The sequence below is a fragment of the Marinobacterium sp. YM272 genome, assembly GCF_050908845.1.
GTDB lineage: Bacteria > Pseudomonadota > Gammaproteobacteria > Pseudomonadales > Balneatricaceae > Marinobacterium_D.
Genome location: NZ_CP194171.1, coordinates 670,687 through 726,009, shown reverse-complemented (window position 1 = coordinate 726,009; position 55,323 = coordinate 670,687). Strand labels below are relative to the sequence as shown.

Here is a 55,323-nt window from a genome sequence, read left to right as displayed (position 1 = left end):
GCACGCATAACGAAGGCATCCACCAGCGTTGTTGCCACCGAGTTGAACACCTTGCTCATCGCCATGCCGGTGAGTTTACCGGAAAACTCGAAATGCATGTTCAACTCGACCTTGCTCGCTTCTTCATTAAGCGGCGTGAAGGTCCAGATGCCGGTGAGGCTCTTGAACGGACCCTCCACCAGCGTGATCTCCATCTGCTTCGGCCGCTGCAGAAAGTTGCGCGTGGTAAAGCTGTATTTCAAGCCACCCTTGGACAGGTGGAGAGTCGCTTCCAGCGTATCGTCGGTTTCACTGATAACCTCGGTCGACGCGCACCAGGGGAGAAACTCCGGATAGCGGCGCACGTCATTAACCAGATCGAACATCTCCTCCGCAGTGTGCAATACCAATGCGCTGCGGTTTACCTGAGCCATAGTTGCTCCTATACCTGCTTAGCCAACGAGCTTCTGATAAAGGTTCAGCGCAAATATTACCGCAACCGCCACCGGCGACACGTAGCGGATCACGACACGCCAAAGCTGATAGATCAACGAAGAGCGCAATGCCAGCTCGTCTTCGCTCATCTCCCGGGTCAGGTACCAGCCAACAAAAACAGCCACGAAGAACCCGCCGAGGGGCAACATGATATTGGCAGTCAGGAAATCAAGGAAGTCGAAGGCGGTCATTCCGAAGATTAAAAAGTCGGACGTCACGTTGAACGAACCCAGCGCCAGCAGTCCCAGTAGCCAGACCAGCACACCCAGCAGGATCGACGCTTTGGTGCGACTCAGCCCGAGTGTCTCGACCAACCAGGCCGCTCCCGGCTCCATCAGCGAGATCGCCGACGTCCAGGCTGCAAAACCGACCATCAGGAAGAACAGGAAGCCGAACACCTGACCACCGGCCATCTGACTGAAGGCAACCGGCAGGGTAATGAACATCAGGCCAGGCCCTGCACCCGGATCCAGCTGGTTACCGAACACAATCGGGAAGATCGCCAGACCGGCGATCAGTGCCACCAGGGTATCCAGACCCGCAATGGCCAGAACCGTGCCGCCGATGGAATCACGTTTACCCATGTAGGAACCGTAGGCCATGATCGACCCCATCCCCAAAGAGAGGGTGAAAAACGCGTGACCCAGCGCGACCAGCACCGCATTCCAGGTGAGCGCTTCCGGCTCAAAGTGGAACAGGAAATCCCACCCTTCGGCGAAATAGCCACTGTTTATCGAGTAGGCCAGCAACACGAACAGCAGCACGAACAACAGCGGCATCAGCACGCGGGTCGCCCGCTCCAGCCCCTTGTTGACGCCCCCGGCGATCACCATCATCACCAGCACCACGAACAGGCTGTGCCAGATCAGCAGGGTTTCCGGATCTTCCAACAGGGCACCGAACATCTGCCCGGCCTCTTCGCTGCCGATATCGACAAACTTACCGCTGCCCATACCGGCGATGTAATAGAGCACCCAGCCGGCCACAACGGAATAAAACGAGAAGATAAAGAAGCCTGCCAGCGCCCCCATCCAGCCGACACCGGCCCAACGGCCATGATGTCCAGCCTCATAGGCCACCTCCCGCATGGAGTTGATCGGGCTCTGACGGCCACGACGCCCTACCAGCACCTCTGCCATCATGATCGGCACACCGACCAACAGGATGCAGAACAGGTAAACCAGTACGAAGGCTCCGCCTCCGTTCTCACCGGCGATATATGGGAACTTCCAGATATTCCCCAGACCGACAGCAGACCCGGTAGCCGCCAGAATAAAGATCCAGCGGTTAGCCCAGGCCCCGTGAATAGACTGCTTGTTTTGCATTACTCTCACTCTGGTTTTACGTAGGCGCGCAATTGTTCATGTTTCAGACAGCAGTATCAACCTCCAACCGCCAAAACCGGTCTATTTCCTGATCACGAAGACAACTTTTGTTCTGCTTTCCTTGAACCCGGGCCGCCCGTATAATCGCGCCCCATGGCGAAAAAGAAAAAGGCACCGGGCGGAAATACCATCTGCCTCAACAAACGTGCGAAGCACGAATACACCATCGAGCAGAAGTTCGAGGCCGGCCTGTCCCTGACCGGATGGGAGGTCAAAAGTCTGCGCGACGGACGTGCACAGCTGGTCGATTCCTACGTCGTTTTCAAGAACGGCGAAGCCTGGCTGGTAGGCGCACACTTCACACCACTGATTACGGCATCAACGCACGTCGTCGCCGATCCCCGTCGTGACCGCAAGCTGCTGCTGCACGCGAAAGAGATCTCACGACTGGTCAACGCCGTCGAGGCCAAAGGTCACACCTGTGTGGCACTGGCCCTGTACTGGAAGAACGGCCGCGTGAAGTGCGAAATCGCACTGGTGAAAGGCAAGAAGCTGCACGACAAGCGTGCCGCTGAAAAGGAAAAAGACGCTAACCGCGAAAAACAGCGCGCCATGGCGGTACATAAAGCCTAACCGGAACTTGTACCTCTTTCATGTTGTCTACTGATCGCGTAAGATTTGCGCTCTTATCCGGGGGTGACTTGGCTTCGACGCCGATTGCGAACCCTTGGGTGCATGCCGAGAACGTGATGATTCTCGTAAATCCCTCATCACACTAGTTATAGTTGCAAACGACGATAACTACGCTCTAGCAGCTTAAGTCTGCTAGCGCCGCACTCTCAGGTGTCTGTAACTAAGAGGTTCGCGGTGTCATATGAGACAGAATCGCCCGGATGCTTCGCCCTAAGCTGAACGGTTAAAACTAAAAGGGCTCGCCCACAACACCCTGGCTCTCGGGTCGTGACGGGTTAACCTAATAGAGCAGCCTAAGCATGTAGATCTCGAGGCAGAGGATTGGCGGACGCGGGTTCGAAACCCGCCACCTCCACCACCAAATTGCTAAAGTTAAGAGCCTGTTTTTACAGGCTTTTTTCTTTTCTGGTGCCTACCACTTCTTCCTGTAATGTCGAAATAGCTGTTGCGCGAAAGGCTCAACTACTGAGCTATCGGTTTCGTCACGCCTTTAAAGGCAGGTACAAAGTGACCTGCCCTCAACTCACATCCCGACTCCTTGTTCTATTGCGGCAGTTTCTATGCCCCAAGCCTGCGGTAATTACTCCACCGACTTTTTGCTGGCATCCTCACGGGAGCGGGAGCGCCAGCCGACCACGCCGCAGACAACGCTCAGTACCAAGGCTCCACCGGAGATGAATCTGAGGGTTTCCCGGTCCTGGCGCATCTGCTCCACCAGCGCGGGTTCCACCTGCTTTATCGCCTCTTCGCTCGGGGTCTTGGAGAAACTCCAGATCGCCAGCATCAGGAAACACAGCGCCGTCGCATACATGAACTCTTTCATCTGACTCTCCCTGAGCATTTATTGGCTGGCCAAGATAACATTCCCCGCACTCCGCAAGCCATAACGCGATGTCACTCTGGTACAGGTGTTGCTGCTCACCTATGGTAAAAAAGAGAATCCTAAGATGGAGCCGAGAATGTCCGATAGCCAGCACAGTACCGAAGATTTCTTCCTCGCCTCGAAACGGTCCGAAATCGCTTCGCTCAAACAGCTGATGGCCAGCTGTACGCTGGTTACACAGGTCAGCAACCTGATTCACGAGCTACAGCGTGAGCGCGGGCTCTCCAACCTGTTTCTCTCATCGGGAGGCACCCGGCTCAGTGAACAGCGCCACGCCCAGGTGACAAGTTCGCGACAGGCAGAGGCCGCGCTCCGTGCCGGGTTGGACCTGATCGATATCGATGCCGGCCCGCTGGCCGGTCGCGCCCGGCTGTTTAACAACATTGCCCATGTCCTGCAGGGGCTCGATGCCCTGCCGGGCCTGCGCCAGGGAGTGGATGAGCAGTCTCTGTCCGCCCGGGAAAGCACCCAGGCCTACAGCCGGCTGATGCAGGCGCTGCTGTCGGTGATCTTCGAAGCGGCGGATATCTCCGATGATCCCGAGATCACCCGTGAGCTGGTGGCGATGTTCAACTTCATGCAGGGCAAGGAGTACGCCGGGCAGGAGCGTGCCTGGACGGTAAGCGGCATCGCCACCGGCGAATTCAGCGCCGAGCTGCTGGACCAGCTGCGCAATCTGGTGGCAGCCCAGGATCACTGCTTCAACACCTTCAAGGAGTTCTGCAAACCGCCGCAGTTGAAGGCCTGGACGGCGTTGCAATCAAGCGCCGAAACCACCGAATTCATGCGCCTGCGGCAGGTGATCGCGCGTATCGAACCCGGCTCCGGCGTTCCCCCGGATATCAGCGAAGTCTGGTACGACCTGGCCACCCAGCGCATCGACGCCATGCAGACACTGGAGCAGGAGCTGGCCGACGTGCTGCTTGAGTTAAGCGCGCAGCGCGTGGAGCAGGCGGACCAGGAGCTGAAACAGCAGCGCGATACCCTGGCCGCCCTGGACACTCCCGCCACCTCGCCGCTGACCATGCTGCTGGGCTCCGGCGGTCCACTGCAGGAGAACCTGCCGCAGACCGGCTCCGTGGGCCCGGACTGGGTCCGCTCCCTTTATGGCCTGGTACAGCAGCAGTCCGAAAGCCTGAAGAAGATGAACGACGAGCTCAGCGCCGCCCGTCAGGCTCTCTATGAGCGCAAGAAACTGGAGCGGGCCAAGGGCCTGCTGATGCAGTACCAGGGCCTGGATGAGGAGCAGGCGTTCCGTACCCTGCAACAGAGCGCCATGACGCAGAATAAACGCCTGATCGACGTGGCCGAGCGCGTCATCACCGATGTGGAACGTCTCATGGCCGCTGCGCAGGCGACTGGCAAGTCTTCTCGCGATCCAAACAGGCGCAAAAAGTAACGCACCTGCACCATGGGAAAGCAAAACAATCGCAACCCCGCGGTCATCAGCCCCTGAATAACATCAGAATATCCCACCGATTCAACGATTTTTACCCCTTGGCACATCGATTGCTTAATACAACTTATCTGAGCCAGCGTTGGCTCTGACTAACAAGCTAAGAGTATTTGGATAATGGCGTCCATCACTTACCTGCCCCCGGGCAGGTCAGGTGTGGGCGCTTTTTTTTCGTCTGCTCTTGGAATAACCCATTTCCGTGTGTGATGACTAACTGCTGACAGAGGCACTTAACCATGGCTTATCTGATCCCTTCCGAGTTTGTGACCAAGATGGTCGATGCGGGCGAATCCAAGGTCCATATGTCCACCCGCGATACGCTGATCCGCGCCTATATGGCCGGTGCGATCCTGGCGCTGGCCGCCGTGTTCGCGGTGACCGTCGCCGTGCAAACCGGCGTTTTCCTGATCGGCGCGATCCTGTTCCCGGTGGGCTTCTGCATGCTCTACCTGATGGGCTTCGACCTGCTCACCGGCGTGTTTATGCTGACCCCGCTGGCCTGGCTCGACAAGCGCCCCGGCGTTACCCCATCACAGATTCTGCGCAACTGGGGCCTGGTGTTTGTGGGTAACTTTGCCGGCGCCTTCACTGTCGCGGTGATGATGTCCTACATCTTCACCATGGGTTACAACACCGACGGCGGCGCCATCGCTGAGAAGGTTTCCGGTATCGGTGAAGCACGTACCGTCGGTTACGCCGCCTATGGTGCCGATGGCTGGCTCACCATCTTCATCCGCGGCATGCTGTGTAACTGGATGGTCTCCATGGGCGTGGTGGGCGCGATGATCTCAACCCATGTCAGCGGCAAGGTCCTGGCGATGTGGATGCCGATCATGCTGTTCTTCTTCATGGGCTTCGAACACTCCGTAGTGAACATGTTCCTGTTCCCGTTCGCGATGATCATGGGCGGTGACTTCTCCGTGGCCGACTACCTGATCTGGAACGAAATCCCGACTGCCCTGGGCAACCTGGTGGGTGGCCTCGCCTTCACCGGTCTGACCCTCTACACCACCCATGTGCGTACCGGCGCCAAGCGCAAGGCCGCAGCCCAGGCACCGACCGGCAAGCCGAGCTCAGCTTCTGCCTGAACGGCCTCTAGCATGATCAACCTCAGCCCGGATCTCCGCGGCTGAGGTTTTTCCTAACGACTCTGCCTGGCGCCCTGCCCATGAGCAATCAACTGACACTCAGCATCGGCCAGCATTCCAACCGGGGCCGGAAGACTGAAAACCAGGATTTTCACGGTGCTCGGGTACCGGATGAGCCTCAGTTGACGCTCAAAGGTGCTGCCCTCGCCATCGCCGACGGTATCAGCACCAGCAGTGTCAGCCAGATCGCCAGCGCCACCGCTGTTAAAACCTTCCTCGATGATTACTTCTGTACCTCTGATGCCTGGACTGTCAAAACCGCCGCTGAGCGGGTGATTCAGGCGACCAACTCCTGGCTTCACTCCCAGACCCAGCGCAGCGAATACCGCTACGACAAGAACCGCGGCTATGTCTGCACGCTCAGTGCTCTGGTGCTTAAAGGCACCACGGCTCACCTGTTCCACGCCGGCGACAGCCGCATCTACCGCCTCCGCGACAGCGGGCTTGAGCAGCTGACCAAGGACCACCGCCTGTGGATCTCCCAGGAGGAGAACTATCTCAGCCGTGCACTCGGCATAGACGACTACCTGGAGCTGGATTACGAGGCGTTGCCGTTAACGCTCGGCGATACCTTTCTGCTGGCCACCGACGGTGTCTATGAATATGTGGATACCACCTTTATTCGTTACGCCATCAGTGAACACCCCGATAACCTGGACCGGGCCGCCGAAGCGATCATCCAGCAGGCCTACGAACAGGGCAGTCCCGATAACCTGAGCCTGCAGATTGTCCGCATCGACGACCTGCCCCGCCCGGAAACCACGCACCTGCCGCTGCAGCTCGACAGCCTGCCGTTGCCGCCCGTTCTGGAACCGCCCGCGGAGTTTGATGGCTACCGGATCGTCCGCGAGATACACGCCACCAGCCGCAGCCATGTGTATCTGGCTGTGGATAAAGAGACTGATCAGCAGCTGATTCTGAAGGCGCCGTCGATCGATCTCGGTGAAGACCCGGCCTATCTCGAACGCTTCATGATGGAGGAATGGATCGCCCGGCGCCTGAACAGCCCCCACGTGCTTAAGGCCGCGCCCTGCCCGCGACCGCGCAACTACCTCTATACCCTGACGGAGTATATCGAGGGACAGACCCTGGCCCAGTGGCTTATCGACAACCCCAGGCCGGAGCTGGAAAAGGTTCGCGATATCATCGAACAGGCGGCCCGCGGGCTGCGCGCCTTCCACCGCCTGGAGATGGTTCACCAGGATCTCAAGCCCGATAACCTGATGATCGACAGCAGCGGTACGGTGAAGATCATCGATTTCGGTTCCACCCGCGTGGCGGGTATCGACGAGACCCTGATCGGCCAGGAGCAGCCCCCTATTCTCGGTACCGCGCTCTACACCGCACCGGAGTATTTTCTCGGTGAGCAGGGCAGCGCCACCTCGGATCTCTATTCCCTGGCCGTTATCGCCTACCAGATGCTGTCGGGGCGTTTTCCCTATGGCCCGCAGGTTGCCCGCGCCCGCACCCGGGCGGCACAACGGCGCCTGCAGTACGACTCGGTGCTCGATGACGAGCGGGAGATTCCGGCCTGGGTGGATGAAACCCTGAAAAAAGCGCTCCAGCCCGACCCTTTCAAGCGTTATGACGAGCTCTCCGAGTTTATCCACGACCTGCGCAAACCCAGCCAGGCGTTTCTCAACCGCACCCGCCCGCCACTGATTGAACGCAACCCTGTGCAGTTCTGGCAGGGCGTCAGCGCGCTGCTGATGGCGGTGATCGTCTACCTGGTGACGCAACTCAATTGACCGTGCATTTCACAATCAAGGAGAACACCCATGATCAGCTCCCGCGAACAAGTGACCGCAATGATTCTTTCCGCGAAGGTCAGCAAGGGCCTGAAATGGACTGAGGTGGCCGACAAGGTCGGCCAGTCCAAGGAGTGGACCACCGCCGCCTGCCTCGGCCAGATGACCTTCAACAAGGCGCAGGCCGAAACGGTCGGTGCCCTGTTTGACCTGTCCGATGAGGCGGTGGCCTGGCTGCAGATCGTGCCTTCCAAGGGCAGCGGCGGCATCCCCACCGATCCGCTGCTCTACCGTCTGTACGAGATCGTCAGCGTCTACGGCGGCTCAATCAAGGAGCTGATCCACGAAGAGTTCGGCGACGGCATCATGAGCGCCATCGACTTTTCCCTGGATATCCAGCGTGAAGAGGACCCGAAAGGGGATCGCGTCAACATGGTGATGTCGGGCAAATTCCTGCCCTACAAGAGCTATTGATTCGCGGCAAACCTGGCGAAAGGAGTGTCCGGCTCAGTGGTCGGGCAGCTCCAGCACCACCTCGAGCCCGCCCTCGGGCCGGTTGGATAACCGGACCTCTCCGCCGTGGGAATGCGCGATGGTGCGCGCAATCGACAAGCCCAGACCGATACCGCCGGTCTCCCTGCTGCGCGAGCTCTCCAGCCGCACGAAGGGATCGAACACCCGTTGCTGATCCTCTTCAGGTATACCAGGCCCCTGATCACGCACGGTAATAAGCAACCGGTCGTCCGCCTCCTTCAGAACAACTTCAGCCAGCTGACCGTAATGACAGGCGTTCTCGATCAGATTGGTCAGCGCCCGCCGGAGCGAGCCCGGCCGACACGTATAGAGTACTCGTTGAGACTCGTCGTACTCGATCTTATAGCCCAGATCACGCAGATCCTCACAGATACTGCCGACCAGTGCCGACAGGTCCATGTTGCGCCGCTCCTCCTGTACCGACTCCTCGCGAGTGAAGGCCAGAGTTGCCTCCAGCATATCCTGCATCTGGTCGAGAATGCTCAGGATCTTGCCACGACTCTTCTCCGGCTGAATGAACTCGGCGTGCAGGCGCAGAGACGTCAGTGGTGTGCGCAGATCATGGGAAATCGCCGCCAGCATACGGGTACGGTCATCGACAAATCGCTGCAGGCTCTCCTGCATCCGGTTAAAAGCACGGGTGGTGCGACGCACATCATCGGAGCCCCGCTCGGGAATGGATTCACTCATTTCGCCACGCCCGATGCGGTCAGCGGCAAGGCTCAGCAGGCCCAACGGGGCCGATACATAGCGCACAATCAATACCACGACCATCACTGTCAGCGAGAACAGCGCCAACGCCACCAATAGAGGTGCGATCCAGCCTGGCAGACTACTGGGGGATCTGAGCGTGGCGTTGAGCCACTTACCATCCGGGCGAAGGATCGATAAGCCAGCGATCGGCAGCGCCGCATCGCCCGGATCGAACAGCAGATTTGGTTTAAGCAGGTTTTGCACCCAGCTGTAACACCAGTAGTAGCGCGGGCTGATCGACAACTGCACATTTTCCGGATCGCCGCTGACGAGGCTCATCAGGCGCTGATAAAGCGGGTGGTCCAGCGCCGCCCGGTTATAAGGCTCGGCTGTCGCGCTATCGCCAATGCTGAACTGAAAACGTTCACTGGTCACAGCTCCCAGAACCTCAGTCTGCACGCCCTGGGGCGTTTCATCGAGCAACCGGTCCATCGCCGCACTGCGCGAGATCAGGTCCTCCATCTGGCTCAGTCGCACCGCGCGGCTGCGCTCCTCGAAGAACACGTAGACGGTGGTAGCGTTAACCACGCCCAGCGCCAGAATAAGCAGCACAATCACGCGGCCTGGCAGACTCTGTCGCAGATAGCTCAGCATCACTCTACATCCACAGTCAGCATATAGCCGCCGCCCCAGACGGTTTTGATCAGTTCAGGCTGGGTAGGGTCACGCTCGATCTTGCGCCTCAGGCGGCTAACCTGGTTATCGATACTGCGGTCGAACACATCCGCCTGCCGCCCCCGGGTCAGATCGAGCAGCTGCTCACGGCTCAGTACCCGATGTGGATGGGAAAGGAAGGTGGAGAGCAGCTTGAACTCGGCAGTACTGAGCGGTACTGCCACGCCGTCGCTGCCGATCAACTCACGCCGGGCCATATCCAGCACCCAGCGATCGAAATTCAGTTTCTCTGCCTCAACCGCTTCGCGCTGGAGTGGCATCGCTTCCGCACGGCGCAACACTGCCTTGATCCGCGCCAGCAGCTCGCGCGGAAAGAAGGGTTTAGTCAGGTAATCATCGGCACCCATCTCCAGCCCTACCACCCGGTCGGTCTGCTCCGCCATGGCGGTGACCATGATGATCGGGATCTGACTCGACTCACGCAGTTGGCGGCACAGGCTCAGCCCATCTTCGCCCGGCATCATCAGATCGAGCACGATCAGATCGATGGCGCTGACCGCCAGGATCTTCTTCATCTCCTGGCCATCGCGTGCTGTGGTGACGCGGAAGTCGAACTGTTCGAGATAACTGGCCACCAGATCGCGGATCTCCTGGTGGTCGTCGACAACGAGAATATGGGGTGTGTTGGTCATGATCGTGCTAGCCGGTAGTACTACTGTTACAGCTTATCCGATCCTGCTGCGGCTGTGCGAACCACAATTGTATCAATCTGTGTCAACTCGGCAGCCTGATACAGATTGCGACAAAACAGTTCGATGGTGAAAAACTTTTAAGACATCCGCCGTGCTTAATGGCAGTACCTAATCGATCAGAGACAGGAGCTGCCGTGACATCCCTATTGGACAACCCCCTTATTCAAAGCGCAGTTCTGCCGCTGCTGCTGAGTCTGGGCCTGACCGGACTATTGCGGCTGGTACTGGGCGCCTCGCTGGGGATCCGCCTGGCCAGTGCCTCGCTGGTACTGAGTTTTCTCGCCTGTCAGGCGCTGATCCAGATGCCGGTTTTCCCACCTCGCTCCTCGGCGCAAAAACTCCCCTACCTGGTTGCAGGAGCGGCCTTGCTGGGGATCCTGATCGACAGCCTTGACCTCAAACCAAGAGTACAACAGATCGTTATGGCGGTACTGGCCCTGACAAGCATCGGCTGGCTGCTGGGCGGACGTTTCGATCGTATTGATGTTGCTGGCTGGATGCTGCTGCCAATGCTGTTTGCAGCCGCAATGCTGGCTCAGCAGCGCTGTATTGCACGCCGTGACACCCTTGATGGCGGCATTCTGCTGCTGTTGGCCAGTGCCGGTGTCGGCGCCATCACACTGATCGGCGCATCCGCATCCATGGGCCAGATTGCGTTCGCGCTGATGGCCGCCATCGGGGGGTTCCTGCTCTGGAACTGGCCCAAATGGCGTTTCCCCTTCGCAGCAACCGCTCAGCTGAGTGTGATTACTGCACTGCTTACGCTGAGCACCCAGATGCTGTTTTTCACCAAGGCCAATGGCTGGGCCCTGCTGTTGCTACTACCGCTGCTGCTGGTGGACCGCCTCGGCCGAAAAATGGCGAGCCCAACGTTGCGCGCTGTATGCGTAACAGGCGCAGCCGCCGGCGTATGTGTAATCGCCGTTGCCACCGCTTGGCTGATGGTCGAACCCAGCAGCGGCAGCTACGGATATTGATCCACTAATCAACCCAACTTTGTCTGATAAGACTGAAGCAGAGGACATAAGAATGAACGTAAAAAAACTGTTTGGCGCAGGTCTCCTGGCAGCAAGCCTTTCCACTACCGGTATCGCCCAGGCGGCGCCGGAAGCCTACGCAATGGATATGGCCCACTCTACCGTAGTGTTCAATATCAACCACCTGGGTTTCTCCAACATGTTCGGTCGCTTCGATCAGTTTGATGGCGATCTGAATTTCGATGCCGACAATATCGAAAACTCCAGCGTGAACATTGTCATCGATACCGAGTCGGTGAATACCTTCCACGGCAAGCGTAACGAGCATCTGGCATCACCGGACTTCTTCAATGCTGCCGAATTCCCGGAGATGACCTTCGAGAGCACCAAGATCACCAAAACCGGCGACAACACCGCCAAGCTTGAGGGCGACCTGACCCTGCTGGGCGTCACCAAGCCGGTTACGCTGGACCTGGTTGTCAATAACGTGGGTCCGCACCCGTTCACCAAGCAGCCGATGGCCGGTTTCTCCGCCACCGGCACCGTCAAGCGCAGCGAGTTCGGCATGAACTACGGTCTGCCTGCGATCGGTGATGAGGTGCACCTTCAGATCGAGGTGGAAGCAACGCCGAAGTAACAGACCAACTCTGTTACAGAAAAAAGCCCCGCGCCTGATATTGGTCGCGGGGCTTTTTTATGGCGTGAAATGCTTACTCGGATACGCTGATCTCGTATACCGAAACAGGGCTGCTGACTTCGCTGGTAACAACCAGCCAGTTTTTAGCGGCTAAAAACCTAAGCCCCTCAGGACCAGCATCGCCGACCTCTTCCAGGTCCATGAAGGTGACAGCCTTGGGCATTTCCAGGTTGCTCATAGCGTAGATGCTATCCAGCGTGAAGAGGACCCGAAAGGGGATCGCGTCAGCATGGTGATGTCGGGCAAACTCCTGCCCTATAAGAGCTATTGAGGCCAGAGAGATCGACGCCCGGATTTTGACCCCTTGGCCGCTGTTGACTAACTTTTAGTGTTACCAGACCAAGAATAAAACTGAGGTGACGCCTATGAAAATGAAGCTGGTCAAAGTACATCGCCCCAGAGCCACAACCTTTGTCACTGAGCAATGGTCGCCGACTCCGCATAGCGCGAGCAGGAAGCGCCTGCCCAAACCTCAACCCACCTGGTAATTCCATAATCCCGAATCCCCGCCCATGTGCGGGGATTTTGCTATCACACCGGGTCAGTTAAAGCTTTCCCTGCCTGCAGCCCAGCTTGCCAACGCCATCTGACGCGTTGCGTCCAGCTCCTCCCTGGGTACCTGTTCCGCGCCATCTACCCACTGACCGCCCGGTTCATCATGGAAAACATAGAGACGTGACAGCAGCTGCGGAAACGGCAGCGACGCCTCACCGAAGCGCTCCCCATGCCCCTGGGTCGAGACGATGACGCCATTGCCCCAGTTTTGTCCGCTGTCGTTGTTGGGATTGAAGAAATAGGCCCGCATCACCCCTTCCTGGTCCAGCGCAATCCTGATCAGCGTGATCGCATGCCAGCCGACAAAACGTGCGGCGCTGTCGGTGACGGCCACACCTGCCGGTTGCGGGTGAATCAGCGGTTGGTTGCCGTTGTAGATCGGGTGATAACTGGCATAGAACTGACGCAGGAACCCGTCGTAGTCCTTCAGCTTGCCGGTGGCCACGTCCACGGCGATCTTGAATTCGCGACCGACCCACCAGCCATGAAACTCCGGGTTGATCCAGCGGTGAGGATCCTCCTGCCGGTCTGCGCAGAGCGTGCCCATCTCTTTGTAGATCAGGTCCAGCGCCGGCACCAGCAGCAGTGACACCGGGTCGTTATCCAGCAACGGGATCTCCAGTCCGGTCATCAGCTCAGCAGAGTTCAGCGTCCTGCCCTCGAAATGCATCTGGATACTGTCAAACCGGGCAATCTGGGCAATCAGATGCAGCAGGTAGTCCGGATCGTTGTAGGACCACATGGAGATGGCGCGCACCGACTGGCAGGTGGGGTTATTGCCCTGCCCAACACCCAGTGGCTGGCCCAGCAGAGAAATGACGCCCGCCAACAGGTGGGTACGTGCCGGAAGCGCAGCACCGAACGCCTGGGTGATCGCGGTTTCGGTGCGCGGCGATACCCTCAGGCTCAGCTGGCGCCAGAGCCCCGGCGCGATGGGCTGGGCGTAAAGGATACCCCGCTCCAGCAGCATCGCCAGACCGTAAACACACTGGGCGGTTTGCGGGTGTATGGCATCAATGATCAACGCCTGGACCAGATCCTGGAAGGTGCGCAGCGCATCAAGACCTGTACTGCTCAGTCCCAGCGCATCCGGTATCAGTTGAGAATAGCCCTGGGTGATCAGCCAGCGCAGAAAGACGACGTGGTAGTCGGATACCAGCCCGACATCGTGCATTGCCCGGGCAAACCCATAGGCCTCCTGCTGCATGGCCTGGTGATCCATGGTGTCCAGCCGGGCCAGATAGGCGTCAACACCGGGATCATCCAGGCAACCCTGGGTAGGCCCGAACAGGGCACTGATCAGCCGCTCGGCGCCGAAGCGGCTTTCACCGCTGTCGCTGATGCCCTGGTTCAAAGCGATGGCGATCTGGGTCACCATCGCTTTTACATAGCCCACCTGTATCGGCCGCTGCGCCAGGATCCGCCAGATCTCATCAACCAGGTTACCGAGAATCTGGTCGAAGCCGATATGTTCCAGGATGAACTGGAAATGGCCGTTAATCGCCTCACCCAGCTTGCCGAGCCGAACCCTGATCGCCTCATCGCCAGCGCCAATCAGCTGATTCAGGTTCAATGCCAGCACCTGTGTCAGAAAGTGTCTGGCCAGCTCGGCCGAGATGCCTTCATGCTGATGAGCACCATTGACCACGGCAAGCAGGCGGAGCTGACTGAGACAGTCGAGCACGATGGTGTTTTTCTCACCGTGCTCAAGGGTATGACGCACTAGGTTCGGTAGCAGCAAGGAAGGATGGTCCCAATCGGTGCCGAGAAAAATCCCCGCCTCGTCCATCCGCGGGGCCAGCTGGTAGAGCCTTTCCGTCCCGCCCGGTTGCGCCATCATCCGGGCCGCAAGGTCCAGCAATGGAACCTGATGCTGCGCCTTGGCAAAGGGGCTGGATTGCGCCAGCCGGGTCAATGCATGTTGCAGTTTCTCATCGAGCAGCCGAAGCTGCTCGTCCAGCGGGGCTGATTCCATAGTCACCGATCGCGCGCCTTTTCTATCCTCAGATGTAGTAATCGAGCTCTTCCTGTGCCTTCAACAGATCCCTCATCTTATAGGGATCGTCACCGAAGAAGTAGACCAGTCCCCAGTGGGTACCGAATGCGCTGCGTTTGGGCACCTTGTTATGCAGCGGTGACTGCAGCTCGTGAAATTCGAAGTAGGGGTGGTTCTCGGTCTCTTCCGGAATCTTGAGTTCGCTGATCACACGACGGCGTGGATACACCCCAAAACAACCCGCATGTCCCTTGGCATCGACCACCTCTTTCGGGAAAAACGCCTCGATCTCCTCATCCGTGGTTTTCGGGTCAAACATCATCACCATCCCCTGGTAGGCGTTGAACCCGTAAGCGCGCTCGATCAGTTCGAACGCGTTGAAGCCCGGCGGACGGTATGCCACCTCGCCGAAGTACATCTTGCCATCGCTGGTGACAAAGTATTCCGGGTGGATAAAACCGAAATCGATATCGAAGGTGTCGATCAGCTTTTCGATCTCCTCAACCACGCGAGGTCGCCACTTCTCCAGGTCCGGCGTTGCCGGGACAAAGACCGAGTAACCCAGGGTCACGTACTCGGATATATTGAGAAAGTGAATCTTGCGATCCTTGATGAACGCCTCCACCGCAAACTCCCAGCCATCCAGATGGCTCTCCATCAGCGCCGGAAACTCCTCGTCAGGAATGTTATCCACGTCGTCCGGTGTACGGATCATGCGGTGTCCCAGGCAGCCGGCCTTGTCGAACGCTTTCAGGTGGATAGGGTCGTTGGGGTCGCCATCGAGCTTCAGCAACGCCTGGTTAACGCGGCGCAGGAAGTGGATGACATCCCCTCGGTCATGCGCTTCCTCGAAGATACCTACGCGGATACCGCCGAGCTGGGCGCGCCGTTTCATCAGCGCCTTGTCACGAAACAGCAGGGACTGGCCCATCAGACGTGGATTTTTGAGTAGCACGGAGTTGATCGCGCCGGCCCACTCCACCGTTTCCTCAAACAGCGGAATCGCCACGTCCACCCCCTCTTCCTCCAGGCGGTGTGCGATTTCCATGGAGCGCTCGTTCAGCCGTTCGAAGTTCCAGCTGACAAACGGGATACCGTGCTCTCGCGCATACTCCTCCGCCCAGTCAGGAGCAACAATTATGTAACGCCGGTCGAAGTTTTCGATCGCGTTGATGGCATTCAGACTCCAGCCCAGAATCGCAACATAGCCCTTATTGGGGTCTTTTTCTTGCATCCGATCCTCCCGACAGATTGATTAAAAACGCTTGGGCTGATCAGTGTAGCAAACGGCCAACTTCGCCCTTTTTGCCGGCAAAACAGCTTTAAAACCCAATAATTTGGCGATAAATCACGAATAACCGCGAACACCGCGAAAGGCCATATCCAGTAATCGGACAAAAGAAAACCCCGCGCCGGACAGACCGGGGCGGGGTTTCTTCTTTTTCGAGGCGGTTTATCAGTCCTCGGTCACCTTCACTTCAAACACGGATACGGTGCTGCTGACTTCGCTGCTCACAACCAGCCAGCCGCTGTTATCACCCCTGGCGACAAACAACAGGCCCTCAGGACCGACATCACCCACCTCATCCAGGTCGGCGAAGCTCACCGCCTTGGGCATGCCCGGACTGGTCATATCGTAAACGAAGAGGTCGCTGGTGCGCTCCATACCGATGAAGGCGTACGGAGTTCCACCGATGTTACCGACGGTGATCGACTCCGGCTCCGGACCCTTGTCATCGCTGCGGCCGTCTTCCCAGTAATCGGAATCCACATCATTCTTGGCGGCCAGTTTGAGCGTTTTTTCGAACGCATCACCGGAATCCCAGACCAGCTCCGCGTCACTGTTCCAGACGGAGAAGGAACGGGCACCGTAGGAGTACAGTTTTTCGAAAGCCCCATCACCGTCTTCATCACCGCGGGAGGTTGTGATCTTGAGGCGACCCAGATTCTCTTCCTGCTGCAGCTTTTCCAGGCTCATGCCGCGGAAGTTTTTGAACGCTTCCTCGTCCAGCACCAGGTCTTCGACACGCGCTTCTTCGGAGTAACCGTCGTAGTCGCGGGCGTCACCCTCGTTAGCCGAAAGGATGTAGACCTGATCATCGATCACCAGCGGCGCGATCGCATCCGGCATGTACATGCCCAGCACCGGCCACTTTTTCATGTTGATGGCATCATCCTTGTTGCTGGCATCCAGGGTGTTGTGTGACAGCAGATGATCCTTGAAGCCCAGGCTGACCACATCGGTCACTTCTGCGTTGGCGATATCGACAATCGCCAGGGCGTTGTTTTCCTGCAGGGAGACCCAGGCGGTGCTGGAGTCCGGCGATACCGCGATATATTCCGGCTCCAGATCCTTAGCAACCGTCGCACCGGGGCCGAAAACACGCACATCACCGGTCAGTTCGGCTGGATCGTTGAACTGGGTGAAGCCTGCAGTTTTAACCTGCCAGTTCTGGGTATCGATGATGCTGACCGAGCCTTCCGGATCAACGGTATAGGCATCGTTCGGCTCGCCTTCATTGGCAACCAGCAGGTAAGCGCCATCCGGCGTAAAGGTGAGCATATCCGGCAGGGCACCAGCAGTGATGCTGCGCTCATGGTTGCCGTCCAGATCGAAGATCACGACGGAACCTGCAGCCTGCTTGTTATCGGCCTCAACCGCGACGGCGACCCAGCCGCCATACACCGCCACGCTGTTCGGACCGCCACCATAAACCGACAGGTCGATTTCGGTTACGATGCCACTCTCTTTACTCATCGGCGCCAGCTCACCGCTATCGCTGACATCGAGAATACGCAGCTTGTTGTCACTACCGTTGGTCACGTAAAGGCGCTTGGCCGATTCGCTGTAGGCCGCAATCTCGGTACAGCCTTCGCCGTCTTCATCACCACAGATCTCTGTAAAATGACCCACTCGCGTGAAAGAGATATCAGCTTGTGCAGCCCCGGCAAAGGGAAGAGCGATCGCGACTGACAGCGCGGATGCAAGGAGAGAAGGCTTCATGGTCGGTCCATCCGTTATGTTTTTTAAAAAGGTCAGCCGCATAGCCTGAACATAAAAGATGACAATATGGTTATTGTTTAGCCAACGGCAGACGGTTTAACCCCCTGATCATCAACTTGTCACACAAGGCCCGATCCATAGGTCCCAGGATGATCTTCATCCCGCATCTGCCCCTCCCGCTCTTTGCGGGCATCGCTCTTTTCGAAATCCCGCCCCGCGTGTGAACCTCCGCCAACCGGAGTGTCAGGAACCCAGGCCCGCCATCGTCGTTGACGATGACTGCTACCCGGACTGTCGATTGGTCAGCTCCCCCTGAGGATGCGATCTTACCGAACCTGCGGGCCGAAACCTTTGGCACAACACCAACCGGATCCGGTTCGGCCTAACACCCTGCTAAAACTAAAAAAATAACAGGATCTTTCAGATGCCACGTACCCACGTTCTCTGTCAGCAGCTGTTCACCGGGCTGGAGGATAACGTCCGCCGCGACCAGACCCTGGTGATCGAAGACGGCGTGCTCAGCTATACAGGACCTGCCGCCGAGGCGCCCGCGCAGGCACCCGGCGATGAAGTGATCGACGCAGGCCAGCATTTCGTGATGCCGGGACTGATTGATGTGCACACTCACCTGGTCTTCGGCAACGCCAAAAGCGAAGAAGATATCGATCTGCACGTATCACCCGAATTTCGTGCACTACGCGGACTCTTCTTTACCCAGCATGTGCTCGCCGCCGGTTACACCTCGGTGGTGGTTCCGGGCGATGCCGGTCAGTGCAGTATCTCAGTACGCAACGCCATCGATGCCGGCATGTTCACCGGCCCTCACATCGCCGCCAGCAGCAATGTCATCGCCAACCGGCAAAGCCTCAACGACTGGTTCCCAAGCTGGGTTGGCACCCCGGAATACTTTACCGGCCGCCTCTGCGCCACCAGGGAGGCTCAGATCGCCGAAATCCGACGTCAGGCGAAGGACGGCGTCGATGTCATAAAAATCGCCATGGATGGCACTCATCGACGCGACAACGGCGAGCATATCGCCGCTTTCACCGAGGACGAAACCCGCGCCATGGTCGACGAGGTTCACCGCCTGGGGAAAAAGGTGGCGGTTCACGCCTACGGCCGCGAAGCGGTGCTCTACGCCGCCCGCGCCGGCGTCGATGTCATTTTCCATGCTTTCTTTCTGGATGAGGCCTGTATCGAGGCGATCCTGGAGTCGGGCAGTCACCTCGCACCGACCTTCACCATGCTGGCCAATAATGTCGAGTTTGCCGAAGACTACGAGGCATCGACCCGGTCGGGCTACGCCGAGATGCAGCGTCGGGTCATCGACATCGGCTGTCGCAATCTCAGGCGTGCGCACGAGGCCGGTGTCCCCTTCATGACCGGCAGTGACTCGGGGTTTGCCATCACGCCCTACGGCGAATGGCACGCAAGGGAGATCGAAATCCTGGTCGACTGGCTCGGTTTTACGCCAGCAGAGGCACTGCGCGCCGCCACTTCGGTATCAGCGAAAATGCTGCCGGCAAGCAGGAGGGTTGGCGCGCTGGAAGTCGGACGGCAGGCAGACTTCATCCTGGTGGAGGGCTCGCCGCTCGACGATGTGAGGATTCTGCAGGAGCGCGACCGTATCAGGGGCGTTTTCCTCGGCGGCCGACGCGTCGAGTCCAGGGTGCCGGGATACGATCCAAACCGGGTCAGCGATTTCAACACCGTCAAGTGGTCCGAACTTCACACCCGGGCACGTGCTATGTCACTTGGCAAACGCTCCGCTACAGGCAACCCGCTGCAAGATATGTAAGGAGATCGATGATGAACAGACTGACACTGGAAATGGCCTCCGCGCTGGTAGACGCAGCGCTCGCAGAAGCGCGCCGGCTTGAACTGGCGCCGATCTGTGTCGCCGTACTGGACGCTGGCGGACACCTGCTGACACTTAAAAGAGACGAGCGCGCCAGCCTGCTGCGTCCGCAGATCGCCATGGGCAAGGCCTCGAGCGTACTGGGCATGGGGTTTGGCGGGCGGGAACTTGCGCGCCGTGCGGAGAAAATGCCGGCGTTCTTTAACGCGCTGAGTGACCTCTCCGGCGGAAATATGGTTCCGGTCGCGGGCGGCCTGCTGTTACGAAACGCCCAGGGCGAGGTTCTCGGCGCCATTGGCATCAGCGGCGATACCTCGGACAACGACGAGCGCTGCGCGATTGCGGCTGTCTCATCCGTGTCAGGGCTGGAGGGCGATACCGGCGACAGCGCCTGAATGTCGGCGCAGGCCGGAAGCGGACCGGGATCGGTTCCCCCGGCCTGCCCTGCAGCGGGATTCAGATCGGTTGCGCGGTTAGCTGCTGCATCTGCGCGGTGAGCGCCGCGCGATCAAAGCTTCGGTCACCGGCCATTTCCCGCTCGCCGGCATAGATGGATTTCTGGCTGATAAATCGGCAACGGTCGAAACGGCGCGCCATAAATCGTTCCAGCCGGGTGACGAGGCTGCCACCGCCGGCGAATTCTTCACTCAGCACTATGGCATCCTCGATCGCCATACCCGCACCCTGCCCCAGGTGAGGCGTGGTGGCATGGGCGGCATCGCCGATCAGCACCACCCGTCCCCGGTACCAGTTTTCATCGACAAACACCGTTTCCAGCGGGCGGCAGACCACCTCGGAATCCCGGACGATCTGGCCGGCGAGCTCAGCGACGATACCGCCAAATCCCTCAAGATGCGCCTTCATACGACTTGCCAACCCAGTTTCACCGATACACGGCTTGTCACCTTCGTACGAGGTAAGAAACAAGTACATCAACTCGTCGGAAACCGGTACCAGCCCGGCGTTACCGTTAGCACCCGAAAAAACCGCCAGATGGTCGATTTCCGGCCGGCGCGCAAAGTTGTGGCGCCACACCGCCTGCCCGGTAAATCCCGGCTGGTAACGATCCCCGAAGAGCAGCTGACGAATCTTCGAGTAGATACCATCGGCGCCGACAACCAGCGCGTAGCGTCCCTGACCGCCATCGGTAAAACGTGCCACCACTGCATCCGCAGTTTCGTGGCAGTCGGCAACCGTCACGCCCATCCGAATGCGTGCACCGAGGCCGGTGGCGGTTGCATACAGCACGCGATGCAGCGCAAGGCGAGAAATACCCACATTCGCCGGATATTCGGGGCCCGCGAGCCGCCGGCCGGGGAGACGTGCGGTCTGCACGCCCTTAGCGTCATAAAGAGCAACATCGTCGAAGGCAAAACCGGCGCCGAGATAAGCATCAAGCACACCGAGACGCGCCATCTCGCGCACCACATTGTTTTGCTGGATGATACCCACACCAGGGACCTTCCACTGCGAACGGATCTCCACCAGCTCGACCTCAAGCCCTTGCCGGCGTAGCGCTATCGCGGCGCAAAGGCCGGCAATACCCCCTCCCACGATCAGGACAGGTTTCTCGTCATGCATGTTATTTACCGTTTTTTATTAACAAGGCGAGTATCAGGCTAAAGTGCGCGCAAGGATTTGACTAATTGCCAGTTCGGATACCTAGTATCGCGGAACGCAGGTTCCATACAGCATCCCGGCTCATGAACGCCGCGCCATTCTCATCGCCTGTTCGAGGCAGCCGGCTGCGCCGGGTAGACGAACCCAGGAATCACTACCAAAGTGCAGCCTGTTCACACCCAGAGTGGCATTTTCGCATCCAGACGGACTCGCTAGGCTGAGCGCAAAGCGTTGTACCGGAACTGCCATGAAAACCGCTCTAACCCCGTTAAAACTGGCGACTCTGCTGGCGGGTCTGCTGATCAGTACGCTGAGCCAGGCCCACGGCGTCGATGAAGCGTCAAAAACATTTCTCAGTTCCCAGAGCGGGCAGGCGATCCTGCCGTTTATCTATATCGGCGCCAAACATATGGTCACCGGCTACGACCATCTGCTTTTTTTGACCGGGGTAATCTTTTTTCTTTACCGGCGTCGCGAGATTCTGCTCTATGTGAGCCTGTTTACGCTGGGGCACAGCCTCACCCTGCTGTACGGCACCCTGAACGAGATACGGATCAACCCCTGGCTGATTGACGCCATCATCGGTCTTTCGGTGGTCTACAAGGGGTTCGATAACCTCGGTGGTTTCAAACGCATTTTCGGTTACCAGCCCGATACCCGGATCGCGGTGCTGATATTCGGTCTCTTCCACGGCTTTGGCCTGGCCACCAAACTGCAGCAACTGATCAATGACGGCGACGGAATGATCGCCAACCTGCTGGCGTTCAATGTCGGCGTTGAGCTCGGACAACTGGCCGCACTGCTGCTAATCCTGATGCTGATCAGCCAGTGGCGCCGGCTGCCCGGCTTTTCTCGCTTTGCGTTTACGACCAACACCGCCCTGATCAGCCTTGGCCTGATGCTCACCGGCTATCAGCTCACCGGCTACTATCTCTCCTGAGGACCCATCATGTCGGATCCAGCAACCTCCCCTGTCTCTCATCCCTCCCAGGAAACACTGACAACAGCCTGGTGCCTGGCCAGCGGTGCCGCCGCCCTGGTTCTGGCCACGGTTATCCTGCCGGCGGAGTTCGGCATCGATCCCACCGGCTTCGGTGAACTCACCGGGCTGACCGCACTGGCGCAGACGCCCCCGCAAGCTACCGAAAAGGTTAGCCCCGCGGGCCGCTATGCACAGCACCAGGTCACACTGGAGCTGCCAGCCGGCGAAGAGATGGAGTACAAGCTGCAGATCGCCAAAGGCGATAAGCTGGCATACCAGTGGCAGACCACCGGACAGCCAATTCACGTCGATTTTCATGGCGAGCCTGCAGGTGATACCTCCGGCTACTTTGAAAGCTATGCCCTCGGTGATCTGTCCGCTCTGGAAGGCACCCTGACCGCGCCGTTCGACGGCAGCCATGGCTGGTACTGGCGCAATGACAGCGGCGAAAACGTCCAGATCGATCTTCAGCTGCAGGGCCGCTTCGAGGTGCTGGGCATCCGCTAGCCTTTTTCGACAGACCGCCTGCCGACCTCTACCCTTGGATTATGGGAGAACCGCAAAGCCCGGCTTTCCGGGGGGAGGTGCGCTATGAACCATAATCAGTTCTTCCAACACCTGTGGCGCGATTACGTACAGATCGCGCCACAGGCAGACGCGATACAGCAGTTGTTTATCGAGCGTGGCGAAACCATCGTCAACGACCATGTGGCGTTTCGGACCTTCGCCCGCAGCCCGGTGTCACTGGATCGTCTGCAGCCCAGGCTCGAGCAGCTCGGCTACCGGGCCGCTGCCCAGTACCGCTTCGAGAGCAAAAAGCTGCGCGCGCGGGCCTACCAGCACCAGACAGATGCGCAGGCACCAAAGATCTTTCTCAGCGAGCTGGAGTTCGAGCAGCTGTCCGAACGGGACCAGGCGATTATCCACACCCTGATCGCGCAGATTCCCGAGGATTCCGCCGAGGACCCGGAGATATTCTGGCGCGGGCGACTCTGGGCCATGCCCAGCTACGACGCTTACAAGGCGCTGAGGGAAGAAAGCGAATACGCCGCCTGGCTGTCGGTACTGGGGCTGCGCGCCAACCACTTCACGGTGAGTGTGAATCACCTGGAAACCCTGCACACCCTGGAATCAGTCAACCACCTGCTGAAAAGCAACGGCTATGCCCTGAATGCTGTGGGTGGCGAGATAAAGGGCTCTGCAGCGGTACTGCTTGAACAGTCATCAACGCTGGCCGACCGTATCGCGGTGACCTTCCCCGACGGGGAGACCCATCGGGTGCCGAGCTGTTTCTACGAGTTTGCCCGGCGCTACGAAGAGTCGCCGGGACAGCTGTTTCAGGGCTTTATCGAGGGTAATGCGGACAAGATTTTCGAGTCCACGCACGCCTGACAGGACGTTGAAAAACTTTCTGCGTTGCCGAATACCGCGTTAAAAACAGGCTCACAGGCTTTGTCTGAACGCACTTTAGTGCGGCCCCGTAGGGGCGAGCGGAGCGAGTAATATGCTCATTTAGTTTACTAAACTCCGCTTTTTCGCCTGTTTTGGCCCGGGCGGCGAACCGCTTGCCTCGGCTGCCTCGAAAACGATTTTCAACGCCCTGCTAATCGCTGGTATCGAGCAGCTCGATCCAGTGCTGCACCGGCACCGGCGCCTTGGTTTCCAGATGCAGCTGGCAGCCGATATTGGCGGTGACGATCTTTGCCGGGCCATCGCCGGTCAGCGCCTTGATCTTGTTTTTTAACAGGCGCTGGCTCATGGCCGGCTGCAGCACCGAATAGGTGCCGGCAGAGCCGCAACAGAGGTGTTTGTCCTCGGTTTCGGCCAGCTCAAATCCCGCCGCCTTAAGCACCCTGTCGACGCTGCCGCCCTGCTTCATGGCATGCTGCAGGGTGCAGGGGCAGTGCACGGCGATCTTACCTGCACCGCGATCCACCTTCAGGCTGCTCAAGTCCTCACCCAGCAGCACCTCGGAAAGATCTTTGGTCAGCTCGCTGACCCTCTTGGCCTTCTCCGCATAATCGGGATCCTTACGTAGCAGGTGACCGTACTCCTGTACCATGGCGCCGCAGCCGGAGGCGGTCATGACGATCGCTTCGCAGCCCGCCTCGATGGCGGGCCACCAGGCGTCGATATTACGCCGCATAAAGTCGAGCCCTTCGTCATGCGCCGACAGGTGATAGCTCACCGCGCCGCAACAACCGGCCTTTACCTTAGAGGTTTGAGCCGCCTCCGCCAGCGTTATTCCCAGCCGGTCCAGCACCCGTGCTGCCGCCGCGTTGGTATTGGGTGCCGCTGATGACTGGGCACAGCCCGCCAGCGCCAGCATCACCCGCGGATGACGGTGCGACGGCCAGGGCGAGGCCTCCCGCCTGGGTGGTACCTTGGCCTTGAGCGGGTCCGGCAGCAGCGGGCGGAACAGCTGCCCCATTTTCATCAGCGGACCGAACCGACCCGGATAGGGCAACACCTTGCGCAGCCCCCAGCGCATCAGCTTCTCTTTGGTCGGACGCTCCAGCTTTTCCTCCACCAGGCCACGGCCGATATCCACCAGGCGGCCATACTGCACACCAGACGGACAGGTGGTCTCGCAGCTGCGGCAGGTCAGGCAGCGGTCCAGGTGGGTACGGGTCTTTTCCGTAACCTCGCCGGTTTCCAGCAGCTGCTTGATCAGATAGATCCGGCCACGGGGACCATCGCGCTCGTCGTTCAGCTCCTGATAGGTAGGACAGGTGGCGGTGCAGAAGCCGCAGTGCACACAGGTACGCAGAATCTCTTCCGCCTCCTGGCCTTCGGGTCTCGCCTGATAGATTTGCAGAATCTCGGTTTTCATATCGACCTACATCCAGCTATAGAGCCGGCCCGGATTAAACAATCCGTCCGGATCAAATGCCTGTTTCAACCGCTGTTGCAGCGCCTGTTCTGCCGGCGACGGCCTGTGCATAACTTCTCCGGTGCGATCGCCGCCCCGGTACAGGCTGACCTGCCCACCGGCGTCTTTGGCGATGCTCTCCATATCACCAAACGTCGCCTCGCCCCGATACCAGCGCTGAGCACCGCCCCAGTCCACCAGCCACTGACCGGAAAGCGCCGGCATACGTGCGCTGGGGTTGACAGAAAAACGCCACAGCGGCTGATCGGAGCAGAAGAACTCCAGCTGCTGATCACGCAGCTGCTGCCAGAAGCGGTCCGCCCCATCCAGCTCGTCACCGCCCCACTGGGCCGCTGTGGCATCAACCGCTGAATGGGCGCCGGAGAGGCGCAGATAGAGTTTGTTATCGAGCCAGCAGGCCGCCGTCAGCGGCTTCGGCTCGCCGGCCCTGCGGTTCATGATCGACACCGCCTCGTCCAGCTCGCAGTCACTGACCAGGGTGCGGCTGGAAGCCGGTTTGGGCAGCACCTTGAGACTGATCTCGGTGATCACGCCCAGGGTCCCCAGGGCGCCGGCCTGCAGCCGGGACAGGTCGTAACCGGCCACGTTTTTCATCACCTGGCCGCCAAAGCGCAGGTGTTCGCCGTAGCCGTTGATCAGCCGGATGCCGAGCACATGATCACGCACCGAGCCGGACCAGGGCCGGCCCGGACCGGACAGGTGGCAGGCCAGGGTGCCGCCCAGGGTTGAGCCCTCTCCCTCGCCACCCGAAAAACGCGGCGGTTCGAAGGCAAGCATCTGGTTGTTCTCGGCCAGGGCGGCTTCCAGTTCTGTCAGCGGCGTTCCGGCGCGGGCGGTCAGTACCAGCTCTACCGGGTGATAGCTGACAATGCCGCTATGCTCTCTCAGACTCAGTTCGGGAATTGAGTTATCAACCGCCCGGCCCATAAAGGCTTTGCTGCCACCGCCCAGGATCCGCAGCGACTGTTTCTGACTGCCGGCGTTCAACACCTGCTCGACCAACTGGCTTGTGATATCAGCCATGGTGATGCCCTCCCGACTGGTGATCATGCGCATGAAGCTGGTTCGCAGCTCCAGCATTGGGCTCTATATCTTTATCCAGCGAGCGGTACTCCTGGCATTGACGCAGGGTGGGAATCCCCTTGCCGGGGTTCAGCGTTCCCTGTGGGTCGAAGGCCGCCTTGATACGGTGAAACTGCTCCAGTTCACGGTCGTTAAACTGTGCCGGCATCTGGCGGATCTTCTCCACGCCAACACCGTGCTCACCGGTGATACAGCCGCCCACCTCGACACAGAGCTCAAGAATCCAGGCACCGAAGGCTTCGGTTTTTTCCAGCTCGCCCGGCACGTTGGCATCAAACAGAATCAGCGGGTGCAGGTTGCCATCCCCGGCATGAAAGACGTTGGCGACCCTGAGGCCCACCTGTTCCGATTTGCGGTCCATCTCGGTGAGCACATGGGCCAGCTGGCCGCGGGGAATGGTACCGTCCATGCAGTAGTAATCGGGTGAGATACGCCCCACCGCCGGGAACGCCGACTTGCGCCCCTGCCACAGTCGTGCGCGCTCCTCCTCGTTGTAGGAGGTTCGTACCGAGGTGGCGCCAAGCCGCTTGAACAGGCTCTCTACCGCATCGATATGCTCGTGAACCTCCTCTGCAGTACCGTCCACCTCGCACAGCAGCAGAGCCTGGGCTTCGGTGGGATAACCGGCCTTGGCAAAGGCTTCGGCGGCGACGATGGCATGGCTGTCCATCATCTCCAGCCCGCCGGGGATAATGCCCTCGGCGATAATCGCACCCACCGCATCACCGGCGGTCTGTACCGAGTCGAAACCGGCCATCACCACCTGCGCCACCTCCGGCTTGGGCAGCAGTTTGACGCGCACCTCGGTCACGATACCGAGCAGTCCCTCGGAGCCGGTCATCAGCGCCATCAGGTCCATGCCGCAGTTGTCGAGCCCTTCGCTTCCCAGCGTCAGGCGTTCACCCTCCACGGTCAGCAGATCGACGCTGAGCAGGTTATGCACCGTCAGGCCGTATTTCAGGCAGTGCACGCCCCCGGAGTTCTCCGCCACGTTGCCACCGATGGTGCAGGCGATCTGGGACGAGGGATCGGGTCCGTAGTAGAGGCCGTGCTTGCCCGCCGCCTCGCTGATCGCCAGGTTGCGCACGCCGGGCTGCACCCTGGCGGCCCTGGCCAGGGTATCGATCTCCAGTATGCGGTTGAACTTGGCCATCGACAGCACCACCCCCTCGGGGTGTGGCATGGCACCGGCACAGAGGCCGGTACCGGCGCCACGGGCCACAACCGGTACACCCTGCTGGTGACAGATACGCAGCACCTGCTGCGCCTGCTCCACCGTTTCCGGCAGCACCACCAGCATCGGCTTTTCGCAGTAAACGGACAGGCCGTCACACTCGTAGGGCTTGAGTGTCTCGTCGTCGCTGATCACATAGTCGGGATCGATAAACTGGCGGAACTGCTGCGCCAGCGCCTCGCGATCGATCCGTTGTCCGGCATCATTCATTGTTGTTCCCCCAGAGTCTTCAGACGCCGGCTTTCACCCGCAGAAAGTGGTCGATTCCGGCCTGGGCACACTCCATATCCTGCTGTGGCGTACCGGAACTCAGGCCAATACCGCCGACCACCTGGCCATCCACCTCTACAGGCAGACCACCGCCGACGACGCAGAGACGCCCACCCATGGAGGTGTGGATACCGAACACCAGACTGCCCGGCACACACTTTTCGTTGTATTCGTGGGTGGCTTTTTTCGCCGCCGCGGCGGTGTATGCCTTGTCCTGGGCGATGGTGACACTGGTGATCTTGCCACCGTTCATGCGCTCAAAGCTCACCAGATTGCCGGACTCGTCGGCCACGGCGATACACATCGGTACGCCGATCTCCCGCGCCTTGGCGCAGGCGCCCTCCATCAGCAGCCGCGCATCCTGCAGGTCCAGTCTTTTTATCGTTAGCATGTTGATACCTGTATCGCGAAAGTTAGTGTTTGGCTTTCTGCGCCCGTCGATGTGCGTGCAGCAGCGGCTCGGTGTAACCGTTGGGCTGGTCACAGCCCTTGAAGATCAGATCGCAGGCGGCCTGGAACGGGATGCTGCTATCCAGATCCGGCGCCATCGGCTCATAGGCGGGATCACCGGCGTTCTGCTTATCCACAACTTTGGCCATCCGCTTCAGCGTGTCGCCGACCTGATCGTCGGTGCAGATGCCGTGCTGCAGCCAGTTGGCCAGGTGCTGGCTGGAGATACGCAGGGTGGCGCGATCCTCCATCAGACCCACGTTGTGGATATCCGGCACCTTGGAGCAGCCGATGCCCTGGCCGACCCAGCGCACCACGTAGCCAAGAATCCCCTGCACGTTGTTATCAAGTTCGTTCTGGATCTGCTCCGGCGTCAGCTGGGTATCACCCAGCAGCGGCGGTGTCAGCAGCTGCTCGATGGGCGCTTCGGCACGGCCGGCCAGCTCATGCTGACGCTGGTGCACATCCACCTGGTGATAGTGAGTGGCGTGTAGCGTGGCCGCGGTGGGCGACGGCACCCAGGCGCAGTTGGCGCCGGCCTGGGGATGCGCCAGCTTGGCGCCCATCATCCGCGCCATCTCGTCCGGCATCGCCCACATCCCCTTGCCTATCTGGGCCACGCCTTCGAGCCCGCAGGCGAGGCCGGCATCGACGTTGCGATCCTCGTAGGCGAGGATCCAGGGCTCCGCCTTGATCGCATCCTTGGGCAGCACCGGGCCGCCCTCCATGCAGGTGTGGATCTCATCGCCTGTGCGGTCAAGGAAGCCGGTGTTGATGAAGAAGAGGCGCTCGCTGACGGCGCGCATGGTCTCTTTCAGGTTGGCGGAGGTGCGGCGCTCCTCATCCATCACGCCCACTTTCAGCGTATTGGCGGGCAGCGACAGCGCCTGCTCGACACGACCGAACAGCTCGTTGGTCAATGCAGCCTCTTCCGGGCCATGCATCTTCGGTTTGACGATATAGATGCTGCCCCGGCGAGTGTTGCGATAGCGGCCCTGCCCCTTCAGATCGTGGATGGCGCAGAGGGTAGTTACCATGGCATCGAGGAAGCCTTCCGGCACTTCGTTGCCCTCGCCATCGAGCACCGCATCGGTGGTCATCAGATGACCCACGTTGCGCACCAGCAGCAGGCTGCGGCCATGCAGTGTCAGGGCACCGCCATCCGGCGCAGAATAGGTGCGGTCAGCGTGCAGCCGGCGTGTCATCTGACGGCCGCCCTTATTGAAGGTATCCTCCAGCGTGCCCATCATCAGGCCGAGCCAGTTGCGGTAGACCGCGACCTTGTCCTCGGCATCCACCGCCGCCACCGAATCCTCGCAGTCGATGATGGTGCTCATGGCGGATTCCATCAGGATATCCTTCACCGAGGCCGGTGAAAGCTGCCCCACCGGATGGCCCGGGTCGATCTGCAGCTCCACGTGGAGGCCGTTATTGCGCAGCAACACGCCGAACGACGCGCCCTCCTCGTGATAGCCGGCAAAGCAGGTCGGATCGGACAGCCCGGTCACCTCACCGTTATCGAGCACCATCGACAGCACCATGCGGCCCTTTTCGGTATGCAGGCGGTATTCGGCAACACGGGTGTGTGAGCCCTCGTTCAGCGGCGCAACGCTATCAAGGAAGCGTGCTGCCCACTCGATCACCTTCTTGCCCCGCTCGGGATTGAACTTGGCGGTTTTCTCGCAGCCATTGCTCTCGTCGATCACATCGGTGCCGTACAGCGCATCGTAGAGGCTGCCCCAGCGTGCATTGGCGGCGTTCAGCGCGAAGCGGGCGTTACTGCAGGGCACCACCAGCTGCGGCCCGGCCACCTGGGCGATCTCCACATCCACTCCCTGGGTGCTGACCGTAAACGGCGCACCCTCCGGCAGCAGGTAACCGATCTGGCGCAGAAACGCCATGTAGTTATCCACATTGAACGGCTCCGCCTTGTGCTCGCGGTGCCAGTCATCGATCTGTGCCTGCAGATCATCACGTTTCTTCAGCAGGTCACGGTTTTTCGGTCCCAAATCCTTGAGGATCGCTTCAAAAGCGTGCCAGAACGTTTGTGGATCCACGCCCGTACCCGGCGCGATTTCATCTTCAATCAGCTGATAAAGGGCGGCATCAACCTGCAGGCTACCCGCCTGAATTCGATTACTCATGATCATGATCTCGCTTTAACGATGACTAGATGCGGATATTGGGCGGGGCCAGTCTCTACTTAGCTACTTATGTACTTAGCTAATTGGGCCCCGCCTGTCAGCGGCTTAGCGTCAGCCGTATACCAGGCTGGGCAGCCAGGTGATCAGCGCCGGGAACAGGATACAGAGGATCAACCCTGTGGCCTGCAATGCCAGGAACACCAGCGATGAACGGAAGATCGTCGCCATGGAAATTTCCGGCGGGCAGACACCGCGGATATAGAACAGGGCGTATCCGAACGGCGGGCTGAGGAAGGACATCTGCATGTTGACCAGGTAGAGCACGCCGAACCAGAGCACCACATCCTCACCCGGCACCGCCGGCAGGCCGAACAGACCATCGAACTCCAGCGCCTGCACGATCGGGATGAAGATCGGCACCGCCAGCAGCAGGATACCCACCCAGTCCAGGAACATGCCGAGGATCACCAGCAGCACCATCAGCAGGAACAGGATGCCGTAGGCGGAAAGGCCGGTTCCGAGAATGGTTTCGGTGATAAACGCCTGGCCACCCTGGAGGATGTAGAAGCCGACGAACACCGAGGCCCCGAACATGATCCACAGCACCATGGCGGATGCCTTGGCGGTGGTCACCGACGCCTCACGCAGCGCGCGCACCGAGAAGGAGCCGTGTTTCCAGGCCACCAGCACCGCACCGAAGGAGCCGATACCCGCCGCTTCCACCGGCGTTGCAACGCCACCGAACAGCAGACCCAGTACCAGCATCACCAGCACGATCGGCGCAATCAGGTCCTTCAGCAGCATCAGCTTTCCGGTGAAGGAGATACGCTCTTCCATCGGTACCGGCGGCCCCAGTTTCGGATTGAGCATGGTGCGGATCAGCACGTAGGCGATATACATGCCGGAGAGCAGCAGGCCCGGTACCACGGCACCCAGGTAGAGTTCGCCCACCGACTGCTGCGCCACCACCGCATAGAGGATAGCGAGGATCGACGGCGGTATCAGGATACCCAGGGTACCGCCCGCCATGATCGAGCCGAGCGCGATCTGGTGGTCGTAATTACGCTTCAGCATCGCCGGCAGCGCAATGATACCCATGGTCACCACGGCCGCGCCGATAACGCCCACCATGGCCGCCAGGATCGTGGAGGCGATGATCGTTGCCGTGGCCAGGCCACCACTGAGACCGCCCATCCACTTGTAGACCACATTGAACATCTCCTCGATCAGGCCGGCACGCTCAAGCATGGAGGCCATGAAGATGAACAGCGGGATCGCGGCCAGGTCAGAGTTGGTCATCATCGGGAAGATACGGCCCGGGATGATGTTCAACATCATCGCATCGCCCACCAGATAGATGAACATGACGCCCAGACCACCGGTCACGAAGGCCAGTGGCAGCCCCATCATCAAGGCCACCAGCAGGGATCCGAACATCAGGTAGGTCAGCGGGCCTATGTCCACATTGCCGAGGACGCCCGCCAGGCGGAACAGGAAGTACTCATCACCGTAGGGGTCATAGAACAGGATATTGATCATTTCGACCAACATCACAAAGCCCAGACCACAGGTGGCAATAATCATCAACCAGGTGCCCAGCACACCGCTCAGCGGTTTGGGGTGCTGTGCCGGATGATGAGCTTTGGTATCTGCAGTAGTAGCGCTCATTGTGCACCCTCCCGGCCCATACGCACGAACAGTGCAATGTCTTTAATCAGCTTTGATATACCGGCAAGCACGATCAGCACCGAGCCAAGCAGCATCATTCCCTTCACCGGCCAGTACTGGATGCCCCAGGTTTCCACGGTGGTTTCGCCCATACCGAAGGAATCCTTGAAGAAGGTCCAGGAGGTGCCGGCCAGCGCCAGTGTGAAGATGAAAAAGAACATTGAAGTGAAGATATCCATGCCCACCCGGCCACGCTCCGGCAGCAGGTTGTACATGACATCTACCCGCACATGCCCACCTTCCAGCAGGGTGTAGGCACCCGCCAGCAGATACTGCATCCCGAGCAGCAGGAAGCTCGCCTCGTGGACCCAGATGGTCGGCATATTGAAGAAGTAACGCATGATCACTTCGTAGAAATAGAAACAGACGGCATTGATGGTCCAGAACGAGACAAAGACACCCGATTTTTCGCTGGTCCAGTCAATCAGCCGTGTCAGAGCGTTACCCTTGTAATGGGTATGAATGATCGGGTCTTCATCCGCCTGCACTTCGCCCATGATCGGGTGTGACTCGGCCAGATGCCCCTTACGTTTTTCGGCGCGTCTGTTCAGCGCCATCATGATCAGCGGCATTACCGCCAGCCAGCCCCAGTAGAGCCAGTGCGGAAGGACAAAGCCGAAGCCTTCGAGATCGGACATGATCGACTACCTCATAACTACACAGGTAAGAGAGCGGGGGAGACCGGCTCCCCCTTAAGGTTCAAGCCGGGCGGATTACTCCATCCCCTCGATATCCTCCTCGGTGATATAGCCGACGGTATCGTTCATCATGTACTTCAACTGCAGATCGAAGATCTCCCGCGCATCCTCATCCTTGTTGGCCCACTTGTACCAGACCGGAATGGCCGCCTTACGGAACCGCTCCAGATCCTCCTGACTCAGACGGGTGACGGTATCGCCCGCCTCCCTGAACTTATCCATCGCCTCGATATTGCGCTTCTGGATCATCAGGTAGTGGCGCTGGGAGTAGCTGCGTACCTGCTCCTCGACGATCGCCTGGATCTTGGGATCGAGATTGTTCCAGGAACGCAGGTTCACAGTCAGGTCCATCAGATCCACCGGCTGGTAGATCGACATCACCCCTGGCGGGCCAAACAGGATGTAATCGGTGACCTGGGAGAAGCCCAGTTCCCAGTTAACCGCCGGACCTACATAGTCCGCCGCATCGATGGTGCCCTTCTCCAGGGCCGGGAAGATATCCGAACCCGGCAGACTGACGGTGGAGACACCGAACTGCTGGAATACCTCGGCGACCATGCCGCCCGGCAGACGGACCTTCATGCCCTTGAGGTCATCCAGGCTGCTGACCGGTTTTTTGGAGTGGATGATGTTGGCGTCATGCTGGATCGGACCCACGTAGAAAAGACCGAATTTCTTGTAGATCTCGCGGGTTTTTTCCAGCATCCCCAGCGAATAGAACATGGTGTCCCACTGGTGCGGCTGGTCCGGGCCTGCCGGGTAGGATGAGAGGAATACGGAGGCCGGAATCTTGCCCGACCAGTAGAGGGTGAAGGGGTTCATCCCCTGCAGCACCCCGTTACGCACCGCATCAAACAGAGCGTTGTTATCCGCCGCTACCGATTTGGCCGGGAAGGGCTTGAAGATCAACTCACCGTTGGTCTTCTCCTCCATCTCGTTGCACCACTCCTCAAACAGGGTGTAGCCCACGGTACCGGCATCCCAGACAGACTGGATTTTCCAGGTCTGGGCAGCCTGCGCCGGTGTGGCCGCCATCATTGAGGTACCTGCGACAGCCGCGCCGGCTAGCGCGACGGACTTGAGAAACGCACGCCGCGGCCGTTTGCCGGTTTCCGGGCTGCGAAGGTCTTCTTTGTTCATATTCACTCTCCATAATTTTTATTATCTGGAACTGAACTGGAACGCTGGGTGAGACAGACACCCCCGAAACACGCCAACAGACGCGGCTCTCCGGCGGTGTGCGCAGGAAGATTTACCGAGAGTTGCGGCTGCGTCCAGCGAAGGCGCAACTGGTTGGACCAGTTTTTCACGCCCTCCTGTGGACGCTGAGGCAGGAATAGCCGATATTTATTAAGGCGCCGCTAATATGCGACGCTCTTTGACCGACAATAAAAATAACTGGTCCAACCAGTAGGAAGAATGAATAAACCACAGAGCTTATCCACTGCTCAGTCGATCGCGACCCATCTTGAGCAGATGATTCTTGACGGCACCCTCGCCCCTGAAACCAAGATGCCCTCCGAACGTCAGCTCGCCGCCCGGCTCGGTGTCTCCCGGACCATCGTGCGCGAGGCGCTGCACGAGCTGCATGGTCGCGGCATGATTGAAACCCGCCATGGCAAGGGCTCCTTCGTCGCCTGCGCAGTCCCACCCATCGAAGAGACCAGCCCCCTGATGCTGGCGTTTTCCGATAACGCCCGTACCCTGTACGACCTGTTTGAAGTGCGCGAGCAACTGGAGGGCCAGGCCGCTGAACTGGCAGCAGAACGGGCCACAGAGCAGGATCAGTACAAGATCCGCAAAGCGTTCGACGCGATGGAGGCGGCCGATCCGCTCACCAACGCCGAACTCGACCATGCGTTTCACCGCGCCATCGTCGAGGCCTCCCACAACCCGGTACTGGTGCATGTGCTGAACAGCCTGAAAGGATTGATGCTGAACTCGGTGCAGGCCTCGGTGGCCAACCTGAACCACCGCCGCGCTTTCAAACAGCAGATCGACAAGCACCACCGCCAGATCTATCACGCGGTGATCAGCCGCCAGGCCCGCTGGGCCCGCAAGGCCGCCATGGCCCATGTGCGCCATGTCAGCGATTCACTGCGGCAGATCGAAGAGCAGGAGAAACACCTGATCCGTACTGCGCTGGATGATGCACTCTACTGTTCAAGCGAGGCACACACCCAGGCGTCTGAAGCCCTGTCCCAGTGACCGGAGGCGGGCTCGGGCCAAGCGTTCAGACCAATAACTCAGGCCAATAAAACGCGATCGACAAATGCCGTCATCAGCGCGTTGGACTCGGGGGTTTCCTGCGCACAGGCCAGCACCTGGTCGAGATGGTCGTCGCCGTCGGTGTAGTGAGCTTTGTAGTAGGTCAGCCGCTCAACCAGGATCTTTTTATCCACCTCCGGATGAAACTGGAATGCCCAGAAGCGGCGGTCTTTCACTTTGAAGGCATGGATGCACGCATCGGTCAGCGCCAGCACCTGACAGCGCTTCGGCAGTTCGGTGGCATACTGGCGATGTACCGACACTGCCATGAAGGGGTCGGGCATATCCCAGAACAGCGGGTCCTTGCCGGCGGCAAGGGTCAGGGAGATCGGCAGAGTGCCCATCTCGAAGCCCTGGTCTTTGTGTCTGATCCTGCCGCCCAGCGCCAGCACCGCAAGCTGGAAGCCAAAGCAGGAGGCAAACACCGGCTGGTCCCTCTCCAGGCTGCTGAGCAACAGCGCCTTGGCATTCTCGACGAAGGGGTATTTCTCCGGCTCCAGCACGTTGGCTTCACTGGCGCCGCCCACGAGCAGTGCATCATACCCCTCGGCCGCATCGGGGCGCACAGCCGGCGTGTCGAACAGGTTCAACACCTCGATCTGCTCCGGCTTTACGCGACAGTAGTTGGCAAAGCTCTGGTGCTCCTCCCGCCGTACCTGAGCACCGTCCCGAATCTGCAGCAGCAGTAATCTGAGGCTGGATCTGTCCCTGGGCATCTTTATCCCTCTATGGTCCGAAAACACTGCGCACAGCAGCGAAGCAAGTAACACTCTAACCCGAAAAGCCCTCTGCTTCTGTAATGATGTTAGCCTAAGCTTTGAGCGATAGCGTTAAACAGGGAGAGAGATGTCAAACGATGAACACCGTTGTATGCATTGAAGCGAACACACGGGGCCGGGACTTTGTGGTCGGTGATATTCATGGCTGGCTGGAGCCGCTCAATGCGGAGCTGGAGGCGGTCTGTTTCAACCGGGACGTGGATCGGCTGTTTTCTGTCGGTGATCTTATTGACCGCGGCCCGCACTCTCGGGAATGCTTTGAGCTGATCAACGAACCCTGGTTTTTTGCCGTGCGCGGCAACCATGAGCAGATCATGTTCGACTGGCTGGAAGATCCGACCAGCATCGAAACCTCCGACTGGATGCGTTTTGGCGGTAAAAGCTGGATGGGTCCAGGACCCGAGCACTTTTTCCTGCGTAACCCCGGTTTCAAACGCTTTGCCGAGCAGCAGGCCGAACAGATGCCCTGGGCCATAGAACTGGATCTCGCGGACGGCCGCAAAATCGGCATTACCCACAGCTCGGTACCGGTGGATGACTGGCTGGACCTGAAACTCCGTCTGCCCAGCGAACCGGCCATCAGAAACGCACTGATCTGGGATCGCCCGGTCAAGCACCCCGACTACCGGCATCAGGTCGAGGGTATCGATCTGACGGTCCACGGCCACGTGATTCTGCCGCAGGTTGAGAAACGCGGTAACGGTATCTATATCGACACCGGTGCGGCGCTGTTTGAACAGTCCTCCACCGTTGCCCCCGGCAGCGTCTGCCCTCACCCCCGCATCAGTGCCATCGAGGTCACTGATCTGTTTCATATAACGGATAGTTATCTGACCGCCTGAGCGGTTGGCTAGAGAGACAAAAACGCCCTCTCGATGGAGGGCGTTTTGCTGTCTACGACGAGCCGTCAGTGACCGGTTTTAACCCGGGTCCAGGCACGGTTCATGGTGCGGATCTCCCGCTCCGCCGGGGTTTTAAGCACCACCAGGCTTTCGCGGGTTTCTGCCGGCGGGTAGATACCCGGATCGTTACGGATCTCCGGATCGATCAGATCTTCCGCCGCCTTGTTGGCGTTGGCATAGGCCACATAGTCGGTGACCGGCGCGATCACTTCCGGATCAAGCAGATAGTTGATGAACTTGTGGGCTGCGTCCGGGTTCGGTGCATCCGTGGGTATCACCATCACATCGGTCCAGACCACAGCGCCTTCAGACGGTACCGCGTAGGCCACATTGACGCCGTTATCCGCTTCGGCGGCACGGTCCCGGGCCTGGAGCACATCACCGGAGTAACCGTGGGCAACACAGATATCGCCATTGGCCAGGTCATTAATGTACTGGGAGCTGTGGAAGTAGCGGATATTCGGGCGCACCGCGGCCACCACATCAGCCGCCTCATTGATGGCATCACGGCTGAAATCATCCACCGGCTTGCCAAGATAGGCCCGTGCTGCGGTCAGCACCTCGGTGGCATCGTCCATCAGTGTCACACCACAGGAGGAAAGCTTGGAAACGATCTCCGGATCGAACACCAGGCGCCAGGTATCCAGCGGCATATCATCGCCGAGAATCGCCTTCACCTTGTCGACGTTATAGCCGATGCCGGTGGTGCCCCACATGTAAGGCACCAGGTATTCATTGCCGGGATCGATATCGGTCAGGGATTCCATGATCACCGGATCCAGGTTATCCCAGTTGCTCAGTTCGGACTTGTCCAGTTTCTGATACAGACCCGCCTTCAGATGGCGGTCGGCAAAGGGGCGCGCCGTCGGGAAGACCAGGTCGTAGCCGCTTTTGCCAACCAGCAGCTTGGCTTCGGCAACCTCGTTGGAATCATAGACGTCGTATACCACGTCGATACCGGTCTGTTCCTCAAAATTGGTGACCGTGTCCTCAGCGATGTAATCGGACCAGTTGTAAATGTGCAGCTCTTCGGCCTGTACCGCCATGGCACTCGCCAGTGAAGCGGAAAGTGTCAGCGTAGCAATACGTGAGTAAGCAGGTTTCATCGCATCTGATCTCCAGCGGTGATCTCTGAATGGCTGGACCACAGGCTGTGGTCCCGTCTTCCCGGCAGACGTTTCATCACGCCGTCTGATTAGGTCGAATATGAACAAAAGTTATTGGGAACTAAAGCTTTTTTTAATAGACCAAGTAAAAATAGACCCTTTGGTCAACCCCCGCCAATCCCAACTTTTTCCGGCCAACAAGCCAACTGCAAGCAAAAGGGTGCGGATTGTCACGGGACTCAAAAGATTCTGAAACACTAGTGCAATCAATTGAGGTTTAAATCGTCGCTGAAATAAAAGAGGATAATAATTATGCATAGCGATCATCAGATCACTAACGATCTGCAACAACTCCTGCGTCGCGGCTACTCCGCAGACGACCTGACAAACCAGCTGAGCTTCCCCCGTGAACTGGTCGAGAAAGCACTCACCCAGTACAACGCCGAGATCCGTCAGCGCCAGCACGACCGTGCCCTTCACAGCCAGGCGACCTATGCCATGCGCCTGCAGCGCCGTTAAACGGCGCTGTCCTGCTCCTTCCAAAGACAGATCAATCGATGGCCGTTCAGGCAAGATTAACCACCTAAGCGGTATTTACTAGTTGCAGGGGCACTCCTAAACTTGCCCTGATCTATTTTTAACCGGGCTCGTAAGTCCGATTGATAGCACTGTCAAAGGAAACAACCATGAAAAAAGCGCTTGTACTGGCAGCCGCCGCTGCCCTGCTGTCCCCGGCCGCTGCGATGGCAGAACGTTCCGGTGAAGAGCTTTACAACACCAAGTGTTCCGTTTGTCACGCCTCAGGCGTAGCCGGCGCACCGAAGTTCGGTGATGCCGCAGCCTGGGCTCCGCGCGCCGAGAAAGGGATGGACGCGCTGCTGGCCACTGCTAAATCCGGCCTCAACGCCATGCCCCCGATGGGCACCTGCGTCGACTGCTCTGACGCTGAAATGACTGCTGCCATCCAGTACATGCTGGACGCGGCCAAGTAAGACAGCGCCACACAAAAAAACCGCCCGGGAAGCCGAGGCGGTTTTTTTGTGTCCGGTTGCATCCAGCGGTCAGAATATTTCGCCCGGATCCAGCCGTGAGCCTTCGGTATCGCCATTGGGCCGTGCCTGCAGACGCTCCAGTACTTCCTGGTCGTCGCCTTTCTGAATCACGATTTCGACGCGGCGGTTGCGCGAACGGTTCTCGGGCGAGTTGTTCGGTACCAGCGGTTTGCTGTCGGCATAACCGGATACCTGGAAGCGGGACTCATCGATACGGGGATCGGAGAACAGCTCCTCCGCCACCGCCAGCGCCCTGGCGGCGGACAGGTCCCAGTTGGAGCTGAAACGGCTGCCGGAATAGGGGATGTTATCGGTATGCCCCTCGATCGCCACCCGGCCGGTCACGTCGATCAGCACGTCGCGGATCTTGGCAATCACCGGGATATAGTCGAATTTCAGTTCCGCTGATCCGGAGTCGAACGAGCCCTTCTCCTTGACCCTGATGATCAGTTTGGAGCCGTCGGTTTCCACCTCGACCGCCCCGTCACCGATCTCCTCGGAGAGCACCTGGGCAAACTCGATGGCGTCTTTCTGCGCTTCCTGTTTCTGCTGTTCGATTAACTGCTCCAGGCCGCGCAACTGGTCCAGCACCTCGGATTCGCCCTGCTCCGGGCGCACATCGAGGGTGTTCATATCGTTGTTGATGGTCATCTGCCGGACTTCATTGAGCGGCGTCGGTACCGGCCGGCCAGGGCTGAACTCCTGGGCGATGATCGATGTACCCTTGGGGATATCCTCAACCTTGATCTGCGCCTGGACACCAAACGCCTCGCGCATGGAACCGGCCAGCTGCTTGAACTTGAGCACATCCATTTCCGAGAACGAGAGCAGCAGCACGAAGAAACACATCAGCAGCGACATCAGGTCGGAGAACGTGGCCATCCATGCCGGCGCTCCCGGCGGCGGACATTTACATTTCTTCTGCTCGTCGCTCATCTAGTTCTCTTGAATCCGCTGGCTCGCAAGGTTCAGGCTTCCGCCTGCTGGCGTTTTTTCTCGGGCAGGTAGTTACGCAGCATCTGCTCGATCACACGCGGGTTCTGACCCGCCTGTATCGCCAGCAGACCATCGATGATCAGCGCCTGGTTCAGCGCTTCTTCATCCTTGCGGTTTTCCAGCTTGTCGGCGATCGGCAGTGCCACGATGGTGGCCAGCATTGCGCCATAGAGGGTAGTCAGCAGCGCCACCGCCATAGCCGGACCGATCGACTTGGGGTCGGACATATTGGAGAGCATCTGCACCAGGCCCACCAGCGTACCGATCATCCCCATGGCCGGCCCCACATCGCCGATGGCACGGAAGATTCTGGCACCAAACTCGTGGCGCTCATCGGTCAGGCTGGCCTCCTTGTGCAGCAGGTTTTTGACCACTTCCGGGTCATGACCATCCACCAGCAGCTGAATGCCCCGCTGCATGAACGGGCTGGAGACCTCTTTCTCCTCCAGGGAGAGCAGCCCACCCTTACGTGCGGCATCTGCCAGATCGACGGTCTCGGCGATGATCTCTTCCGGCATCACCGACTTAAACATAAATGCCTTGGCCGCCACCTTGCCCGCCGCCAGAAACTGGCCCAGGGTGAACTTGGTGAGCACCACCAGCAGACTGCCGCCGATAACGATCAGAATAGAGGGGATGTTTACAAAGATACCGACATCACCACCGAGCACCATGGCCGCGATAACAATGCCCAATGCGCCGAGCAATCCTACAAGTGTCGCCAGATCCACTGGTTGAATCTCCTATAGCCTTCCCATAGCCTGACTGATGGCACAGGTTTTAGACGTGTTACGGCGATGATACCAGATTTGCCCGGGTGTTCACGTACTGAACAGGCAGCTTTTTAGGCGCTGGATTGCCGCATCCCGGGAGCGTTGACTGGCCCTTTCGATTGACCCCGTGCGGGCAGTTGGTTAAGTTGACTGCCTTGTTTATCCGACTCTCTATCCGACCTCGATCAGATTATGGCCCGCACCCGCAAAGCACCCGATTTTGAACAATCCCTGACCCAGCTCGAAGCTGTCGTTGAGCGTATGGAGCAGGGTGACCTGCCGATCGAAGAAGCCCTGAAAGCGTTCGAGGAAGGCGTCAAACTGACCCGCGAGTGTCAGGAGATTCTTGAGCAGACCGAACAGAAAGTTCAGGTGCTGGTCGAGCAGCAGGGCGAAATGAAGACCCGACCCTTCCAGGAAGAGCAGGACGACTGAGCGTGGAGCTAAGCGATCAACTGTCCGTCTGGGCCGAACGGGTCGAGACCAACCTCCCCCTGTATCTCGAAAGCTGTTCCGTACTGGAGCCGCGTCTGCTGGAAGCGATGCACTACGCACTGCTGAACGGCGGCAAGCGCATCCGGCCTGCGCTGGTTTATATGAGCTGCAACTTCTGCGGCGGCTCAGCAGAGCTGGCCGATCGCGCCGCAGCCGCCATCGAGGCGATTCACAGCTATTCACTGGTACACGATGACCTGCCGGCCATGGACGATGACGACCTGCGCCGCGGCCGCCCCACCTGCCATATCGCCTTTGACGAGGCCACAGCGATTCTGGCCGGTGATGCCCTGCAGTGCTTCGCCTTTGAGCTGCTGAGTGCCCCGGACGCGGAGCTGCTGCCGGCGCGACAGATGCGGATGCTGAATATTCTGTCCACGGCCAGTGGTGCCAGCGGCATGGTGGCCGGTCAGGCCTACGACCTGGCCCACGTTGGCGACAGCCTGACACTGGAGCAGCTGCAGGCGATGCACGCCTTCAAGACCGGACGGCTGATCACCGCTGCCCTGCAGCTGGGTGCTGCCGCCGCCGGCTGTGAAGATCCCGAGACCCTGGAACGACTGCAGCGCTACGGCGACCTGATCGGCCTGGCATTTCAGGTGAAGGACGATTTGCTCGATATCGAGGGCGATACCGAAACCCTTGGCAAGCCCCAGGGATCGGACCAGGCGCAGAACAAGCCGACCTATCCGGCGCTGCTCGGGCTAAACGGTGCCCGTGCCAAACTGGAACAACTGCACAGCGAGGCACAGGAGAGCCTTTCCCCGTTCGGCAGCAATGCAGGTCCCTTGCTTGCCCTTGCCAACTTTATCGTCACCCGCGATCACTGATGCGTACACAGATACCCACAGAACGTCCGGCTACACCGCTGCTGGACCTGATCGAGTCGCCAGCAGAGCTGTCGCGGCTCGAGCGCGCCCAGCTGCCGCAACTGGCGGCAGAGCTGCGTGACTGGCTGCTTTACAGCGTTGGCCTCACCGGCGGGCACTTTGGCGCAGGCCTCGGCGTGGTGGAACTGACCATCGCCCTGCACTATCTGCTCGATACGCCGGCGGACCACCTGGTCTGGGATGTGGGCCATCAGACCTACCCGCACAAGATTCTGACCGGCCGCCGCGAGCAGATGCTCAGCATGCGCCAGCCCGAGGGCCTCGCCCCCTTCCCGAAACGGGCCGAGAGCACCTATGACAGTTTCGGCACCGGCCACTCCAGCACCTCGATCAGTGCCGCGCTCGGCATGGCGCTGGCCAGCAAGCTCAAGGGCGAGCAACGCAAGACCGTTGCCGTGATCGGTGATGGCGCGATGACCGCCGGTATGGCGTTCGAGGCGCTGAGTCATGCCGCCCACACCCAGGCAGACATGCTGGTCATCCTCAATGACAACAATATGTCGATCTCCCCCAACGAGGGCGGACTGGCTACCTATCTTGAAAAACACCTGCGCGCGGGGCACGGCGCACCGGGGCTCGATGGCAGCACCACCGGCGCGCTGTTCGGGGCGCTGACCTTCGACTACCAGGGACCAGTGGACGGGCATGATTTCGACAAGCTGCTGCCAGCGCTGGAACAGGCCCTCAACAGCCCAGGCCCGCAGTTCCTGCACCTGGTGACCCGCAAGGGCAAGGGGTTCGAGCCGGCCGAATCGGATCCGGTGGGCTACCACGCGATCACCAAGATCGAGCCGCTGGATGCCCCGAAAAAGCCGAAAAAACCGAAATTCTGCAACATCTTCGGTCGCTGGCTCTGCGATACTGCAGCCAAGGATCAGCGTCTGGTCGGTATCACTCCTGCCATGCGTGAAGGCTCCGACCTGATCGCTTTCTCGGAGCAGTACCCCGAGCGCTACTTCGACGTGGCCATCGCCGAACAGCACGCCGCCACCCTGGCCGCCGGCTTTGCCTGCGAGGGGATGAAACCGGTGCTGGCGATCTACTCCACCTTTCTGCAACGCGCCTACGATCAGTTCGTGCACGATATCGCGATCCAGGACCTGGACGTGCTGCTGGCGGTCGACCGTGCGGGCCTGGTCGGCGAGGACGGCGCCACCCATGCCGGCCTTTACGATATCGCCTACCTGCGCTGCCTGCCCGACGTGATGCTGATGACACCCTCGGATGAGCAGGAGCTCTACCAGCTACTGAAGAGCGGCTATGACCACCGGGGACCGGCAGCGGTGCGCTATCCGCGCGGCTCGGGCAGCGCGGCAGAGATCGACACATCCCTGCCCGCTATTGAACCTGGCAAAGCGCGTATGCTCCGTGACGGCAGGCGTGCCGCGATACTGAATTTCGGCCCGCTGCTGCCGCAGGCGCAGCAGGCGGCTGAGCAGCTGGATCTGACTCTGGTGGATATGCGCTTCGTCAAGCCGCTGGATACCGGCGTAATCGACCGGCTCACCGACACCCACGAGCTGATTGTCACGCTGGAGGATCACGCTATTGCAGGTGGTGCCGGTTCGGCGGTGGGTGAATATCTGCAATCCCGGGGCGTACAAACGCTGTTACTGCAGCTGGGTATTCCGGATCGCTGGATCGAGCACGCCTCTCGCGGTGCTCAGCTCGCTGAGTGCGGACTGGATACTGACGGAATCAAAACGGCGATAGAGCAGCGCCTGAACCACTGAGAGGTTCAGGCGGCGGGATTCACTGACGGACGGTGCCCTCAGGAATTTTCTTCTTCAGCCTTCTGGAAATGAACCTCGGTCATCATGTGGCCGAGCTTGCCCATCTTGGTTTCCAGGTAGTGCTCGTTGTGGCTGTTCTTGCCCACCTGAAGCGGTTCACGGTTGGCCACCGACAGACCGTACTGCTCCAGCGCGGCGACCTTGCGCGGATTGTTGGTCATCAGGCGCAGCGAACGAACCCCCAGGTGCTTGAGCATCGGCAGACACATGCTGTAATCGCGCATATCGGCGGCAAAGCCCAGTTTCTCGTTGGCTTCCACCGTATCGGCGCCCTGATCCTGCAGATGGTAGGCGCGGATCTTGTTCAGCAGGCCGATACCCCGGCCTTCCTGGCGCAGATAGAGCAGTACACCACGTCCCTCTTCCGCAATCCGCTTCAGCGCTTCCTGCAGCTGAAAGCCGCAGTCGCAGCGCAGGCTGAACAGCGCATCGCCGGTCAGGCACTCTGAATGGATCCGGCCCAGCACCGGTTCATCGGTATCCACATCGCCGAACACCAGCGCCACATGCTCTTTACCGCTGGTTTTGTCCTCGAAACCCACCATGGTAAACACCCCCCAGGGGGTCGGTAGTTTGGAGTCGGCTACATACTGAACAGTCACGAATTTACACCTCTATATGGGCAACCCCAGGACCTTTAACGAAAGACTTTTGGCTGCCGCCTCGCCCATGGCAGGGCCGACATTATAAAGCATAGCGCCTACCAGCTCGACCAGCTGCTATCACGCCAGAACCCAAATCACCAGTTGCAGTACCACCGCCGCGAATACGCCCGCGATCAGGTCGTCCAGCATGATCCCAAAGCCACCGTGTACGCGCTTATCAGCCCAACGGATTGGCCAGGGCTTGAGAATATCGAACACCCGGAACAGTACAAAGCCCAGCACCGCCCAGAGCGGCGCCACCGGCACCGCGATCATGGTGATCCAGTAGCCGACAAACTCGTCCCAGACGATGCCGCCGTGATCATGCACCCCGAGATCGTCGGAGGTGCGCTGACACAGCCAGCACCCCACTGCGAACGCGGCCAGCACGATCAACAGATAGGTGATCAACGGCAGCTGCGCCAGCAGGTACCAGAGCGGTACCGCAGCCAGGGTACCCACGGTACCGGGCGCCCAGGGGGATGCACCGCTACCCAGGCCAAAGGCCAGAAAATGGATCGGGTTACGCCAGACGGAGGCCGGTGCCCGGTTCATCGTTGCTCTCCATAAAGAACGCCAAAATGATCGTAGCCCTGTGCGCTACTGTTCCACGGCCTGCCATCGAGCGACACACTGACACCGCTGCCGGCTTGCATCTGGCCGACACAGGTCAGCGGCAGATCCAGGGCGGCCGCGATTTCACGACAGGTGTCCAGCCGATCCGGTGCGACGGTCAGGCAGAGTTCAAAGTCTTCGCCACCGCTGAGCGCCCACTGCCGCGCCTTATCAACGCCGGCATAGGCCTGCAGCTCGGCAGACAGCGGTAAACGCTCCAGATCGATCCGGGCCGACAGACCGCTTTGCGCGGCGATATGGCCCAGGTCGGAAACCAAACCGTCCGACAGGTCGATGGCAGCAGAGGCCTCACTGCGCAGGGCTCGCGCCAGCGCAACTCGCGGTTCGGGACGGAAAAAACGCTGCCGCAGATAAGCGGTCTGCGCCGAAAGATCCTTCTCCAGTAGCGCCTGGAGCCCGCCGCGACTGTCGCCGAGCGTGCCGCTGACCAACACCAGATCCCCTGCCCGGGCACCGGACCGTGTCAGCGCCTCACCCGCTTTCACCCAGCCATGCACCTGGGCACTGAGCGCCAGCGGCCCCCGCGTCGTGTCGCCGCCCACCAGAGCGATTTTCAGCTCGGCAGCGCGTTTGGCCAGGGCTAGTGCAAAGGGTTGAAGCCAGCCGCTATCGGCTGCAGGGAGAGTTAGTGCCAGGGTAAACCAGGCAGGTTCGGCCGCCATGGCCGCCAGGTCGCTGACCGCTGCACCGAGCAGGCGCTCGGCGATCAACGCAGGGTCGCTCCCCGGCAGAAAGTGGACCCCTTCCACCAGGGTATCGATCGACACCGCCAACTGGGCGCCCGCAGGGGGAACCAGCAGGGCACAGTCGTCACCTATACCCAGTGCCACATCGTCACGCTTTGCAGCGTGACGGGCAAAATAGGTATGAATCAGCTCAAACTCGCCCACTGCCCTGTCAGACCTTAACGCCGTGCGGCGATCTCCGCCTTGCGTGCTTTCTGCGCCACCTTGTCGAGTACGCCGTTGACGTAACGGTGACTGTCGGTAGCACCAAACACCTTGGCCAGCTCAACGCTTTCGTTGATCGCCACGCGGTAAGGTACCTCCATACGACGCAGCAGCTCGAAGCTGCCGATGCGCAGGACATTGACCTCGACCGGATCCAAGTCGTCGATATTGCGATCAAGGAAAGGCGAGAAGGTCACGTCCAGCTCGGCTTTCTCATTAATCACGCCACGCAGCAACTGACTGAACAGCTGCACGTCAGCCTCGTTCATGTCGTTATTCACGCGGAACTGGGCTTCGATCTCGTTGGCCTGCTGACCGCCCACCTGCCACTGGTACAGGGCCTGGAGTGCGAGCTTGCGAGCGTTGCGGCGCTGCTCGGTCAGGGACGGCTTGCGGTTCTTCTTCGGCGCGCTGCCTTTAGAGCTTCCGCTAGAAGCTCCGTTGGAACCGTTGTTGGAACTGCGGGTGTCGCTCATCTTCTTCAGGCCTCAAGCTGACGCAGCAGGCTAACCATCTCCAGTGCGGAGAGGGCCGCTTCAGCGCCTTTGTTACCAGCCTTGGTGCCAGAACGCTCTATTGCCTGCTCGATGCTGTTGACGGTCAGGATGCCATTCGCGACCGGAACACCGTACTCCAGGGATACCTGGGCGCAGCCCTTGGAGCTTTCGGCGGAAACATATTCAAAGTGCGGAGTACCACCACGGATAACCGCGCCCAGGGCGATGATGGCGTCGTCCTGCTTCTGAGCAGCCACTTTCTGTGCCGCCAGCGGGATCTCGAACGCACCCGGTACACGGATGATACGGATGTTGTCTTCGCTGACGCCGTGACGCTTGAGCGCGTCCAGCGCGCCTTCGAGCAGGCTTTCCACTACGAAGGAGTTGAAGCGACCGACCAGGATCGCGTACTTACCGTCGGCGCTGACAAAGTCGCCTTCAAAAACTTTTACTGACATCGGATCTGTCCTGTAATTACAAAGAAGAGTTACTCTTCGCAAGAGATGTATTCTTCAACTTCGAGATCAAAGCCCGAAATTGCGTTGAACTTCATCGGCGAGCTGAGCAGGCGCATTTTGCCCACGCCCAGTTCACGCAGAATCTGTGAACCCGTACCTACCTGCAGGTAGGCGCCCGATGCACTGACCGTCACCTTGGACTGTTTTCTCGGGTTGTTGGTCAGGCTCTGAAGCGCCTCACCCAGATCGATCCGCTGACCGGAATCGATCAGAATCACCACGCCCTTGCCCTCTTTGGCAACCCGCTCCAGCGCGCGGCGCATGGTCCATTTTTTCTCTTCGCCGGGCAATACACCGACCACGTCACGCAGTACTTCACTGCGAATGTGCACACGCACCAGCGTCGGCTCATCCGGCTTGATATCGCCTTTGTAAAGCGCCAGGTGGCTGCAGTTCTGTATCTCGTCGCGGTAGACCGCGTAGTTGAACTCGCCGTATTCGGTTTCCAGCACACCCTCGTCAGCACGCTCGACGGTATGCTCATTGGTCGCGCGGTAATGGATCAGGTCGGCGATGGTGCCGATCTTCAGACCGTGCTTGGTCGCGAACTTTTCCAGGTCGGGACGGCGCGCCATGCTGCCATCCTCGTTCATCACCTCGACGATCACCGCCGCCGGCGTCAGATTCGCCAGACGCGCCAGGTCACAACCCGCTTCGGTGTGGCCGGCGCGACTGAGAACACCGCCCGGCTGCGCCATCAGCGGGAAGATATGCCCCGGCTGAACTATATCCTCCGGCTTGGCATCGCCACGTACCGCAACCCGTACCGTATGCGCGCGGTCTGCCGCAGAGATACCGGTGGTCACGCCCTTCGCCGCCTCGATGGACAGGGTGAAGTTGGTGGAGAATGCAGCGCCGTTGCTCTGTACCATCAGCGGCAGCTTGAGCTGTTCGCAGCGGTTGCGGGTCAGCGTCAGGCAGATCAGGCCGCGGGCGTGGGTCGCCATGAAGTTGATATCTTCCGGACGAACCATTTCGGCGGCGATGATCAGATCGCCTTCGTTCTCGCGATCCTCGTCATCCATCAGGATAACCATCTTGCCCTGACGGATATCGTCGATAATCTCTTCGGTCGTGTTCAGTTGCATACTTATCTCCAGCGCCCTAGCGACGCATGAATCCGGCCGCGGCCAGCTTGTTCAGTGTCAGCCCATCGCCCGGCTCGGCATCGGCATCAGAAGCGCCCATCAGGCGCTCCAGATAACGCGCGATCTGATCCACTTCCAGATGGACCTGGCGGCCCTGGCGATAGCTATCGATAATGGTTTCCTGCGCCGTATGCGGCACAATGTTCAGGCCGAAATCGGCTCCGTTTACGCTGTTGACGGTCAAACTGACGCCGTCAACGGTGATCGAGCCCTTGGCGGCGATATAACGCTGCAGCGACTTGGGCGCCTGGATCGTCAGACGCACCGAGCGGGCATCGTCGCGACGATCCACGATCTGCCCCAGGCCATCCACATGACCGCTGACGATATGGCCGCCGAAACGGCTCACCGGCATCATCGCTTTCTCCAGGTTGACCTTCTCGCCCACCTGCATCTCGGGAAAACGGCTGTGCGCCAGGGTTTCCCGGGATACATCGGCGACAAAACCATCCCCCGGCAGCTCCACAGCGGTCAGACAGATGCCGTTGGTGGCGATACTGTCGCCGAGCTTCACATCATCCAGGTCCAGCTCGCCGGTACGGATACGCAGGCGCATGTCGCCGTCGACCATGCGGATATCGGCAATCTCGCCAATCGCTTCAATAATGCCGGTAAACATCAGTTCTCAGACTCCTCGCCGGCCAGTTTCCAGTTCAATCGCAGATCCTGTCCGAGATGACGCACCTCGTCCAGTAGCAGCGGAATCTGCTGCTCCATCCGTTCCAGCGGCAGCTGCAGCAACGGTCGTGCACTGCTGCCCAGTAGTTTCGGCGCCATGTAGACCACCAGTTCATTCACCAGGCCCGCCTCGACGAAGGCTCCGGCCAGGGTGGCGCCGCACTCCACGAGCAGCTCATTGCACTGCTCCTCCTGTGTCAGCCATTTCAGGATCGCGGCCAGATCAAGCCGTTCGCCATCTTCGCGCACCTGCACTTCGGCACCCGCCTGTTTCAGGGCGTTGATCCGCGTTTCATCCTGGCACAGCGTCAGGATCAGCGTACGCCCGGGCTGGTGCAGAATCTTAGCTGTCAGCGGCAGACGCAGCTGTGTATCGAGCACGATCCGCAGCGGCTGGCGTTTAACGATATCGGCGGCATTATCCAGGCCCAGCTCGTTTTCCCTCAGTGTCAGCGAGGAATCGTCCAGCAGCACCGAGTCTATGCCGGTGAGGATCGCAGAGCTGCGCGCACGCAGGCGCTGCACATCGGCACGGGCGGCACTGCCGGTGATCCACTGGGACTCGCCGCTGGCCATGGCGGTGCGGCCATCGGCACTCATCGCCAGCTTGGCGCGCACGTAGGGCAGGCCCTTTTCCATACGGCGGATAAAGCCGGGATTGAGTTCCCGGGCTTCGGCTTCCATCAGCCCGCTGGCAGTCTCAATACCGGCCTGGCGCAGACGTTCAAGCCCTCGTCCGGCCACCGCCGGGTTGGGATCGACCATCGCACACACCATGCGCGAGATGCCGGCCTCAACCAGCGCCTCAGCGCAGGGAGGCGTACGGCCGTAATGGCTGCAGGGTTCCAGTGTGACGTAGGCGGTGGCGCCTTTGGCTTTATCACCGGCCTGGCGCAGTGCGTTGACCTCGGCATGCCCTTCGCCGGCACGGACATGGTAGCCCTCACCGACGACTTCGCCCTGCTTGACCAGCACACAGCCGACGCGGGGATTGGGATGAGTCGTATAGAGGCCACGCCGCGCCAGCACGATGGCACGGCCCATAAAATGATGATCGGATGAAGAGAAGCTGCTCATGAGTCCGCCTGGCTGCCGCCGTTCGCTTCCGGGTTGGCGGAAAGACGCTCAATCTCTTCCTTGAACTCGTTGATATCCTGGAAGCTGCGGTAAACGGAGGCGAAGCGCACGTATGCGACCTGGTCGAGCTTACGCAGCTCTTCCATAACCACCTCACCCACTTCACGGGACGGCAGTTCGCGCTCACCGGTGGCACGCAGCTTCAGTTTGATACGGGTAATACAGGCTTCTACCGCCTCGATGCCCACCGGGCGTTTCTCCAGTGCTCGCTGGATACCGCCGCGCAGCTTGGCCTCGTCGAACGGCTGCCGGGTGCCATCACCCTTGATCACGCGAGGCATGACCAGCTCCGCTTCTTCAAAGGTGGTGAAACGTTCGTGGCATTTGACGCACTCACGACGCCTGCGCACCTGCTGCCCCTCGGCCACCAGCCGTGAGTCGACAACCTTGGTATCACTTGCGCCACAGAACGGACAATGCATCCTCAGCCTCGAATAAAGAGCGGCGGTCCTGAGACCGGGAAAAAGAGCGTTTTAAACTGTTTATAGCGTTTTTTACAAAGCGCCAGATAAAACAAACGGGGCGGTTTATCACCGCCCCGGTATTCTAGGGAGGCCGGACTTAACTTTCCAGCCTCCGTTTATAGGGTTTCACCCCCGTGCGTCGTTTATATTCCGATTTACTTGTAAACCGGGAAACGTGCGCAGATATCCACGACCTTGGCCTTGACCGCCTCGATCACGTCCTCGTTGTTGATATCTTCGAGGACGTCGCAGATCCAGCCGGTCAGCTCGGTGACTTCCGCTTCCTTGAAGCCACGACGGGTCACCGCCGGAGTACCGATACGCAGACCGGAGGTCACGAACGGTGAACGCGGGTCGTTCGGTACGGCGTTCTTGTTCACGGTGATGTTGGCGCGGCCCAGAGCGGCATCCGCATCCTTACCGGTGATATCCTTGCTGACCAGGTCAACCAGGAACAGGTGATCTTCGGTGCCGCCGGAAACGATGTCGATTCCGCGCTCCAGGAACACCTTGACCATCGCCTTGGCGTTCTTGACGACCTGCGCCTGATACTCCTTCCACTCCGGCTCCATCGCTTCTTTAAAGCAAACCGCCTTGGCCGCGATGATGTGCATCAGCGGGCCGCCCTGGGATTCAGGGAATACGGCGAAGTTCAGCTTGCGCTGCAGCTCTTCATCGGCGCGGGCAGACAGGATCAGACCACCACGCGGGCCACCCAGGGTCTTGTGGGTAGTGGTGGTAACGACGTCGGCGTACTGCATCGGAGACGGGTACTGACCGGCAGCAACCAGGCCGGCGACGTGGGCCATGTCAACGAACAGGTAAGCACCAACCTTGTCGGCGATTTCACGGAACTTGGCCCAGTCGATGATCATGGAGTAGGCGGAGAAGCCGGCAACGATCATCTTCGGCTTGTGCTCCAGCGCCAGGCGCTCAACTTCGGCGTAATCGATCTCGCCGGTTTCCGGGTTCAGACCGTACTGAACGGCGTTGTAGATACGACCGGAGAAAGACACGGACGCACCGTGAGTCAGGTGACCACCGTGCGCCAGGCTCATGCCGAGAACGGTGTCACCCGGCTTGCAAAGCGCCATGTAAACGGCAGCGTTGGCCTGGGAACCGGAGTGCGGCTGGACGTTGGCGAAGTTGGCGCCGAACAGTTCGCAGGCACGATCGATCGCCAGGTTCTCGACGATATCGACGTACTCGCAACCACCGTAGTAACGTTTGCCCGGATAGCCTTCCGCGTACTTGTTGGTCAACGCGGAACCCTGAGCTTCCATTACACGCGGGCTGGTGTAGTTTTCGGAAGCGATCAGCTCGATGTGCTCCTCCTGGCGGGTCACCTCGGACTGCATTGCGTCCCAGAGATCCTGGTCGAAGCTGGCGATAGACATATCTTTGCTAAACATTACTGTCCCCTGATTGAGCAACGTCTTCGGCAGCGGCCCGTTATTGCCCGGAAACCGGAGCGCACTTAGCCAACTGCCGCGAAAAGGCCAGCATTATAGTCGAAAAAGCATCCGTGGGGCACATGAAATACGATCAGGCGGGATGGAGCGGTTTTCATTCTGTCAGGCTGACAGAACGCCCCGTGCGACGGCCAGAACCGGCCGCCGCATGTTGAGGTGTCATTCGATGGCGATATCAGCCGCTTCTTTCTCTTCCGGCGCTTTCTTCGGCAGTGTCAGCGACAGCACACCATCGTTGAAGCTGGCCTTGACGGCGGCCGGGTCCACATCGGAACCGACGCTGAGCTGACGGATAAACTGGCCCACATGACGCTCCTGGCGGATCAGTTTGCCGTCTTTCTCTTCCTTGTCTTCTTTACGGGTTTCACCGCGCACGGTGAGCACACCGTTCTCAAGCTTGACGCTGATATCCTCTTTCTTAACCCCCGGCAGATCCACGTTGACCGTATAGGCCCCGTCGTTCTCATGAACATCGATCGCCGGCACTTTCTCGCCACCCTCGCGCGCGCTCAGCGGGCGGAAAAAGTCGTTCAGAAAGGTATCGTCGAACAGACTGTTGAACCGGGTCAGATTGCGACTCATAAGATCACCCCCTTTTCATTTTATTCTCAGGTACGGGGCGGCGAATCCGCTTGCCGGATCACCACCGCCGGATCTCCAATCTGAATATAGAAAGTGGAATGAACCGCTTCAAATCGGGATATTGACCGGCAGCAAAAACCGGGTGATTTTGACCTCGACGCCACACGCCCTGTCGGCTATCGGCTTACCCGCTATTGCCGCACACCTCTGTCATCGCCGTGTCGCGCCATTGGTATTACATTCGCCTCAGAGGTAAAATCCCCGCCATCCTTTGTTAACCCTTTTCAAAACCAGAGGTCCTTCTGGATGGCTCAGTACGTTTACACGATGAACCGCGTCGGCAAGGTTGTTCCGCCGAAACGCGAGATTCTCAAAGATATTTCCCTGTCATTCTTCCCGGGCGCCAAGATCGGTGTGCTGGGTCTGAACGGCGCCGGTAAATCCACGCTGCTGCGCATCATGGCTGGCGTCGACAAGGATTACACCGGTGAAGCGCGCCCGATGCCGAACATGAAGGTCGGTTACCTGCCGCAGGAGCCGGAGCTGGATGACAGCAAGACCGTGCGCGAAGTGGTCGAGGAAGCGGTCGCTGACGTCAAGGGCGCCCTGGCCGAGCTGGACCAGGTGTACGCTGCCTACGCCGACCCGGACGCGGATTTCGACGAGCTGGCAAAAAAACAGGGTGAGCTGGAAAACCTGATCACCGCCAAAGACGGTCACAACCTGGATCAGGCCCTGGAGCGCGCTGCCGACGCCATGCGTCTGCCGCCCTGGGATGCCGAGGTGAAAAACCTCTCCGGTGGTGAGCGCCGCCGCGTGGCGCTGTGCCGCCTGCTGCTGGATCACCCGGACATGCTGCTGCTGGACGAGCCCACCAACCACCTGGACGCTGAGTCGATCGCCTGGATCGAGCGCTTCCTGCAGGAATACCCGGGCACAGTGGTAGCGATCACCCACGACCGTTACTTCCTCGACAACGCTGCCGGCTGGATCCTGGAACTGGACCGCGGTCACGGCATCCCCTGGGAAGGCAACTACTCCAGCTGGCTGGAGCAGAAAGAAGCCCGCCTGGAGCAGGAAGCCAAGTCTGAAGCGGCTCACCGCAAGGCGATGAAGTCCGAGCTGGAGTGGGTGCGTCAGGGCGCCAAAGGCCGTCAGACCAAGTCCAAGGCGCGTCTAAAGCAGTTCGAGGAGATGAACTCCCGCGAGTTCCAGCAGCGCAACGAGACCCAGGAGATCTACATCCCGCCCGGTCCGCGCCTCGGCGACAAGGTGATCGAGTTGCACAACGTCACCAAGTCCTACGGCGATAAGCTGCTGTTCGAAAACCTGAACTTCACCATCCCGCCGGGTGCCATCGTCGGTATCATCGGTCCGAACGGCGCCGGTAAGTCCACCCTGTTCCGCATGCTGACCGGCGAAGAACAGCCCGATGCCGGCGAGATCGAAATCGGCTCCACGGTGCAGCTCTCCTACGTCAACCAGTCCCGCGAACTGGAAGGCAACAACACCGTGTTCCAGGAGATCTCCGACGGCCAGGACATCATCACTGTCGGTAACTACCAGACCCCGGCGCGCGCCTACTGCGGCCGTTTCAACTTCAAGGGTTCCGACCAGCAGAAGTTCGTCAAGGATCTCTCCGGTGGTGAGCGCAACCGCCTGCACATGGCGAAGCTGCTGAAAGAAGGCGGCAACGTGCTGCTGCTCGACGAACCGACCAACGACCTGGACATCGAGACTCTGCGTGCACTGGAAGACGCCCTGCTGGCGTTCCCGGGCTGCGCGGTGGTGATCTCGCACGATCGCTGGTTCCTCGACCGTATCTGTACCCACATGATCGCGTACGAAGGCGACTCCAACGTGGAGTTCTTCGAAGGCAACTACACCGAGTATGCCGAAGACTACAAGCGCCGCTACGGCAAGGATCATCAGCCGGAGCGGATCAAGTACCGCCGCATGAGCTGATCGGCCACCCGGCCTGCAAACAACAAAGCCACCGAGGGAAACCCGGTGGCTTTTTTATTTAGCTAACAGGGCGGAAAAAAGACGCTCCCTTACCCGTTCTGAAGGCAGCCTCTTGCCCGGCGTCATCCCTTTCCCAAACAACTTGGGGTGTAATACTATGCAGAACCCCGGCACTAACAGCTATGCCTGCGTCCGGGTAAGCGGTTCAACGATTGCAGTCCAACGGGGTATTGAAATGACCGACAGCCAAACCGATCGCCGCCGTTTTGCCCGTATACAGTTCGATGCTGGCTGTGAACTCCTCACCCCGAGCGGTCCTGTGGAGGTACAGCTGGTGGATATCTCGCTACGGGGCGCCCTGATTGAGTCGGCCCGCCAACTGCAGCTCGAGCCCGGCGAATCCGCCGAACTGCATATCTACCTGGCCAATGATATTCTTATTCGCATGCCCGGTACGGTGAGGCATATCGAAGGTGAGCAGTACGGTTTCCTGGCCGGTGATATGGAGATCGAAAGCGTCAGCCACCTGCGCCGCCTGGTGGAGCTCAACCTGGGCGATGAGTCCCTGCTGGAGCGCGAGCTGGAAGCGATGGTGGACAATTAATACCCCGCTTCCGCCCATCTGGTCTCAGATCGCATCCAGCGCCTGAGACAGGGTGTCCACACCGATAATCTTGATACCGCTGACACCTTCTTTCGGCGCATTGGCCCGCGGTACGATCGCCCGCTTGAAGCCATGCTTGGCCGCCTCGCGGATCCGCTCCTGACCGTTAGGTACCGGGCGGATTTCGCCTGACAACCCCACCTCGCCAAACACCATCAGATCCTGCCCCAGGGGCCTGTCCCTGAAGCTGGACACTACCGCCAGCAGCAACGCCAGATCGGCACTGGTCTCCAGCACCTTGACACCGCCGACCACGTTAACGAACACATCCTGATCGCCGGTCATCAGGCCGCCATGACGGTTCAACACTGCCAGCAACATCGCCAGTCGGTTGGCCTCCAGCC

General features: G+C 59.6%; 56 protein-coding genes and 1 other RNA gene (2 of these 57 cut by a window edge). 23 read left to right on the top strand and 34 right to left on the bottom strand.

Annotated features, from left to right (window positions below; all coding sequences use genetic code 11):
* Both ACQUQP_RS03415 and ACQUQP_RS03410 read right to left on the bottom strand, forming a co-directional pair.
* A protein-coding gene (locus tag ACQUQP_RS03415) for a type II toxin-antitoxin system RatA family toxin (protein WP_432697412.1) crosses the window boundary here: on the bottom strand, positions 1-413 show its 5' portion. The gene continues 19 nt to the left of window position 1, outside the view; 413 of the gene's 432 nt are visible here — the first part of the coding sequence; its start codon is at positions 411-413; the stop codon falls past the left edge of the window.
* Positions 414-431: 18 nt separating this feature from the next.
* On the bottom strand, positions 432-1,799 hold the full coding sequence (locus ACQUQP_RS03410; RefSeq protein WP_432697411.1) for a sodium-dependent transporter: 1,368 nt from the start codon (positions 1,797-1,799) through the stop codon (positions 432-434).
* Between the two features lie 153 nt (positions 1,800-1,952).
* Between ACQUQP_RS03410 and smpB the strand changes: the two genes are divergently transcribed.
* Together smpB and ssrA are read left to right on the top strand one after the other, a co-directional pair.
* Complete coding sequence (gene smpB, locus ACQUQP_RS03405; protein WP_432697410.1) at positions 1,953-2,432, top strand: SsrA-binding protein SmpB; 480 nt, start codon at positions 1,953-1,955, stop codon at positions 2,430-2,432.
* Between the two features lie 59 nt (positions 2,433-2,491).
* Positions 2,492-2,850: a transfer-messenger RNA gene (ssrA, locus tag ACQUQP_RS03400) on the top strand.
* Positions 2,851-3,072: 222 nt separating this feature from the next.
* Here ssrA and ACQUQP_RS03395 read toward each other — a convergent pair.
* On the bottom strand, positions 3,073-3,315 hold the full coding sequence (locus ACQUQP_RS03395) for a hypothetical protein (protein ID WP_432697409.1): 243 nt from the start codon (positions 3,313-3,315) through the stop codon (positions 3,073-3,075).
* Positions 3,316-3,451: 136 nt separating this feature from the next.
* Between ACQUQP_RS03395 and ACQUQP_RS03390 the strand changes: the two genes are divergently transcribed.
* The 4 genes from ACQUQP_RS03390 (at position 3,452) to cynS (ending at position 8,201) form a co-directional block, all read left to right on the top strand.
* Positions 3,452-4,774, top strand: coding sequence for a nitrate- and nitrite sensing domain-containing protein (locus tag ACQUQP_RS03390; RefSeq protein WP_432697408.1), 1,323 nt, complete (start codon positions 3,452-3,454; stop codon positions 4,772-4,774).
* Between the two features lie 293 nt (positions 4,775-5,067).
* On the top strand, positions 5,068-5,919 hold the full coding sequence (locus ACQUQP_RS03385) for a formate/nitrite transporter family protein (protein WP_432697407.1): 852 nt from the start codon (positions 5,068-5,070) through the stop codon (positions 5,917-5,919).
* An 80-nt stretch (positions 5,920-5,999) separates the two neighbouring features.
* Positions 6,000-7,727, top strand: a complete 1,728-nt coding sequence (locus tag ACQUQP_RS03380) for a protein kinase domain-containing protein (RefSeq protein ID WP_432697406.1) — start codon at positions 6,000-6,002, stop codon at positions 7,725-7,727.
* A gap of 30 nt (positions 7,728-7,757) precedes the next feature.
* Complete coding sequence (cynS, locus tag ACQUQP_RS03375) at positions 7,758-8,201, top strand: cyanase (RefSeq protein WP_432697405.1); 444 nt, start codon at positions 7,758-7,760, stop codon at positions 8,199-8,201.
* A gap of 33 nt (positions 8,202-8,234) precedes the next feature.
* Here the strand turns inward: cynS and ACQUQP_RS03370 are convergent, their stop codons facing one another.
* A complete protein-coding gene (locus ACQUQP_RS03370; RefSeq protein WP_432697404.1) occupies positions 8,235-9,608 on the bottom strand; it encodes an ATP-binding protein in 1,374 nt (457 codons plus the stop codon).
* The gene (locus ACQUQP_RS03365) at positions 9,608-10,321 is read right to left on the bottom strand and encodes a response regulator (protein WP_432697403.1); all 714 of its coding nucleotides are present in this window, start codon (positions 10,319-10,321) and stop codon (positions 9,608-9,610) included. The genes ACQUQP_RS03370 and ACQUQP_RS03365 overlap by 1 nt, the downstream gene beginning before the upstream one ends.
* Positions 10,322-10,515: 194 nt before the next feature.
* Between ACQUQP_RS03365 and ACQUQP_RS03360 the strand changes: the two genes are divergently transcribed.
* Together ACQUQP_RS03360 and ACQUQP_RS03355 are read left to right on the top strand one after the other, a co-directional pair.
* Positions 10,516-11,358: a hypothetical protein gene (locus ACQUQP_RS03360; RefSeq protein ID WP_432697402.1), complete on the top strand. Its 843-nt coding sequence runs from the start codon at positions 10,516-10,518 to the stop codon at positions 11,356-11,358.
* Positions 11,359-11,410: 52 nt separating this feature from the next.
* On the top strand, positions 11,411-11,995 hold the full coding sequence (locus ACQUQP_RS03355) for a YceI family protein (RefSeq protein ID WP_432697401.1): 585 nt from the start codon (positions 11,411-11,413) through the stop codon (positions 11,993-11,995).
* 73 nt (positions 11,996-12,068) lie between these two features.
* Here ACQUQP_RS03355 and ACQUQP_RS03350 read toward each other — a convergent pair whose 3' ends face one another.
* On the bottom strand, positions 12,069-12,233 hold the full coding sequence (locus tag ACQUQP_RS03350; RefSeq protein WP_432697400.1) for a hypothetical protein: 165 nt from the start codon (positions 12,231-12,233) through the stop codon (positions 12,069-12,071).
* On the opposite strand from ACQUQP_RS03350, the gene ACQUQP_RS03345 reads away from it, so the two are divergent.
* Positions 12,174-12,326: a hypothetical protein gene (locus tag ACQUQP_RS03345; protein ID WP_432698669.1), complete on the top strand. Its 153-nt coding sequence runs from the start codon at positions 12,174-12,176 to the stop codon at positions 12,324-12,326. The two genes, ACQUQP_RS03350 and ACQUQP_RS03345, sit on opposite strands and share 60 nt — an antisense overlap.
* Positions 12,327-12,596: 270 nt before the next feature.
* On the opposite strand, the gene ACQUQP_RS03340 is transcribed toward ACQUQP_RS03345, so the two are convergent.
* From ACQUQP_RS03340 to ACQUQP_RS03330, 3 genes are all read right to left on the bottom strand, one after another.
* A complete protein-coding gene (locus ACQUQP_RS03340; protein ID WP_432698668.1) occupies positions 12,597-14,585 on the bottom strand; it encodes a hypothetical protein in 1,989 nt (662 codons plus the stop codon).
* Positions 14,586-14,613: 28 nt separating this feature from the next.
* Positions 14,614-15,840, bottom strand: a complete 1,227-nt coding sequence (locus tag ACQUQP_RS03335; protein ID WP_432697399.1) for an ATP-grasp domain-containing protein — start codon at positions 15,838-15,840, stop codon at positions 14,614-14,616.
* Positions 15,841-16,062: 222 nt separating this feature from the next.
* The gene (locus tag ACQUQP_RS03330; RefSeq protein ID WP_432697398.1) at positions 16,063-17,610 is read right to left on the bottom strand and encodes a choice-of-anchor I family protein; all 1,548 of its coding nucleotides are present in this window, start codon (positions 17,608-17,610) and stop codon (positions 16,063-16,065) included.
* Positions 17,611-18,034: 424 nt separating this feature from the next.
* Between ACQUQP_RS03330 and ACQUQP_RS03325 the strand changes: the two genes are divergently transcribed.
* Both ACQUQP_RS03325 and ACQUQP_RS03320 read left to right on the top strand, forming a co-directional pair.
* Entirely contained in the window at positions 18,035-19,408 is a 1,374-nt protein-coding gene (locus ACQUQP_RS03325; protein WP_432697397.1) for an amidohydrolase family protein, read from the top strand.
* 11 nt (positions 19,409-19,419) lie between these two features.
* Positions 19,420-19,863: a GlcG/HbpS family heme-binding protein gene (locus tag ACQUQP_RS03320; RefSeq protein ID WP_432697396.1), complete on the top strand. Its 444-nt coding sequence runs from the start codon at positions 19,420-19,422 to the stop codon at positions 19,861-19,863.
* Between the two features lie 61 nt (positions 19,864-19,924).
* Here the strand turns inward: ACQUQP_RS03320 and ACQUQP_RS03315 are convergent, their stop codons facing one another.
* Positions 19,925-21,022 carry an FAD-dependent oxidoreductase gene (locus ACQUQP_RS03315; protein WP_432697395.1) on the bottom strand — a complete coding sequence of 366 codons (1,098 nt, stop codon included), beginning with the start codon at positions 21,020-21,022 and terminating at the stop codon, positions 19,925-19,927.
* Between the two features lie 313 nt (positions 21,023-21,335).
* On the opposite strand from ACQUQP_RS03315, the gene ACQUQP_RS03310 reads away from it, so the two are divergent.
* From ACQUQP_RS03310 to ACQUQP_RS03300, 3 genes are all read left to right on the top strand, one after another.
* Complete coding sequence (locus ACQUQP_RS03310; RefSeq protein WP_432697394.1) at positions 21,336-22,028, top strand: HupE/UreJ family protein; 693 nt, start codon at positions 21,336-21,338, stop codon at positions 22,026-22,028.
* 9 nt (positions 22,029-22,037) lie between these two features.
* Positions 22,038-22,577 carry a hypothetical protein gene (locus tag ACQUQP_RS03305; RefSeq protein WP_432697393.1) on the top strand — a complete coding sequence of 180 codons (540 nt, stop codon included), beginning with the start codon at positions 22,038-22,040 and terminating at the stop codon, positions 22,575-22,577.
* 84 nt (positions 22,578-22,661) lie between these two features.
* On the top strand, positions 22,662-23,462 hold the full coding sequence (locus tag ACQUQP_RS03300) for a DUF1338 domain-containing protein (RefSeq protein ID WP_432697392.1): 801 nt from the start codon (positions 22,662-22,664) through the stop codon (positions 23,460-23,462).
* A 211-nt stretch (positions 23,463-23,673) separates the two neighbouring features.
* Here the strand turns inward: ACQUQP_RS03300 and glcF are convergent, their stop codons facing one another.
* From glcF to dctP, 8 genes are all read right to left on the bottom strand, one after another.
* Positions 23,674-24,903 (bottom strand): glycolate oxidase subunit GlcF, encoded by a 1,230-nt coding sequence (gene glcF, locus ACQUQP_RS03295; RefSeq protein WP_432697391.1) that lies wholly within the window; start codon positions 24,901-24,903, stop codon positions 23,674-23,676.
* Positions 24,904-24,909: 6 nt separating this feature from the next.
* Positions 24,910-25,986: a glycolate oxidase subunit GlcE gene (glcE, locus tag ACQUQP_RS03290; protein WP_432697390.1), complete on the bottom strand. Its 1,077-nt coding sequence runs from the start codon at positions 25,984-25,986 to the stop codon at positions 24,910-24,912.
* Positions 25,979-27,490 carry an FAD-linked oxidase C-terminal domain-containing protein gene (locus ACQUQP_RS03285; RefSeq protein ID WP_432697389.1) on the bottom strand — a complete coding sequence of 504 codons (1,512 nt, stop codon included), beginning with the start codon at positions 27,488-27,490 and terminating at the stop codon, positions 25,979-25,981. Before ACQUQP_RS03285 ends, glcE begins: the two co-directional genes overlap by 8 nt.
* Positions 27,491-27,509: 19 nt before the next feature.
* Positions 27,510-27,941 carry a GlcG/HbpS family heme-binding protein gene (locus tag ACQUQP_RS03280; protein WP_432697388.1) on the bottom strand — a complete coding sequence of 144 codons (432 nt, stop codon included), beginning with the start codon at positions 27,939-27,941 and terminating at the stop codon, positions 27,510-27,512.
* A gap of 22 nt (positions 27,942-27,963) precedes the next feature.
* Entirely contained in the window at positions 27,964-30,144 is a 2,181-nt protein-coding gene (locus ACQUQP_RS03275) for a malate synthase G (RefSeq protein ID WP_432697387.1), read from the bottom strand.
* Positions 30,145-30,255: 111 nt separating this feature from the next.
* Positions 30,256-31,812 carry a TRAP transporter large permease gene (locus tag ACQUQP_RS03270; protein ID WP_432697386.1) on the bottom strand — a complete coding sequence of 519 codons (1,557 nt, stop codon included), beginning with the start codon at positions 31,810-31,812 and terminating at the stop codon, positions 30,256-30,258.
* Positions 31,809-32,510: a TRAP transporter small permease subunit gene (locus ACQUQP_RS03265; RefSeq protein ID WP_432697385.1), complete on the bottom strand. Its 702-nt coding sequence runs from the start codon at positions 32,508-32,510 to the stop codon at positions 31,809-31,811. The genes ACQUQP_RS03270 and ACQUQP_RS03265 overlap by 4 nt, the downstream gene beginning before the upstream one ends.
* 75 nt (positions 32,511-32,585) lie before the next feature.
* Positions 32,586-33,710 carry a TRAP transporter substrate-binding protein DctP gene (dctP, locus tag ACQUQP_RS03260; RefSeq protein ID WP_432697384.1) on the bottom strand — a complete coding sequence of 375 codons (1,125 nt, stop codon included), beginning with the start codon at positions 33,708-33,710 and terminating at the stop codon, positions 32,586-32,588.
* Positions 33,711-33,989: 279 nt separating this feature from the next.
* Between dctP and ACQUQP_RS03255 the strand changes: the two genes are divergently transcribed.
* Positions 33,990-34,778: an FCD domain-containing protein gene (locus ACQUQP_RS03255; RefSeq protein ID WP_432697383.1), complete on the top strand. Its 789-nt coding sequence runs from the start codon at positions 33,990-33,992 to the stop codon at positions 34,776-34,778.
* A 38-nt stretch (positions 34,779-34,816) separates the two neighbouring features.
* On the opposite strand, the gene ACQUQP_RS03250 is transcribed toward ACQUQP_RS03255, so the two are convergent.
* The gene (locus ACQUQP_RS03250; RefSeq protein ID WP_432697382.1) at positions 34,817-35,554 is read right to left on the bottom strand and encodes a type 1 glutamine amidotransferase; all 738 of its coding nucleotides are present in this window, start codon (positions 35,552-35,554) and stop codon (positions 34,817-34,819) included.
* Positions 35,555-35,694: 140 nt separating this feature from the next.
* On the opposite strand from ACQUQP_RS03250, the gene ACQUQP_RS03245 reads away from it, so the two are divergent.
* Positions 35,695-36,459: a metallophosphoesterase gene (locus ACQUQP_RS03245; RefSeq protein WP_432697381.1), complete on the top strand. Its 765-nt coding sequence runs from the start codon at positions 35,695-35,697 to the stop codon at positions 36,457-36,459.
* A gap of 65 nt (positions 36,460-36,524) precedes the next feature.
* On the opposite strand, the gene ACQUQP_RS03240 is transcribed toward ACQUQP_RS03245, so the two are convergent.
* The gene (locus ACQUQP_RS03240; RefSeq protein WP_432697380.1) at positions 36,525-37,625 is read right to left on the bottom strand and encodes a polyamine ABC transporter substrate-binding protein; all 1,101 of its coding nucleotides are present in this window, start codon (positions 37,623-37,625) and stop codon (positions 36,525-36,527) included.
* Between the two features lie 312 nt (positions 37,626-37,937).
* On the opposite strand from ACQUQP_RS03240, the gene ACQUQP_RS03235 reads away from it, so the two are divergent.
* Both ACQUQP_RS03235 and ACQUQP_RS03230 read left to right on the top strand, forming a co-directional pair.
* Entirely contained in the window at positions 37,938-38,144 is a 207-nt protein-coding gene (locus ACQUQP_RS03235) for a hypothetical protein (protein WP_432697379.1), read from the top strand.
* Between the two features lie 167 nt (positions 38,145-38,311).
* Positions 38,312-38,617 (top strand): c-type cytochrome, encoded by a 306-nt coding sequence (locus ACQUQP_RS03230; protein WP_432697378.1) that lies wholly within the window; start codon positions 38,312-38,314, stop codon positions 38,615-38,617.
* 69 nt (positions 38,618-38,686) lie between these two features.
* Here ACQUQP_RS03230 and ACQUQP_RS03225 read toward each other — a convergent pair whose 3' ends face one another.
* Positions 38,687-39,613: a flagellar motor protein MotB gene (locus ACQUQP_RS03225; RefSeq protein ID WP_432697377.1), complete on the bottom strand. Its 927-nt coding sequence runs from the start codon at positions 39,611-39,613 to the stop codon at positions 38,687-38,689.
* Positions 39,614-39,645: 32 nt separating this feature from the next.
* A complete protein-coding gene (gene pomA / locus ACQUQP_RS03220) occupies positions 39,646-40,404 on the bottom strand; it encodes a flagellar motor protein PomA (protein WP_432697376.1) in 759 nt (252 codons plus the stop codon).
* A 234-nt stretch (positions 40,405-40,638) separates the two neighbouring features.
* On the opposite strand from pomA, the gene ACQUQP_RS03215 reads away from it, so the two are divergent.
* The 3 genes from ACQUQP_RS03215 to dxs are packed head-to-tail and all read left to right on the top strand — an operon-like array spanning position 40,639 to position 43,564.
* Positions 40,639-40,881 carry an exodeoxyribonuclease VII small subunit gene (locus tag ACQUQP_RS03215; RefSeq protein WP_432697375.1) on the top strand — a complete coding sequence of 81 codons (243 nt, stop codon included), beginning with the start codon at positions 40,639-40,641 and terminating at the stop codon, positions 40,879-40,881.
* 2 nt (positions 40,882-40,883) lie between these two features.
* Positions 40,884-41,771 (top strand): polyprenyl synthetase family protein, encoded by an 888-nt coding sequence (locus ACQUQP_RS03210; protein WP_432697374.1) that lies wholly within the window; start codon positions 40,884-40,886, stop codon positions 41,769-41,771.
* Positions 41,771-43,564 (top strand): 1-deoxy-D-xylulose-5-phosphate synthase, encoded by a 1,794-nt coding sequence (gene dxs, locus ACQUQP_RS03205; protein WP_432697373.1) that lies wholly within the window; start codon positions 41,771-41,773, stop codon positions 43,562-43,564. The genes ACQUQP_RS03210 and dxs overlap by 1 nt, the downstream gene beginning before the upstream one ends.
* A 38-nt stretch (positions 43,565-43,602) precedes the next feature.
* On the opposite strand, the gene ribA is transcribed toward dxs, so the two are convergent.
* The 11 genes from ribA to ACQUQP_RS03150 all read right to left on the bottom strand — a co-directional run bounded on the left by ribA (position 43,603) and on the right by ACQUQP_RS03150 (position 52,350).
* Positions 43,603-44,169 carry a GTP cyclohydrolase II gene (gene ribA / locus ACQUQP_RS03200; protein ID WP_432698667.1) on the bottom strand — a complete coding sequence of 189 codons (567 nt, stop codon included), beginning with the start codon at positions 44,167-44,169 and terminating at the stop codon, positions 43,603-43,605.
* Positions 44,170-44,346: 177 nt separating this feature from the next.
* Positions 44,347-44,823, bottom strand: a complete 477-nt coding sequence (locus tag ACQUQP_RS03195; protein WP_432697372.1) for a phosphatidylglycerophosphatase A family protein — start codon at positions 44,821-44,823, stop codon at positions 44,347-44,349.
* Positions 44,820-45,794 (bottom strand): thiamine-phosphate kinase, encoded by a 975-nt coding sequence (gene thiL / locus ACQUQP_RS03190; RefSeq protein ID WP_432697371.1) that lies wholly within the window; start codon positions 45,792-45,794, stop codon positions 44,820-44,822. Before thiL ends, ACQUQP_RS03195 begins: the two co-directional genes overlap by 4 nt.
* A gap of 14 nt (positions 45,795-45,808) precedes the next feature.
* Positions 45,809-46,330 (bottom strand): transcription antitermination factor NusB, encoded by a 522-nt coding sequence (nusB, locus tag ACQUQP_RS03185; RefSeq protein ID WP_432697370.1) that lies wholly within the window; start codon positions 46,328-46,330, stop codon positions 45,809-45,811.
* Positions 46,331-46,335: 5 nt separating this feature from the next.
* On the bottom strand, positions 46,336-46,809 hold the full coding sequence (gene ribH / locus ACQUQP_RS03180) for a 6,7-dimethyl-8-ribityllumazine synthase (protein ID WP_432697369.1): 474 nt from the start codon (positions 46,807-46,809) through the stop codon (positions 46,336-46,338).
* Positions 46,810-46,838: 29 nt separating this feature from the next.
* Complete coding sequence (gene ribBA, locus ACQUQP_RS03175; protein WP_432697368.1) at positions 46,839-47,957, bottom strand: bifunctional 3,4-dihydroxy-2-butanone-4-phosphate synthase/GTP cyclohydrolase II; 1,119 nt, start codon at positions 47,955-47,957, stop codon at positions 46,839-46,841.
* 16 nt (positions 47,958-47,973) lie between these two features.
* Positions 47,974-48,636, bottom strand: a complete 663-nt coding sequence (locus ACQUQP_RS03170) for a riboflavin synthase (protein ID WP_432697367.1) — start codon at positions 48,634-48,636, stop codon at positions 47,974-47,976.
* Positions 48,636-49,772 (bottom strand): bifunctional diaminohydroxyphosphoribosylaminopyrimidine deaminase/5-amino-6-(5-phosphoribosylamino)uracil reductase RibD, encoded by a 1,137-nt coding sequence (gene ribD, locus ACQUQP_RS03165; protein ID WP_432697366.1) that lies wholly within the window; start codon positions 49,770-49,772, stop codon positions 48,636-48,638. Before ribD ends, ACQUQP_RS03170 begins: the two co-directional genes overlap by 1 nt.
* The gene (gene nrdR / locus ACQUQP_RS03160; protein ID WP_432697365.1) at positions 49,769-50,254 is read right to left on the bottom strand and encodes a transcriptional regulator NrdR; all 486 of its coding nucleotides are present in this window, start codon (positions 50,252-50,254) and stop codon (positions 49,769-49,771) included. Before nrdR ends, ribD begins: the two co-directional genes overlap by 4 nt.
* A 197-nt stretch (positions 50,255-50,451) precedes the next feature.
* Positions 50,452-51,708 (bottom strand): serine hydroxymethyltransferase, encoded by a 1,257-nt coding sequence (gene glyA, locus ACQUQP_RS03155; protein ID WP_432697364.1) that lies wholly within the window; start codon positions 51,706-51,708, stop codon positions 50,452-50,454.
* 219 nt (positions 51,709-51,927) lie between these two features.
* Positions 51,928-52,350 carry an Hsp20/alpha crystallin family protein gene (locus tag ACQUQP_RS03150; RefSeq protein WP_432697363.1) on the bottom strand — a complete coding sequence of 141 codons (423 nt, stop codon included), beginning with the start codon at positions 52,348-52,350 and terminating at the stop codon, positions 51,928-51,930.
* A gap of 306 nt (positions 52,351-52,656) precedes the next feature.
* On the opposite strand from ACQUQP_RS03150, the gene ettA reads away from it, so the two are divergent.
* Together ettA and ACQUQP_RS03140 are read left to right on the top strand one after the other, a co-directional pair.
* Positions 52,657-54,315: an energy-dependent translational throttle protein EttA gene (ettA, locus tag ACQUQP_RS03145; protein WP_432697362.1), complete on the top strand. Its 1,659-nt coding sequence runs from the start codon at positions 52,657-52,659 to the stop codon at positions 54,313-54,315.
* Positions 54,316-54,550: 235 nt separating this feature from the next.
* Positions 54,551-54,919 carry a PilZ domain-containing protein gene (locus ACQUQP_RS03140; RefSeq protein ID WP_432697361.1) on the top strand — a complete coding sequence of 123 codons (369 nt, stop codon included), beginning with the start codon at positions 54,551-54,553 and terminating at the stop codon, positions 54,917-54,919.
* Between the two features lie 24 nt (positions 54,920-54,943).
* Here ACQUQP_RS03140 and radA read toward each other — a convergent pair whose 3' ends face one another.
* Positions 54,944-55,323, bottom strand: the 3' end of a protein-coding gene (gene radA / locus ACQUQP_RS03135) for a DNA repair protein RadA (RefSeq protein WP_432697360.1). It continues 1,006 nt past the right edge of the window; only the last 380 of its 1,386 coding nucleotides appear in the window; its start codon lies off the right edge, out of view; it ends in the stop codon at positions 54,944-54,946.

Bases quoted from the DNA above. Each gene is read 5' to 3' on its own strand.
- ACQUQP_RS03170 (WP_432697367.1), bottom strand. From the start codon at position 48,636: ATGTTTACCGGCATTATTGAAGCGATTGGCGAGATTGCCGATATCCGC.
- ACQUQP_RS03380 (WP_432697406.1), top strand. From the start codon at position 6,000: ATGAGCAATCAACTGACACTCAGCATCGGCCAGCATTCCAACCGGGGC.
- ACQUQP_RS03240 (WP_432697380.1), bottom strand. From the start codon at position 37,625: ATGAAACCTGCTTACTCACGTATTGCTACGCTGACACTTTCCGCTTCA.
- ACQUQP_RS03140 (WP_432697361.1), top strand. From the start codon at position 54,551: ATGACCGACAGCCAAACCGATCGCCGCCGTTTTGCCCGTATACAGTTC.
- ribBA (WP_432697368.1), bottom strand. From the start codon at position 47,957: ATGCAACTGAACACGACCGAAGAGATTATCGACGATATCCGTCAGGGC.
- ribH (WP_432697369.1), bottom strand. From the start codon at position 46,809: ATGTCAGTAAAAGTTTTTGAAGGCGACTTTGTCAGCGCCGACGGTAAG.
- ACQUQP_RS03390 (WP_432697408.1), top strand. From the start codon at position 3,452: ATGTCCGATAGCCAGCACAGTACCGAAGATTTCTTCCTCGCCTCGAAA.
- ettA (WP_432697362.1), top strand. From the start codon at position 52,657: ATGGCTCAGTACGTTTACACGATGAACCGCGTCGGCAAGGTTGTTCCG.
- ACQUQP_RS03195 (WP_432697372.1), bottom strand. From the start codon at position 44,823: ATGAACCGGGCACCGGCCTCCGTCTGGCGTAACCCGATCCATTTTCTG.
- ACQUQP_RS03325 (WP_432697397.1), top strand. From the start codon at position 18,035: ATGCCACGTACCCACGTTCTCTGTCAGCAGCTGTTCACCGGGCTGGAG.
- ACQUQP_RS03275 (WP_432697387.1), bottom strand. From the start codon at position 30,144: ATGAGTAATCGAATTCAGGCGGGTAGCCTGCAGGTTGATGCCGCCCTT.
- smpB (WP_432697410.1), top strand. From the start codon at position 1,953: ATGGCGAAAAAGAAAAAGGCACCGGGCGGAAATACCATCTGCCTCAAC.
- ACQUQP_RS03410 (WP_432697411.1), bottom strand. From the start codon at position 1,799: ATGCAAAACAAGCAGTCTATTCACGGGGCCTGGGCTAACCGCTGGATC.
- cynS (WP_432697405.1), top strand. From the start codon at position 7,758: ATGATCAGCTCCCGCGAACAAGTGACCGCAATGATTCTTTCCGCGAAG.
- ACQUQP_RS03335 (WP_432697399.1), bottom strand. From the start codon at position 15,840: ATGCAAGAAAAAGACCCCAATAAGGGCTATGTTGCGATTCTGGGCTGG.
- ACQUQP_RS03370 (WP_432697404.1), bottom strand. From the start codon at position 9,608: ATGCTGAGCTATCTGCGACAGAGTCTGCCAGGCCGCGTGATTGTGCTG.
- ACQUQP_RS03215 (WP_432697375.1), top strand. From the start codon at position 40,639: ATGGCCCGCACCCGCAAAGCACCCGATTTTGAACAATCCCTGACCCAG.
- ACQUQP_RS03305 (WP_432697393.1), top strand. From the start codon at position 22,038: ATGTCGGATCCAGCAACCTCCCCTGTCTCTCATCCCTCCCAGGAAACA.
- ACQUQP_RS03310 (WP_432697394.1), top strand. From the start codon at position 21,336: ATGAAAACCGCTCTAACCCCGTTAAAACTGGCGACTCTGCTGGCGGGT.
- ACQUQP_RS03225 (WP_432697377.1), bottom strand. From the start codon at position 39,613: ATGAGCGACGAGCAGAAGAAATGTAAATGTCCGCCGCCGGGAGCGCCG.
- ACQUQP_RS03330 (WP_432697398.1), bottom strand. From the start codon at position 17,610: ATGAAGCCTTCTCTCCTTGCATCCGCGCTGTCAGTCGCGATCGCTCTT.
- glcE (WP_432697390.1), bottom strand. From the start codon at position 25,986: ATGGCTGATATCACAAGCCAGTTGGTCGAGCAGGTGTTGAACGCCGGC.
- ACQUQP_RS03235 (WP_432697379.1), top strand. From the start codon at position 37,938: ATGCATAGCGATCATCAGATCACTAACGATCTGCAACAACTCCTGCGT.
- ACQUQP_RS03340 (WP_432698668.1), bottom strand. From the start codon at position 14,585: ATGGAATCAGCCCCGCTGGACGAGCAGCTTCGGCTGCTCGATGAGAAA.
- ACQUQP_RS03285 (WP_432697389.1), bottom strand. From the start codon at position 27,490: ATGAATGATGCCGGACAACGGATCGATCGCGAGGCGCTGGCGCAGCAG.
- ACQUQP_RS03300 (WP_432697392.1), top strand. From the start codon at position 22,662: ATGAACCATAATCAGTTCTTCCAACACCTGTGGCGCGATTACGTACAG.
- dctP (WP_432697384.1), bottom strand. From the start codon at position 33,710: ATGAACAAAGAAGACCTTCGCAGCCCGGAAACCGGCAAACGGCCGCGG.
- ACQUQP_RS03270 (WP_432697386.1), bottom strand. From the start codon at position 31,812: ATGAGCGCTACTACTGCAGATACCAAAGCTCATCATCCGGCACAGCAC.
- ribD (WP_432697366.1), bottom strand. From the start codon at position 49,772: ATGAGCAGCTTCTCTTCATCCGATCATCATTTTATGGGCCGTGCCATC.
- nusB (WP_432697370.1), bottom strand. From the start codon at position 46,330: ATGAGCGACACCCGCAGTTCCAACAACGGTTCCAACGGAGCTTCTAGC.
- ACQUQP_RS03365 (WP_432697403.1), bottom strand. From the start codon at position 10,321: ATGACCAACACACCCCATATTCTCGTTGTCGACGACCACCAGGAGATC.
- ACQUQP_RS03230 (WP_432697378.1), top strand. From the start codon at position 38,312: ATGAAAAAAGCGCTTGTACTGGCAGCCGCCGCTGCCCTGCTGTCCCCG.
- ACQUQP_RS03280 (WP_432697388.1), bottom strand. From the start codon at position 27,941: ATGCTAACGATAAAAAGACTGGACCTGCAGGATGCGCGGCTGCTGATG.
- glyA (WP_432697364.1), bottom strand. From the start codon at position 51,708: ATGTTTAGCAAAGATATGTCTATCGCCAGCTTCGACCAGGATCTCTGG.
- glcF (WP_432697391.1), bottom strand. From the start codon at position 24,903: ATGAAAACCGAGATTCTGCAAATCTATCAGGCGAGACCCGAAGGCCAG.
- ACQUQP_RS03395 (WP_432697409.1), bottom strand. From the start codon at position 3,315: ATGAAAGAGTTCATGTATGCGACGGCGCTGTGTTTCCTGATGCTGGCG.
- ACQUQP_RS03385 (WP_432697407.1), top strand. From the start codon at position 5,068: ATGGCTTATCTGATCCCTTCCGAGTTTGTGACCAAGATGGTCGATGCG.
- dxs (WP_432697373.1), top strand. From the start codon at position 41,771: ATGCGTACACAGATACCCACAGAACGTCCGGCTACACCGCTGCTGGAC.
- ACQUQP_RS03320 (WP_432697396.1), top strand. From the start codon at position 19,420: ATGAACAGACTGACACTGGAAATGGCCTCCGCGCTGGTAGACGCAGCG.
- nrdR (WP_432697365.1), bottom strand. From the start codon at position 50,254: ATGCATTGTCCGTTCTGTGGCGCAAGTGATACCAAGGTTGTCGACTCA.
- ACQUQP_RS03265 (WP_432697385.1), bottom strand. From the start codon at position 32,510: ATGTCCGATCTCGAAGGCTTCGGCTTTGTCCTTCCGCACTGGCTCTAC.
- ACQUQP_RS03350 (WP_432697400.1), bottom strand. From the start codon at position 12,233: ATGAGCAACCTGGAAATGCCCAAGGCTGTCACCTTCATGGACCTGGAA.
- ACQUQP_RS03250 (WP_432697382.1), bottom strand. From the start codon at position 35,554: ATGCCCAGGGACAGATCCAGCCTCAGATTACTGCTGCTGCAGATTCGG.
- ACQUQP_RS03255 (WP_432697383.1), top strand. From the start codon at position 33,990: ATGAATAAACCACAGAGCTTATCCACTGCTCAGTCGATCGCGACCCAT.
- ACQUQP_RS03245 (WP_432697381.1), top strand. From the start codon at position 35,695: ATGAACACCGTTGTATGCATTGAAGCGAACACACGGGGCCGGGACTTT.
- ACQUQP_RS03150 (WP_432697363.1), bottom strand. From the start codon at position 52,350: ATGAGTCGCAATCTGACCCGGTTCAACAGTCTGTTCGACGATACCTTT.
- ribA (WP_432698667.1), bottom strand. From the start codon at position 44,169: ATGGTGGGTTTCGAGGACAAAACCAGCGGTAAAGAGCATGTGGCGCTG.
- ACQUQP_RS03355 (WP_432697401.1), top strand. From the start codon at position 11,411: ATGAACGTAAAAAAACTGTTTGGCGCAGGTCTCCTGGCAGCAAGCCTT.